The organism is Pseudoalteromonas sp. H71, from assembly GCF_001468485.1.
In the GTDB taxonomy this organism is placed as follows: Bacteria; Pseudomonadota; Gammaproteobacteria; order Enterobacterales; family Alteromonadaceae; genus Pseudoalteromonas.
The window spans coordinates 1-53,028 of record NZ_LODI01000006.1 but is presented as its reverse complement, the minus strand read 5'-3'; the positions used below and the strand labels follow the sequence as shown (position 1 = coordinate 53,028).

Annotated in this window: 44 protein-coding genes and 2 pseudogenes; 28 read left to right on the top strand and 18 right to left on the bottom strand. The window is 39.8% G+C overall.

Features of this window, described 5'->3' with window-relative positions; translation table 11 throughout:
• From ATS71_RS18815 to hutC, 3 genes are all read right to left on the bottom strand, one after another.
• Positions 1–631: aromatic amino acid lyase (locus ATS71_RS18815; RefSeq protein WP_235591413.1), on the bottom strand; the 631-nt coding region annotated here is incomplete at its 3' end.
• 2 nt (positions 632–633) lie between these two features.
• Positions 634–2,307, bottom strand: coding sequence for a urocanate hydratase (gene hutU, locus ATS71_RS05300; RefSeq protein ID WP_058403868.1), 1,674 nt, complete (start codon positions 2,305–2,307; stop codon positions 634–636).
• Between the two features lie 70 nt (positions 2,308–2,377).
• On the bottom strand, positions 2,378–3,085 hold the full coding sequence (gene hutC / locus ATS71_RS05295; RefSeq protein WP_058403867.1) for a histidine utilization repressor: 708 nt from the start codon (positions 3,083–3,085) through the stop codon (positions 2,378–2,380).
• A gap of 120 nt (positions 3,086–3,205) precedes the next feature.
• Here hutC and hutI point away from each other — a divergent pair, with 120 nt between their 5' ends.
• Both hutI and ATS71_RS05285 read left to right on the top strand, forming a co-directional pair.
• Positions 3,206–4,453, top strand: coding sequence for an imidazolonepropionase (gene hutI / locus ATS71_RS05290; RefSeq protein WP_058403906.1), 1,248 nt, complete (start codon positions 3,206–3,208; stop codon positions 4,451–4,453).
• 124 nt (positions 4,454–4,577) lie between these two features.
• Positions 4,578–6,239 (top strand): GGDEF domain-containing phosphodiesterase, encoded by a 1,662-nt coding sequence (locus ATS71_RS05285; RefSeq protein WP_058403905.1) that lies wholly within the window; start codon positions 4,578–4,580, stop codon positions 6,237–6,239.
• A gap of 152 nt (positions 6,240–6,391) precedes the next feature.
• Here the strand turns inward: ATS71_RS05285 and ATS71_RS05280 are convergent, their stop codons facing one another.
• Together ATS71_RS05280 and rraA are read right to left on the bottom strand one after the other, a co-directional pair.
• The gene (locus tag ATS71_RS05280; RefSeq protein WP_058403866.1) at positions 6,392–7,447 is read right to left on the bottom strand and encodes a formimidoylglutamase; all 1,056 of its coding nucleotides are present in this window, start codon (positions 7,445–7,447) and stop codon (positions 6,392–6,394) included.
• 1 nt (position 7,448) lies between these two features.
• Positions 7,449–7,946, bottom strand: a complete 498-nt coding sequence (rraA, locus tag ATS71_RS05275; protein WP_058403865.1) for a ribonuclease E activity regulator RraA — start codon at positions 7,944–7,946, stop codon at positions 7,449–7,451.
• 205 nt (positions 7,947–8,151) lie between these two features.
• Here rraA and ATS71_RS05270 point away from each other — a divergent pair, with 205 nt between their 5' ends.
• The 3 genes from ATS71_RS05270 to ATS71_RS05260 all read left to right on the top strand — a co-directional run bounded on the left by ATS71_RS05270 (position 8,152) and on the right by ATS71_RS05260 (position 11,707).
• Complete coding sequence (locus ATS71_RS05270) at positions 8,152–8,691, top strand: phosphatase PAP2 family protein (RefSeq protein WP_058403864.1); 540 nt, start codon at positions 8,152–8,154, stop codon at positions 8,689–8,691.
• Positions 8,688–9,719, top strand: a complete 1,032-nt coding sequence (locus ATS71_RS05265; protein ID WP_058403904.1) for an MJ1255/VC2487 family glycosyltransferase — start codon at positions 8,688–8,690, stop codon at positions 9,717–9,719. Before ATS71_RS05270 ends, ATS71_RS05265 begins: the two co-directional genes overlap by 4 nt.
• Positions 9,720–9,826: 107 nt before the next feature.
• On the top strand, positions 9,827–11,707 hold the full coding sequence (locus ATS71_RS05260) for a methyl-accepting chemotaxis protein (protein ID WP_058403863.1): 1,881 nt from the start codon (positions 9,827–9,829) through the stop codon (positions 11,705–11,707).
• 254 nt (positions 11,708–11,961) lie between these two features.
• On the opposite strand, the gene ATS71_RS05255 is transcribed toward ATS71_RS05260, so the two are convergent.
• The 5 genes from ATS71_RS05255 to priA all read right to left on the bottom strand — a co-directional run bounded on the left by ATS71_RS05255 (position 11,962) and on the right by priA (position 17,073).
• Positions 11,962–12,336, bottom strand: a complete 375-nt coding sequence (locus ATS71_RS05255; protein WP_058403862.1) for a gamma-butyrobetaine hydroxylase-like domain-containing protein — start codon at positions 12,334–12,336, stop codon at positions 11,962–11,964.
• Positions 12,337–12,400: 64 nt separating this feature from the next.
• On the bottom strand, positions 12,401–13,729 hold the full coding sequence (hslU, locus tag ATS71_RS05250) for an HslU--HslV peptidase ATPase subunit (RefSeq protein ID WP_058403861.1): 1,329 nt from the start codon (positions 13,727–13,729) through the stop codon (positions 12,401–12,403).
• A gap of 11 nt (positions 13,730–13,740) precedes the next feature.
• Positions 13,741–14,259, bottom strand: a complete 519-nt coding sequence (gene hslV, locus ATS71_RS05245; protein WP_058403860.1) for an ATP-dependent protease subunit HslV — start codon at positions 14,257–14,259, stop codon at positions 13,741–13,743.
• A 79-nt stretch (positions 14,260–14,338) separates the two neighbouring features.
• Positions 14,339–14,866 (bottom strand): SPOR domain-containing protein, encoded by a 528-nt coding sequence (locus ATS71_RS05240; RefSeq protein ID WP_058403859.1) that lies wholly within the window; start codon positions 14,864–14,866, stop codon positions 14,339–14,341.
• A gap of 20 nt (positions 14,867–14,886) precedes the next feature.
• On the bottom strand, positions 14,887–17,073 hold the full coding sequence (gene priA / locus ATS71_RS05235; RefSeq protein WP_058403858.1) for a primosomal protein N': 2,187 nt from the start codon (positions 17,071–17,073) through the stop codon (positions 14,887–14,889).
• Between the two features lie 231 nt (positions 17,074–17,304).
• Here priA and rpmE point away from each other — a divergent pair, with 231 nt between their 5' ends.
• Positions 17,305–17,520, top strand: coding sequence for a 50S ribosomal protein L31 (gene rpmE / locus ATS71_RS05230; RefSeq protein ID WP_006793092.1), 216 nt, complete (start codon positions 17,305–17,307; stop codon positions 17,518–17,520).
• A 619-nt stretch (positions 17,521–18,139) separates the two neighbouring features.
• Positions 18,140–19,381, top strand: a complete 1,242-nt coding sequence (locus tag ATS71_RS05225; RefSeq protein ID WP_058403857.1) for a malic enzyme-like NAD(P)-binding protein — start codon at positions 18,140–18,142, stop codon at positions 19,379–19,381.
• A 70-nt stretch (positions 19,382–19,451) separates the two neighbouring features.
• Here ATS71_RS05225 and metJ read toward each other — a convergent pair whose 3' ends face one another.
• Positions 19,452–19,772 (bottom strand): met regulon transcriptional regulator MetJ, encoded by a 321-nt coding sequence (gene metJ / locus ATS71_RS05220; RefSeq protein ID WP_006793094.1) that lies wholly within the window; start codon positions 19,770–19,772, stop codon positions 19,452–19,454.
• Between the two features lie 199 nt (positions 19,773–19,971).
• Here metJ and metB point away from each other — a divergent pair, with 199 nt between their 5' ends.
• Together metB and metL are read left to right on the top strand one after the other, a co-directional pair.
• Positions 19,972–21,219: a cystathionine gamma-synthase gene (metB, locus tag ATS71_RS05215; RefSeq protein WP_058403856.1), complete on the top strand. Its 1,248-nt coding sequence runs from the start codon at positions 19,972–19,974 to the stop codon at positions 21,217–21,219.
• A 168-nt stretch (positions 21,220–21,387) separates the two neighbouring features.
• On the top strand, positions 21,388–23,733 hold the full coding sequence (gene metL / locus ATS71_RS05210; protein ID WP_058403855.1) for a bifunctional aspartate kinase/homoserine dehydrogenase II: 2,346 nt from the start codon (positions 21,388–21,390) through the stop codon (positions 23,731–23,733).
• A 63-nt stretch (positions 23,734–23,796) separates the two neighbouring features.
• On the opposite strand, the pseudogene ATS71_RS18810 reads toward metL, so the two are convergent.
• Together ATS71_RS18810 and ATS71_RS18805 are read right to left on the bottom strand one after the other, a co-directional pair.
• Positions 23,797–24,745 (bottom strand): annotated as a pseudogene (locus ATS71_RS18810) (penicillin-binding transpeptidase domain-containing protein); the annotation flags it as partial.
• Position 24,746: 1 nt separating this feature from the next.
• A pseudogene (locus tag ATS71_RS18805) lies at positions 24,747–26,242 on the bottom strand (penicillin-binding protein 1A); the annotation flags it as partial.
• 188 nt (positions 26,243–26,430) lie between these two features.
• Here ATS71_RS18805 and ATS71_RS05200 point away from each other — a divergent pair.
• The 9 genes from ATS71_RS05200 (at position 26,431) to ATS71_RS05160 (ending at position 35,370) form a co-directional block, all read left to right on the top strand.
• The gene (locus ATS71_RS05200) at positions 26,431–27,510 is read left to right on the top strand and encodes a pilus assembly protein PilM (protein ID WP_058403854.1); all 1,080 of its coding nucleotides are present in this window, start codon (positions 26,431–26,433) and stop codon (positions 27,508–27,510) included.
• Positions 27,498–28,070 carry a PilN domain-containing protein gene (locus ATS71_RS05195; protein ID WP_058403853.1) on the top strand — a complete coding sequence of 191 codons (573 nt, stop codon included), beginning with the start codon at positions 27,498–27,500 and terminating at the stop codon, positions 28,068–28,070. The genes ATS71_RS05200 and ATS71_RS05195 overlap by 13 nt, the downstream gene beginning before the upstream one ends.
• Positions 28,060–28,665, top strand: coding sequence for a type 4a pilus biogenesis protein PilO (locus ATS71_RS05190; protein ID WP_058403852.1), 606 nt, complete (start codon positions 28,060–28,062; stop codon positions 28,663–28,665). Before ATS71_RS05195 ends, ATS71_RS05190 begins: the two co-directional genes overlap by 11 nt.
• On the top strand, positions 28,662–29,201 hold the full coding sequence (locus ATS71_RS05185; protein ID WP_058403851.1) for a pilus assembly protein PilP: 540 nt from the start codon (positions 28,662–28,664) through the stop codon (positions 29,199–29,201). The genes ATS71_RS05190 and ATS71_RS05185 overlap by 4 nt, the downstream gene beginning before the upstream one ends.
• Entirely contained in the window at positions 29,188–31,281 is a 2,094-nt protein-coding gene (locus tag ATS71_RS05180) for a type IV pilus secretin PilQ (protein ID WP_058403850.1), read from the top strand. Before ATS71_RS05185 ends, ATS71_RS05180 begins: the two co-directional genes overlap by 14 nt.
• Before the next feature lie 184 nt (positions 31,282–31,465).
• A complete protein-coding gene (aroK, locus tag ATS71_RS05175) occupies positions 31,466–31,984 on the top strand; it encodes a shikimate kinase AroK (protein ID WP_006793103.1) in 519 nt (172 codons plus the stop codon).
• Positions 31,985–32,014: 30 nt separating this feature from the next.
• Positions 32,015–33,085, top strand: coding sequence for a 3-dehydroquinate synthase (gene aroB / locus ATS71_RS05170; RefSeq protein ID WP_058403849.1), 1,071 nt, complete (start codon positions 32,015–32,017; stop codon positions 33,083–33,085).
• Positions 33,086–34,447 (top strand): SPOR domain-containing protein, encoded by a 1,362-nt coding sequence (locus ATS71_RS05165; RefSeq protein WP_058403848.1) that lies wholly within the window; start codon positions 33,086–33,088, stop codon positions 34,445–34,447.
• Between the two features lie 53 nt (positions 34,448–34,500).
• Positions 34,501–35,370 (top strand): Dam family site-specific DNA-(adenine-N6)-methyltransferase, encoded by an 870-nt coding sequence (locus ATS71_RS05160; protein WP_058403847.1) that lies wholly within the window; start codon positions 34,501–34,503, stop codon positions 35,368–35,370.
• On the opposite strand, the gene ATS71_RS05155 is transcribed toward ATS71_RS05160, so the two are convergent.
• Positions 35,315–35,500: a DUF2970 domain-containing protein gene (locus tag ATS71_RS05155; protein ID WP_058403846.1), complete on the bottom strand. Its 186-nt coding sequence runs from the start codon at positions 35,498–35,500 to the stop codon at positions 35,315–35,317. The two genes, ATS71_RS05160 and ATS71_RS05155, sit on opposite strands and share 56 nt — an antisense overlap.
• 3 nt (positions 35,501–35,503) lie before the next feature.
• The gene (locus tag ATS71_RS05150; protein WP_058403845.1) at positions 35,504–35,800 is read right to left on the bottom strand and encodes a hypothetical protein; all 297 of its coding nucleotides are present in this window, start codon (positions 35,798–35,800) and stop codon (positions 35,504–35,506) included.
• Positions 35,801–36,004: 204 nt separating this feature from the next.
• Between ATS71_RS05150 and rpe the strand changes: the two genes are divergently transcribed.
• The 3 genes from rpe to trpS are packed head-to-tail and all read left to right on the top strand — an operon-like array spanning position 36,005 to position 38,389.
• Entirely contained in the window at positions 36,005–36,688 is a 684-nt protein-coding gene (gene rpe, locus ATS71_RS05145) for a ribulose-phosphate 3-epimerase (RefSeq protein WP_058403844.1), read from the top strand.
• Positions 36,688–37,353 carry a phosphoglycolate phosphatase gene (locus ATS71_RS05140; RefSeq protein WP_058403843.1) on the top strand — a complete coding sequence of 222 codons (666 nt, stop codon included), beginning with the start codon at positions 36,688–36,690 and terminating at the stop codon, positions 37,351–37,353. Before rpe ends, ATS71_RS05140 begins: the two co-directional genes overlap by 1 nt.
• Before the next feature lie 31 nt (positions 37,354–37,384).
• Complete coding sequence (gene trpS / locus ATS71_RS05135; protein WP_006793110.1) at positions 37,385–38,389, top strand: tryptophan--tRNA ligase; 1,005 nt, start codon at positions 37,385–37,387, stop codon at positions 38,387–38,389.
• A 116-nt stretch (positions 38,390–38,505) separates the two neighbouring features.
• Here trpS and ATS71_RS05130 read toward each other — a convergent pair whose 3' ends face one another.
• Positions 38,506–39,423 carry a TraB/GumN family protein gene (locus ATS71_RS05130; protein ID WP_058403842.1) on the bottom strand — a complete coding sequence of 306 codons (918 nt, stop codon included), beginning with the start codon at positions 39,421–39,423 and terminating at the stop codon, positions 38,506–38,508.
• 36 nt (positions 39,424–39,459) lie between these two features.
• Positions 39,460–39,825, bottom strand: a complete 366-nt coding sequence (locus ATS71_RS05125) for a hypothetical protein (RefSeq protein WP_058403841.1) — start codon at positions 39,823–39,825, stop codon at positions 39,460–39,462.
• Positions 39,826–40,106: 281 nt separating this feature from the next.
• Here ATS71_RS05125 and ATS71_RS05120 point away from each other — a divergent pair, with 281 nt between their 5' ends.
• Positions 40,107–42,251: a winged helix-turn-helix domain-containing protein gene (locus ATS71_RS05120; protein ID WP_058403840.1), complete on the top strand. Its 2,145-nt coding sequence runs from the start codon at positions 40,107–40,109 to the stop codon at positions 42,249–42,251.
• 85 nt (positions 42,252–42,336) lie between these two features.
• On the opposite strand, the gene uvrA is transcribed toward ATS71_RS05120, so the two are convergent.
• Entirely contained in the window at positions 42,337–45,156 is a 2,820-nt protein-coding gene (gene uvrA, locus ATS71_RS05115) for an excinuclease ABC subunit UvrA (RefSeq protein ID WP_058403839.1), read from the bottom strand.
• 161 nt (positions 45,157–45,317) lie between these two features.
• On the opposite strand from uvrA, the gene ATS71_RS05110 reads away from it, so the two are divergent.
• The 6 genes from ATS71_RS05110 to ATS71_RS19405 all read left to right on the top strand — a co-directional run.
• Positions 45,318–46,685 carry an MFS transporter gene (locus ATS71_RS05110; RefSeq protein WP_058403838.1) on the top strand — a complete coding sequence of 456 codons (1,368 nt, stop codon included), beginning with the start codon at positions 45,318–45,320 and terminating at the stop codon, positions 46,683–46,685.
• A 20-nt stretch (positions 46,686–46,705) separates the two neighbouring features.
• Positions 46,706–47,422 (top strand): single-stranded DNA-binding protein, encoded by a 717-nt coding sequence (ssb, locus tag ATS71_RS05105; protein WP_058403837.1) that lies wholly within the window; start codon positions 46,706–46,708, stop codon positions 47,420–47,422.
• A gap of 515 nt (positions 47,423–47,937) precedes the next feature.
• Positions 47,938–49,281, top strand: coding sequence for a tyrosine-type recombinase/integrase (locus ATS71_RS05100; RefSeq protein ID WP_058403836.1), 1,344 nt, complete (start codon positions 47,938–47,940; stop codon positions 49,279–49,281).
• A complete protein-coding gene (locus ATS71_RS05095; RefSeq protein WP_201020857.1) occupies positions 49,274–50,833 on the top strand; it encodes a site-specific integrase in 1,560 nt (519 codons plus the stop codon). The genes ATS71_RS05100 and ATS71_RS05095 overlap by 8 nt, the downstream gene beginning before the upstream one ends.
• On the top strand, positions 50,834–52,864 hold the full coding sequence (locus ATS71_RS05090; RefSeq protein ID WP_082653590.1) for an integrase: 2,031 nt from the start codon (positions 50,834–50,836) through the stop codon (positions 52,862–52,864).
• A 21-nt stretch (positions 52,865–52,885) separates the two neighbouring features.
• Positions 52,886–53,028: transposase (locus ATS71_RS19405; protein WP_152995666.1), on the top strand; the 143-nt coding region annotated here is incomplete at its 3' end.

Genomic DNA, 53,028 nt, shown 5'->3' with positions numbered 1-53,028 from the left:
TGAATAATCCCTGTAGTGCAAAAGCGGTAGACGCTTGGGTACCGTTAAGCAATGCTAAACCTTCTTTTGCTGCTAGCGTAAGCGGTTCAAGCCCTGCTACTTTTAAGCCTTCAGCCGCACTGATTATTTTACCCTGATGACGCATTTGGCCTTCACTCAGTAAGGGTAAGCACATATGTGCAAGTGGGGCTAAGTCACCCGAAGCGCCAACAGAACCTTTTTTAGGAACGCATGGGTATACTTCACTATTGAGCAAGTGCATAAAAAACTCGATAACTTGTAAACGAATGCCTGAAAAACCACGAGAAAGCGAGTTGATTTTTAGTGTAATCATCAGTCTTACTGTGCTGTCGTCCATGTATTCGCCAATGCCAGCGGCATGAGAAAGTACAATTGAACGCTGAAGTAGTTCAAGCTCGTCATCGGCAATTTTGGTATTAGCGAGCAGGCCAAATCCGGTGTTAATCCCATACACTGTGCGTTGCTCATTAATGACATTTTGAACGGTTTGTGCGCTGGCAGCGATTTGTGATTCGGCATTTTTTTCAAGGTTTATTTTTACACTTGATGCATTAATCTTTCTTAATATGTTTAAATCAAGCGAGCCGGGTGTGAGAGTTAGTTCGACCATGATTATTCCTCGTTCAGCATTGGTAAGTCTAAGTTTTGCTCTTTGGCACAATTTTTTGCGATGTCGTAACCGGCATCTGCATGGCGCATCACACCGGTAGCAGGGTCATTCCAAAGCACGCGACCAACACGTGCTTTTGCTTCGTCTGTACCATCGGCAACAATAACAACACCTGAGTGTTGGCTAAAGCCCATTCCTACACCCCCACCATGGTGAAGTGATACCCACGTAGCGCCGCTTGCCGTGTTAAGCAGGGCGTTAAGTAACGGCCAATCAGAGACGGCATCTGAACCATCTTTCATGCTTTCTGTTTCACGATTAGGACTTGCTACTGAGCCAGAATCAAGATGATCACGGCCAATAACAATGGGGGCTTTAAGCTCGCCATTTTTTACCATTTCATTAAATGCAAGTGCTAAGCGTGCTCTATCTTTTAACCCCACCCAGCATATGCGAGCCGGCAAGCCTTGAAATTGAATGCGTTCGCGCGCCATATCAAGCCAGTTGTGCAAATGTGCATCATCAGGAATTAACTCTTTTACTTTAGCATCTGTTTTATATATATCTTCTGGATCGCCCGATAAAGCGACCCATCTAAACGGACCAATACCTTGGCAAAATAATGGGCGAATATAAGCAGGAACAAACCCAGGGAAATCAAATGCGTTTGTAACACCTTCTTCAAATGCCATTTGGCGAATATTATTACCGTAGTCAGTGGTTGCCGCGCCGGCTTTTTGTAATGCTAGCATGGCATTAACTTGCACTGCCATTGATTGCTTGGCTGCTTTTACAACCGCTTTTGGGTCTTGTTCACGCATTTTTGCGGCGTGTTTCATAGTCCAACCTTGTGGTAAGTAACCATTAAGTGGATCGTGTGCTGAAGTTTGATCGGTCACTACATCGGGTGTAATACCGCTGTTTACAAGTGTGCTAAATATATCTGCGGCGTTGCCGAGCAATCCAACTGAAATTGCTTTTTCGTTAACGCATGCGTCAGTAATTAATTGCAATGCATGTTCAAGGTTTGTGGCTTTAACATCAACGTAGCCCGTTTTAATGCGAAAATCGATGCGGCTTTCGTCACACTCTACAACTAAGGCACAAAAGCCCGCCATAGTTGCCGCAAGTGGCTGCGCGCCACCCATGCCACCAAGGCCGCCGGTTAATACCCATTTACCTTTGGCTTGGCCATTAAAGTGTTGTTTAGCCATGGCTACAAATGTTTCGTATGTGCCTTGTACAATTCCTTGAGAGCCAATATAAATCCAAGAGCCAGCCGTCATTTGGCCGTACATCATTAACCCTTTTTTATCCAGCTCGTTAAAGTGCTCCCAGTTAGCCCAATGGGGTACCAAGTTTGAATTAGCAATTAAAACGCGAGGAGCATTACTGTGTGTTTTAAATACGCCAACAGGTTTACCCGACTGAACTAACAATGTTTCATCATCATCTAATCGGTCGAGGGTTTCTATAATTTTATCGAAACTTGGCCAATCACGTGCTGCTCTGCCAATGCCACCATAAACAACTAATGCGTGTGGGTGTTCTGCAACCTCAGGGTCTAAATTGTTCATGAGCATGCGTTTTGCCGCTTCAGTTTGCCAGCTTTTAGCGCTTATCATATCGCCATGCGGTGCACGTATTACGCGACTTGTGTCGAGTCGATTTGTCATGTGTTTCTCCTGTTGTATATACAAGGTGATTCGTCACAAAAAAAGCGCATTATGCGCAATTTTGTTTATCTTATTTTTTAAACGTTAAGTGCCCGCCTAAGCGGTATTTGCTGCCAGGTGATACAAGGCGTGCAAAACTTACAATACCGTTAACAGACCATGTTCTGCGAATAACTTGCAGGCAAGGCTCTTCGTTGTATAGGTTTAACCATTGGCACATTTCGCTGTTGGGCATAATGGCTTCTACTGTGTGTCTCGCTTGAGTGAGAGGTGCAACACTTGAAAGATACTCATGAGGAGTCGTTGCACTAAAATTTTGTTGCAAATAGCCGCTGGCAAGCGCTGGGTTTACAAAACGTTCCTCAAGCTGCAATGGGCTGTCGTTTTCGTTATGAACTAGTACGCTTCGGTACACGACGCTATCTACTTCTACTCCTAATGCGATAGCAATGGGGGCAACCGCGTTTATTGATTCAAGTATAAGCACGCTACAGGTGTAATTACCGTTGCGCTCTTTAACCTCATCGGCAATATTTTTAATTTCAAGTAATGAAGACTGTGACTTAAAAGAGGCAACAAACGTTCCTAGGCCTTGGCTACGCGTTAGTATTCCTGCTTCTGTTAATTCGCTAAGTGCACGGCGAGCGGTCATTCTGCTAACGCTAAATTGTGTGCTGAGCTCGTTTTCAGAGGGAACGCGTTGGTTTTCTTGCCACATACCGCTGCGAATTTTATCGACGATAAATTGTTTTATTTGCGCAAATTTAGGTGTTGTCATTAACTAGATAGCTGCGTTAGGAGTAATTTATATTAAATAAGATGACATAATCCTCTTGTATATACAAGGTGTGTTGTTAGACTATATTTCAATCATGTCAGGGTATGTATGGACTGTAATATGCAAAACGCTCAGCAAAATAATAACTTAGAAAATATTGATTTACTTTTAACGGATGCAAATATTGCCACAATGGATCCCACTAGGGATACACCTTATGGGATCATCGAAAATGCAGCCTTAGCGATTAAAAACGGAGAAATCGCGTGGCTGGGTGAGCAAGCATCGCTGCCGTCATTTGACGCTTTCGCAACGCGAACCTTGAGCATAAAAGGCCAATGGTTAACACCTGGGTTGATAGATTGTCATACCCATTTGGTGTTTGCAGGGTCTCGTGCGCAAGAATTTGAGCAGCGTTTACAAGGCGTAAGCTATGAACAAATTGCAGCCCAAGGTGGGGGGATTGCAAGCACAGTAAAAGCAACCAGAGCCGCAGATAGAGAACAACTATTTGTTGATGCCAAAGACAGGCTAAATACACTGTTAAAAGAAGGCGTAACAACGGTTGAAATTAAGTCGGGTTATGGGCTCGATACCGAGAACGAAATTAAAATATTAGAAGTGGCACGATTGCTGGGTGAACATCATCCCATTGATATTAAAACAACATTTTTAGGCGCTCATGCATTACCTAATGAATACAAAGGCCGTGCAGATGAATATATTGATTTAGTGTGCAACGAGATGCTTGAACGAGTCGTTGTTGGCGACCTTGCCGATGCCGTTGATGTGTTTTGTGAAAATGTAGGTTTTAGTTATGAGCAAACTAAACGTGTATTCACTGCGGCAACAAAACATAATTTACCAATAAAGTGCCATGCAGAGCAGTTATCTAATCAGTATGGTGCTGAGCTGGTGGCCGAATTTAATGGATTATCGGCAGATCATATAGAATACCTTGATGAGCAAGGTGTAAAAGCCATGGCAAAGGCTGGCACTGTGGCTGTGCTGTTACCGGGGGCATTTTATTTTTTAAGAGAGACAAAACAGCCACCTATTGCGCTATTAAACCAATACAAAGTGCCAATAGCCATTGCTAGCGACTTCAATCCGGGTACTTCACCGCTGTGCTCGGTACAATTAATGATGAATATGGCATGTACTCTATTTAGGTTAACACCAGAACAAGCCTTAGCAGGTGTTACCAGCAACGCAGCTAAGGCTCTGGGTTTAAACGATAGAGGGGTGTTAAAAGTGGGAGCCAGAGCCGACATTGCACACTGGCAAATAAGTCATCCATCGCAATTAAGTTACCAATTCGGCGTAAATAAACTGTCAAATTTATGGATTTTGGGTAGACTTAATTAGTTTGTATTATTTTTGTTCATATTTAACAAGTTGTTGTTAAAGTTTTTTTACGAATACGAGTGCCGTTAACTTGAATATATTAACCGACAGTAATTTTCCGATTTTTTTCAGTGGTGCGCTTTTAATGGCGATGATCACTACTTTATTTTCGGTTAAAAATACCAATATTAAATTTAGTTATTTATGCACAGGTGTTGTAGGTTTAGCTATTTTAAGTAGCGGTGAAGCATGGCTAGCTATTTTATTGGCGTTTGGTTTTTGCTTTCATTTATGGCAATCATTTGAGCGTAATAATTGGAGTATGATTATTATCAGCTCCGCTGCTGGGTTGTTATTTGTGGTGCTGTTTTCAGCGCATCTATTATTAGACGTACCATTATTTTGGGTTGTATTAGCTATATTGTTATGCGCTGTTGTGGGGTTGTTAAACGATGAAAGCGACGATCCCAAAGTGACCATAGAGCCCAAACAGCTTGATGACGCGTTTGTTGAAGAGTCACCGCTTTCGGTATTTGCCAGCAAAAAAGAGTTACGCCAAGGGTATTACACATGGTGTGATAATACCCAAGTTGAAGCCGTGCTCATCATTATTAGGCTTGAAGGTTTTGAGCAAGTGAATCAGCATATTGGCCGTGGGTTTGGTGATGTTTTATTAGCGCAATCAGCAAATAGAATACAAGAACAATTAGAAAGCGAAGAAGTGGTTACTATAGTTGGCCACGAAAAGCTTGCTCATTTAGGCGGGTTAAATTTTGCATTTATTTGCAGCTTAGCCAATCACAAGCACTTACATGAGCAAATTATTGATAAAATACTCGGAGCAACACTTAAGCCTTTCAATGTGGCTAATTGCACTGTAGAGGTAAAAGCGCGAGCAAGCTATGTGGCATGTGATGAGCAAGAAACTAATTTTGATGATTTAATTTCGTATGCCTATTTAGCGCTTGATAGCCAACCAAAGCAAAGAGTTGTGCCTTATCATCAGCAAATGATGGTTGAACAGCTAGAGCAGCAAGCGCGTTTAAAAGAGCTTGCTAATATTGACTTTGCAAGTGAACTCGAACTGTATTTTCAACCCATTATTTGTAATAAAAATGGTCAAATTGAGTTTTTAGAATTATTACTTCGTTGGCAGCACCCTAAGCAGGGAATTTTGTCTGCTAATCGTTTTATTGATGATATTAGAATTGCAGGGCTTGGCTATCCGTTGGCTAAGTTTGTTATAGAACGTGCTGCCGAACTTGCGATGGCGCTAAGAATGGAAGGTATAGCCATACCGCTGAGTATTAACGTTTTTGGTCCAGAAATGCTTAATGAGGAGTTTGTAGAATTTGTTGATAGTGTAATCACAGAGCATAATCTTCAAGTGGGCGATTTAATTGTTGAGTGCCCTCTGCACATATTTACGGGGCTTGATGATAAAGGCAGGGCAATGATTGCCAGACTTAATAATATTGGCTTAAAGTTATGTGTTGATGGTTTAGGTGATAACCCTGTGCTGCTTTCAAAGTTACCTAGCTTAGCGGTGGAATATATAAAAGTAGCGCCGTCATTAACTGCTGATTTTAGCAACCAAAATAATATTCGTAGCTTAGTTGGCGGTATGGTTGAAATGCATAACCAGCAAAAAACAAAAGTTATTTTTGAAGGGGTAGAAACCCTTGAGCAACTTAAATTTGTTAAAAGTTTAAATGCGTATGCCGCACAAGGTTATTATTTTGGGCATCCGCTGAGCAGTATCGGTCTAATGAGCTGGTTAAAAGAGTGGCGACAAGCGCAAGAATAATCAAAACAAAAATTGAGTAAGTAAGCTTTGCCCGACCTTTCATCATTCTTAAATGACTTTAAGCTATAATAAGAACGCAAGGGCGTTTTTAACTCAGAGTATAAACTCGCCTACAATTTTATTGTCTCTAAAATAAACCTCAACATGAAAGGCTAAGGTGCCTTCGCTTCTCTTGCGAGTATAAAACTATTTACCAATGCGCTGATCACTTGTCCTACATGCGTAGTTCCTGCTATAGGCCCGTTTGGATGTTGGCTTGGTGATGCTTCACATAAATGTAAGTATTTAGCGTTTCGGCTGCTGGCTGCTGTATATACAAAATGCTCAGTGTCGCCGACACTAAACCCGCAGCATGTATAAGCACTTACAGGCATAAACGTAATGCTATCTAAGTCTACCTCAACACCAAGCGGTAATGAGTCAAAACTATTAATTGCGTTATTTATAGATTGAGTAAGGTTTATATCGCGTTTTACATTGAGAGACTGATAACTATCAAACGTAAAGTTTGCTTGTGTCATTGCATCAACAATTGCTTGGTTATTTTTTTGTTCGTGTAGACCAATAACGTGGTAATTATTGAGAAGCGTCTCGTTATAAGCATATCGAAAGCCATTACCACTGTGACGCCCTTCGCATTCTCTAAAATCAGCATGAGGGTCAAAGTTTATGGCATTAACAGGCGTGTGCTGTGTTTTACTGAGCGCTCGAATAATTCCTAAGCAGTTATTGTGCCCACCGCCAATCACTATGGGTTCAAGACCGGCTTTAAATATTAGGTTTAATGCGCTTTCTACGCGCTCGTCCAACTGTTGGCATAGCAAACGCAATTGCTGAAGTTGTTCAGGGTTTTTGTTGTTTAATTGGCTACTTTGCGCCATTAAATCATCAACGTTTACTTCGCCAAGTAATAACACTTTTTGAGTTGCGATAAATTGGTTATGAGGTTGGTTTAAAAACTTTGCTAAAAAAGCATGCCAGGCTTCATTTGCTCCGCCATTCCCCAAGTTTGCTTTGGGGCCAATGTCTTCACATATACCTAGTAGTACATAGCGCATACCAAACTCAGCGGCATCGACTAGGGCTTGTTGAACATCTACGTGAGTATCAAGCAAAGACATAGCTTGCCATGCTTTTTTTTCGTTTGCGCGGGTAAAGCATAAAGCTTTAACCGCACTTTCATCATATACTTTTAAGTGATTGGACACGTTATACTTCTACAACTTCCAACTCAAGTTCTTCAGCAGATAACACAATACCCGTGCTGTCGGCATAGATAAAGTCGTCGTCAAAAAACGACACACCCGCAAAGTTAACACCAATGCCATTTTCGCCAGCACCTTCGCTGTCGGCAGCCACAGGAATTGAGGCTATGGCTTGAATGCCCACATCAAGTTCTTCTAGCTCATCTACATGGCGGACAGCACCGTATACAACAATGCCATTCCAGTTGTTTTCAAAAGCAAGTTCAGCAAGCTCAATATCAATAAGTGCACGGCGAGTAGAGCCACCACCGTCAATTAATAGCACCTGGTCTGTACCGTCTTGAGATAGTATTTCGCGGATCAGTTCATTATTTTCAAAACATTTAACCGTTTTAATGCGGCCACCAAAACTGTGTCGACCACCAAAGTTGATGAACATTGGCTCTAGCACGTCAACCACATCAGCAAAGTGGTCACATAAATCAGAAGTGCTGTAATCCATTATTTTATCCTCAAAAGGTACATTAATTTATAACTCAGTATACCTGCCTTATATCCAATAACAACGACTTAATAGTAGTAAATTTAAGCAAAACAAGGAGTAAATCAATAATAGCAACAATAGTGTCTTAAAAGCGTCACTCAATTGTTATTTACACCACCTAAACTAATTCAGTGTTCATATATTATGCAATGGGGAATAAGCAATGAGTGATAATAATATACTAAAAAAAGTAGCGCAGTTTGATGAGCGACTATTTTTAACGTTGTTTAATTGCAACTCACCTAAATGGCTAAAAAAAATGGCGTTTGGGTTATCTAAAAGTGGCGATGGCGGATTGTATTTAGTTATTTGTGCAGGCGTGTGGTGGCTTAGTAAAAACGAGCAGTACCAGTTACTCCCTATTTCCATAATGCTTGGGTTTATTATTGAACGCCCCATTTACTTTCTAGCTAAAAAATATTTTGCACGAATAAGACCATGCGATTGTTTAGTCACCAATGCCTACATAGTACCGAGTGACAAATTTAGCTTACCTTCAGGTCACAGCGCTGCCGCTTTTTTAGTTGCTATTATTCTGTGCCATTTTTTCCCTCAATATGTATGGATATTCTTAGCATGGGCTGGTGGCGTGGCAATATCGAGGGTGGTATTGGGGGTCCATTATCCGGCTGATATTATCATTGGTGCGCTCATAGGCAGTTCATGTGGTTTATTTGCGTTAGCGGTGGTGGTGCCAGCATGAAAATATTATATGGTATTCAAGGCACAGGAAATGGCCACATAACACGAGCCCGTGTAATGGCAAGTTGCTTTAAAAAGTTGAATGTTGAAGTGGATTATGTTTTTTCAGGACGTGCAAATAAAGACTACTTTGATATGCAAGACTTTGCGAACTACACAAGCTTTAGAGGGCTGTCGTTTAATACTAAAAATGGACAAGTGAAAAGCCTGCAAACAGTAAAAAATGCACGTATTTGTAGATTAATAAAAGACATAAAAACACTCGATGTTAAACAGTATGATTTTGTACTTAACGACTTTGAGCCTATTACGGCTTGGGCAGCTAAGCGCGCCGCTATACCGGTGGTTGGTATTAGTCATCAGGCGGCATTTTTATCAAGCAGTGTGCCTATGTTTAGCCGGGGAATTTTACGTAAATCATTAATTAAAAATTATGCCCCTGCCGATACCTATTTAGGGGTTCATTGGCAGCCGTTTGCTGAAAATATCATTCCGCCTTTTATTGCCCACCATGACCACGGCAACCCTGTTGCAGTTATGAACAAAGTGTTGGTGTATTTACCGTTTGAGAGTCTAGAGAGTATTGTTGACTATTTAAAAGATTTTCCTGAAAAAGAGTTTTATTGCTATCACCCAGATGCAAAAAATAAGTCGATGGGAAATATACATTTACGGCCACCATCGAGAACGCACTTCTTAAATGACCTAGCCAACACCAGTGGTGTGATTGGTAATGCAGGGTTTGAGCTTGCCAGTGAAGCGCTTAAATTAGGGAAAAAATTATTGCTTAAACCTTTAAATGGGCAGTTTGAGCAGGGTGAGAACGCACAAACTTTACGCTCTATGGGAATGGCCCATGTGATGAATTATTTAAACCCTCAAGCATTAGATGATTGGAATAATGCCCCTCAAAATAAGCAAATTAATTTTCCAAGTGACCCAGAACCGCTTGTGAATTGGTTATTACAAAAGCAATGGCACAAAACGCAATTACTTCACAAGGGATTATGGGGAAGTGTTAACTTATAATATTAGGTTCTGGTCAGGTATGACCAGTTTATCAAAAGCTAAAAAAACTGAAGCAGTTTAAGACATTAGTCTATAATAAGGTTGCATATTAACCAAAGGTGTTTGAAATGAGTTTTTTAGAAAATTTAACGATTAAGAGGCGACTGCAACTTAATGCTTTGGTAGTTGGTTTAGCAATGGTTATTCTATTATGTGTAATTATTTTTGAGGGAAGGGAAAATCTTAAGTTAAATCAGACTATACAGTTAGCGAAAGAGCTGAATATTCAGCAATTAGAATTGAGAAAGCACGAGAAAAACTTTTTGTTTTACAAAACTGAGAGCTCTTTAGCGTCGTTCGAAAAAGAGTATGCAGTATTGGATACAAAGTTAGCTGAGTTACAGACGTTAATGGCTAGTTTAAATATTGATACTCAAAAAGCAGCGCAGTTAAAAAGCTTAGTTGCTAAGTATAATAGCGATTTTAATAATGTAGTCTCTCTTCAAAGAACAATAGGCTTAAATCCTAAAGACGCTCTTTATGGTGAACTAAGAAGTGCAGTGCATAAAGTAGAAACATTGCTTAACGAGCAAGAAAGCGATGAGTTGCTGGTGCTTATGTTGCAATTAAGGCGTGCTGAAAAAGATTTTATGCTGCGCTTAGATACCAAGTATCTCCCCCGTTTTGACGACACTATTACGAAGCTTGAACAAAGCCTTTCTCTTTCAACAATAAACTCAAGCACCAAATCAGAACTCAATAGTTTAATTGCTACTTATCAAAATTCTTTTCAGGCGCTGGTAAAAGCTCAAGTTGAATTAGGCGTTAACTTAGAGTCAGGAGCCCTTGGTAAAATGCGGGAAAGTGTGTCGAAAAGTGACACGGTGGTTGGCCAAATTGTTGAAGAAACAGTGATTCATGTTAAAAACAGCGTAAGTGAAGCACAGTTTTTGGCAATTACTATTTTTGTTATTGCTGGTGTTATTGTTTTATTACTTGTTTACTTTACTAGCCATTCAATCATTGTTCCTATTGAACGCGTTTATCACAGCATAAATGATATAAGACGCAATAACGACTTAAGCGTAATGATAGAGCAAACGGGTAAAGATGAAATTACTATCATGACGACAGACTTTAATAGCTTAATAAGTGACTTTAAAAACCTGATTTACGAAGTTAATGGCGCATTAAATACGCTCAATGTGGCAACAGATCATTTATCTGAAAGCACGGCAGCAACAAGCTCCGGTATGCAAGAGCAATTACACGAAGCTGACATGGTTGCTACCGCTGCGACAGAAATGCAAGCCACGATTCAAGATATTTCGCACAACACTGAGGCGGCAGCTAAAAAAGCGGAGTCTACAAACTTGAGCGCTCAACAAGGCCGTAGCGAAGTTGAATCAACCGTTAACCATATCAGGGAGTTGTCAGGCTCTTTAGGGAGTGCATCTGATGTGGTGTCTCAACTAGAAAAAGACGGTGAAACGATTGGCTCGGTACTTGACGTTATTCGTGGTATTGCTGAACAAACTAATTTACTTGCGCTTAACGCTGCAATTGAAGCAGCTCGTGCTGGTGAGCAAGGCCGTGGCTTTGCGGTGGTTGCTGATGAAGTGCGCTCGTTAGCTCAGCGTACGCAAGAATCGACAAGTGAAATTGAAGGGATTATTAATACCCTGCAGCAACGCACTCAAGAAGTGGTAAGTATTATGCACCAATGTCGATCACAAGGTGATGAAAGTGCATCTCAGGCTATTAAAGCCGGTGAGTTGTTAGGTGCTATTACTGAAGATGTACAAACCATTATGGAAATGAGCACGCAAATAGCCGTTGCCATCGATGAGCAAAGCCAGGTTGCATCAGAGGTTAATAAAAACGTGGTACGTATTAGAGATATAGCGCAAGATGCATCAGAGCATGCATCACGCAACGCGCAGACCAGTGAAGAGGTATCGGAGCAAGGTCGCGTACTATACACCGCAATTGATAAATTTAAAGTGTAAATTTATTAGGGGGGGGGTGACCTTTGTGGATTAAGCTTTGTTCAAGCTAGGGGAGGTTTAATCGCGGTTCGAGGTTTATAACCTAGTGGGCTCGATAACTGCTACTGTTTTATTCTACTGGCTTACATCCATGTAATAATAAGTTAAAACTGAATAAAGCGTCCGCGTCCTGCTCACGGCCTTGGTTAAATATTAAATAGGCGGCTGCAAATTTAACTTTGAATGATTAACACACCCTAAAGAGCCAATAAGGTTTAAGGAATAAACTTTATTGGCACACTATCTTTGTTTTTTGTATTTTCGCTTACACGCTCTAAATACTCATCCCATAACTGAGTCTGCTGTTCTTGCAGCTTAGCTAAATAGTTCCAACTGAATAACCCGCTATTATGGCCATCGTCAAACTCTAGGCGTAATGCATAATGGCCCACTGGGACTATATTTTTTATTGCAACAGCCTCTTTGTTTAAAACAAGCTTCTTAGGGCCAGATCCATGACCTTGCACTTCTGCAGATGGAGAATGAACACGTAAAAATTCACAGCTAAATACGGTTTTACTATCATCGTCAAAGTACACGTCTAAGTTTTTACTCACGCTATGGTAATGCACTTTTGTTACGTGTTTCATGTTTTATATCCCATTAAAAAGCCCCCAATATGGAGGCTTTTAGTATATCTACTTATGGTGCCAATTAAAGAATAAAGCGGCTTAAATCTTCATCTTCAACCAGTGCGCCTAAATGTTTTTCAACATAAGCCGCATCAATTACAACCGATGAGCCAGCTTGCTCAGATGCATCGTATGAAATTTCTTCCATTAGCTTCTCCATCACGGTATGAAGACGACGTGCACCGATGTTTTCGGTTTTCTCGTTAACTTGCCATGCCGCTTTTGCAATGCGCTCGATAGCATCATCACTGTATTGAACATCAACTTGCTCTGTTTTAAGTAGCTCGCGCTGTTGTTCTGTCAGTGAAGCATGAGGCTCTGTAAGTATGCGTTTAAAGTCATTTGCAGTGAGTGCTTCAAGCTCTACGCGAATAGGTAAACGGCCTTGTAGCTCAGGGATCATGTCTGATGGTTTAGCCATTTGGAATGCGCCAGAGGCGATAAATAGCATATGGTCAGTTTTAACCATACCGTGCTTAGTATTAACAGTCGAGCCTTCAATAAGCGGTAGCAAATCTCGTTGTACGCCTTCACGGCTAACATCTGGGCCTGATGAATCACCACGTTTACAAATTTTGTCTATTTCATCAATAAACACGATGCCATTTTGCTCTACAGCAAAAATAGCTTGCTCCTTTAGCTCTTCAGGGTTTACTAATTTACCGGCTTCTTCTTCGGTAAGTAGCTTAAAGGCTTCCTTAATTTTTAGCTTGCGCTTAGTACGCTTATCGCCACCCATGTTCTGAAACATGCTTTGCAGCTGATTGGTCATATCTTCCATGCCAGGAGGCGCCATAATTTCTACGTTTGGCTGTACTTGTGCTAAATCGATTTCAATTTCTTTATCGTCTAGTTGGCCTTCACGTAGTTTTTTACGGAATGTTTGGCGTGTAGATGAGTTTTCATCACGCTGAGTTTCACCGTATTGATCTTTAACGGGTGGTAAAAGCGCATCTAAAATACGATCTTCGGCCGCCTCTTCTGCACGGTGCTTAAACTTTTTAGTTTGTTGTTCACGTGTCATTTTGATAGACACTTCAACTAAGTCACGAATAATGGTTTCAACTTCTTTACCAACATAACCCACTTCGGTGAACTTAGTTGCTTCTACTTTGATAAAAGGGGCATTAGCAAGCTTAGCTAGGCGACGTGCAATTTCTGTTTTGCCGACACCTGTAGGACCAATCATTAAAATATTTTTTGGTGTTACTTCTGCACGTAAATCATCGTTTAATTGCATGCGGCGCCAGCGATTACGAAGGGCAATAGCAACGGCTTTTTTTGCGTTAGCTTGGCCAATAATATGTTGGTCTAGCTCGTGAACAATTTCTCTTGGGGTCATAGCAGACATAGCGGTTCCTATTATAATTCTTCGATAGTTTGGAAGTTGTTAGTAAATACGCAGATATCACCTGCAATAGTTAGGCTTTTTTCTACTATTTCACGAGCGCTTAAATCGGTGTTTTCTAATAACGCGGTTGCTGCCGATTGGGCAAAGTTACCACCACTGCCAATTGCGATTAGGTCATTTTCTGGCTGCACTACATCACCGTTACCAGTAATGATTAAAGAGGCTGTTTCGTCGGCTACAGCTAAAAGGGCTTCTAACTTTCTCAGTGCACGGTCACTTCGCCAATCCTTTGCCATTTCAACGGCGGCTTTGGTGAGGTTACCTTGGTGCATTTCTAGTTTGCTTTCAAAACGTTCGAAAAGTGTGAAGGCATCAGCAGTACCGCCGGCAAAGCCTGCGATTACTTTGCCATTATAAAGACGTCGGACTTTACGGGCATTGCCCTTCATTACGGTATTACCCAATGAAACTTGGCCGTCGCCACCTATCACAACTTTGTCGTCGCGGCGTACACTTACAATAGTGGTCATGTTATTCCTCATCATCGAGTTGCAGGGGCAACTCGTTAAAAACGATTATGATGAGGTTATATGGGTGAATGGTTTATTTTCAAGTCCAGCCCCAAATTCCGCAGCCGACGACTTTTACACGCTTGAGTTTATTTTTATCACTTTCTGCTTGGCGCTTTGTTTTATAAGGCCCTAAACGTACTTTATACCAAATACCCGTTTCGCCTTTGGTTTCTCTTATTTCAGATATAAGCCCAGCAAACGCTATTTTCGCTTTTAACGATTCAGCTTGCTGATAAGTCCTGAACGAGCCACATTGCATGACGTAAGGGCCTTTTTGTTCAATTTCTTTTACTTCAACTTGTACTTCATGGTTTCTTATTTCTTTTATAAATTCAGGCGCACGAGGAACGACCACTTCTACTTTTTCTTTTGCGGCTGGGTTAGTTTGTTTTTCAACAAGCTTGGGGTCGGCGTTATTTTTAATAAACCATAATCCATAGGCAAAACCGCCTACGAGCAAAGCTGCAACAATTACCAAAAGATAAGGAAATGGCTTTTTAGCGGGTTCTTTTTTGGTGTTTTTTCTATTTTTGGGTTTTTTGTTAATGTAATCGTGCTGTGCCATAGCGTTATTTTGGCCTTAACCTAAATCATATCTATAGGGTCTACATCTAAACTCCAGCGAACTTTTTGTGCAAGTTTGCTCGTGCTTAAATAATCAACCATTTGCGCAAGATACTGATGTAATATGCGGCGATCTTGCGCTTGAATGTGCAATTGAAACCGATACATACCCGCTATTCTCTCTAAAGGGGCAGGGATCGGACCGAGCAATTGTATACCAGATACACCGTTAACTGGAACCAAATCTGTCAAAAAGTCGACGACTAGTTTAATACTAAGCCCTTGTGCACGGACTATGGCCATATGAGTAATAGGCGGTAAGTCAGCGTCATCACGCTCGCTTAACGCAAAGCGTGCAAAATCTTGGTAACCATTATTGACTAAATCTTGTAATAGTGGATGTTCAGGGAAATGTGTTTGCAATAACACTTGGCCTGGCTCTCCCGAGCGGCCAGCTCGCCCTGCCACTTGAGTTACCAACTGCGCCAAATGTTCAGTTGCTCTGAAGTCGCAGGAGTAGAGGCCGCTATCGACATCTAAAATAATCACTAAGCTTACATCGGCGAAGTGATGACCTTTAGCAAGCATTTGCGTGCCCACTAATATGCGCGCACCGCCTAAGTTAATTTCGTCGAGGGCTTTTTCTAAACTACCTTTACGGCGGGTGGAATCTCGATCAATACGGGTTACAGGCGTCTCAGGAAACTCGTTTGTTAAAAACTCTTCTATTTGTTCGGTACCTTTCCCATTAGGGAATATTTGTGTACTACCACAATCAGGGCATTGATGAGGTACCTGATGTTGGTCACCACAATGGTGGCAAATCATTTGACCAATCGCCTTGTGGAACGTGGCACTGGTACTGCAACGGTTACATTCACTCAACCAACCACATTCATGGCAAATAAGCGTAGGCGAAAAGCCGCGACGATTTAAAAACACCATAACCTGTTTGCCACGATTTAAGTGTTGGCGCATGGTAGCAAGGCTTGCGTGAGCTATACCGGCCTGATCGGGCTGGCCTTTCATGTCGAGTAATTTAAACTGGTTATCGGTTGAAGTTTGAGCGCGCTCTGTCAGGCTTAAAAGTTGGTACTTATTATTAATGGCTTTATGCAAGGTTTCGAGCGCAGGAGTTGCACTGCCCAGTATAAGTGGAATTTTATGCTGGAATGCACGATAAGCTGCTAAATCTCGTGCATGGTAACGAAGGGTGTCTTGTTGTTTAAATGATGAGTCGTGTTCTTCGTCAACGACAATCATACCGAGCTTTAAAAAAGGTAAGAAAATACTTGAGCGCGTACCTATTACAATCGCGCAACTCCCTTTTTCGCAAAAGCGCCAGGTTTGTAGGCGTTCGTTATCGGTAAGTGCAGAATGCCATAACATGATGGGAGTATCTGGAAAGCGCCGACGAAAACGGTTTACCGTTTGAGGGGTAAGGCCTATTTCGGGTACGAGTACTAAGGCTTGCTCACCTCGCTTTAACACTTCTTCAAGGCATTGAAGATAGACTTCGGTTTTACCACTACCGGTAACCCCTTCTAATAAAAATGTGTTAAAGCCATTACTTTGATTAATTGCAGTGCAAGCTACGGCTTGCTCTTTATTTAATGTAGGCTTGCTACCCACTGTTGGGGCTGTACTTTGCCACTGATTATCATGTTCTATGGTTTGTGTAATCAATGCTTTTGCAATAAGGCTATCGATAGTTTTTTTACTAAAGCCTAATGCTTTAAGCTCGGTTAATGATGATTTACCAGACTGCGCAAGTTGCTTTAATAAGTTAAGTTGAGTTTTTGCTTTGAGTGACGGAAGTTTTGCCCCTTTTTCTGTCAGCATAACCATGTTGATACTGGTTTTATCCGGTGATTCACCTTGGCGTAGCGCACTAGGTAGCGCTATATGAATTGTTTCGCCAAGTGGGTAACAGTAATAGCGGGATGTAAAACTCAAAAGCGCAATGTGCTCAGATGATAAAATAGGCGCATCATCGATGACTTCAATGATAGGTTTTACTTTGTTTTCGGGCACATCGGTCTTGCTTTTAATAGCTAAAATAACGGCTACTTTTTGTTGGTTACCAAAAGGCACCAACACACGCATTCCTGGTTCTAGTGGTGATGTCATACCATCAAGTTGCTTATCTACTTTGTAATCAAAGGTGCGCGGTAAGGGAACTTTTATAGCGACTTCAACAAAATGCATAGCAACTCAACTCATAAAATTAATGATGTAATGTACTAAAAATAACGTTAAAAACCTACTAGCAAATGTTGCTTGCTTGAGTGCCTGGCTACTTTTTTAGCAAAACAGTTAATAATAGCTTGTGTGTTTGATGGTAGTTGGATAAAATCCGCGACCAACAAATTTGTTTTAACGACGTATGGTGCCAGACTTCGGGTTTGGAGAGCGATGCGGCCTTAACTAGAGGTTTCTATGAAAGAAGGTATTCACCCTAAGTACGAAGTAATTTCTGCAACTTGTTCATGCGGCAATAAATTCGAAACAAGCTCTACTTTATGTAAAGACATTCACCTTGACGTATGTTCAGCGTGTCACCCTTTTTACACTGGTAAGCAAAAAGTTTTAGACACTGGCGGACGTGTTGATCGTTTCAACAAGCGTTTCGGTGCACTTGGTAGCAAGAAGTAATTTTTGCTGTCTCGTTAAATTAAGCACCTTAGGGTGCTTTTTTTATGCTTTTAATTTAGTTGTGGCAATTTGCGAGCGATACCGTCTCAATTTGAATAATTAAATTTTACGCGAGCTGCGTTAAAATTTTTTAATGTAGAACAACTAAGTAACAAATTTTTAGCTTATCACTCGATTTTCTTATTTCTCTGCAATGCATAACTATTTCCTGTTCTTATTCTGAATATGCATAAACCCTTACAGACAAATCGCAAATTATTCTCTATATTTTTAATTAGTTCATTTTTTAACTAAGTGGTTAAATGCAGCTAACGTGAAGTTATATGTTTTTAAAGTATTTGAATAAGTCTATTTTTGCTTATTTTAATAAGACTTTATTAAGATGTTTTATAAAAAATAATGAAAGAATAAATGTGCCTTTAAACCCCGTTATTGGATGAATTTTTATTTATAAAGTGTCGATATAATTTACTAAAGTTATTGAAAAACCTCTTAAAATTAATCGAACTAGCATATAACAGGATAGACCTGATATTGCTTGGAATTTAAAAATAATAAGGGTATCGTAGCCTAAACTTCACCTCTCACTTTTACTTTAATTGCAGGATACAATCGCGTTATGTCAGACTTTCGTGAACAAGCACTACACTATCATTCGCACCCCGTTCCAGGAAAAATTAGCATTGAGCTAACCAAGCCTGCTGAAACGGTTAAAGATCTCGCATTAGCATATAGCCCAGGAGTTGCAGAACCAGTACGCGAAATAGCTGCTGACCCTGCAAACGCTTATAAATACACCGGCAAAGGGAATATGGTTGCGGTTATCACTAATGGTACTGCAATTTTAGGCCTGGGCAATTTAGGCCCACTTGCTTCAAAACCTGTAATGGAAGGTAAGGCGTTACTGTTTAAGCGATTTGCTGGCCTTGATTCTATTGATATTGAAGTTAAACATCGCACCACGGAAGATTTTATTAATACAGTGGCTAATATTGCCGACACATTTGGCGGTATTAACCTCGAAGATATAAAGGCGCCAGAGTGCTTTGAAATAGAAAAAGCGTTGATTGAACGCTGCAGTATTCCTATATTTCATGATGATCAGCACGGTACAGCTATTGTAACCGCTGCGGGTATGTTGAACGCGCTTGAGGTGCAGGGCAAGTCTATCGAAAATGCCACTATTGTGTGTTTGGGGGCGGGTGCTGCTGCGGTTGCTTGTATGGAGCTTTTAATTAAGTGTGGCGCTTTGCGTGAGCACATATACATGCTTGACCGTAAAGGTGTTATTCATACTCGTCGTGATGACTTAAATGAATACAAAAAACTTTTTGCAAACAATACAGACAAGCGCACGTTGCAAGATGTGATTGAAGACGCAGATGTATTTGTTGGTGTATCGGGTCCTAATCTATTAGCCGCCGACGATTTAAAGTTAATGGCAGAAAAGCCAGTTGTGTTTGCCTGTTCTAACCCCGATCCTGAAATTGATCCTGCATTGGCCCACTCTGCTCGAAACGATCTAATTATGGCAACGGGTCGTTCAGATTACCCTAACCAAGTTAATAATGTACTGTGTTTTCCGTTTATATTCCGCGGTGCTCTTGATGTACGCGCCAGTGCAATTAATGATGAAATGAAAATAGCTGCCGTAGAAGCAATTAGAAGTATTGCTAAAGAGCCTGTACCTGCTGAAGTACTGACGGCTGCGGGTGTTGATAAGCTGGAGTTTGGTGATAAGTATATTATTCCAAAACCAATGGATCCTCGTTTACTACCACGCATTGCAAAAGCGGTTGCAATGGCTGCGGTAGAGTCAGGTGTTGCACAAATTGATTTACCTGAAAATTACATGGAATAAGTGTTAGGTTGTAATTTTAGACACAAAAAAACCTCAATTAATTGAGGTTTTTTTGTGTCTAAAATTACGTTTAGTCTTCGTTTAACACAGGCACTTCTAGCCCCATTTCTTGCATTATTTTTTTCACTTCTTCAGGGACTTTTTCGGCGTTATCCTTACGTAAGTCGTCATCGTTAGGCAAAGGTTGGCCGGTAAATGCATGTAAAAACGCTTCACAAAGTAGTTCACTGTTTGTTGCATGACGTAGGTTATTAATTTGACGACGCGTGCGCTCGTCCGTTAATACCTTTAATACATTTAGTGGGATCGAAACGGTAATTTTTTTTACTTGTTCTGATTTTTTCCCGTGTTCTGCGTATGGGTGAATATACTCACCATTCCATTTAGCCATAAGATGTATCGTCGCCTCAGATTAATAATTGCTCACATGCGCTACAATGCATATGAATATGCGTGAAATTCTATCGATTTAAAAAAGATAGTCAAATACTAGTTATTTAGCCATCTAGAGCTTTAAATGTTTTGACATCTTTAATGAGATAAATTACTCTTTTAGACGTCTAAACATCCAAATTGAGCAGGTGACGAATATGAGCGAAAAAAATAAAGCAACCATTGCAGTGAGAAGTGGTGTTGAAGCCGACAAACATCATGGCGCAGTTGTCGCACCTATTTATTTATCGACAACTTATTCGTTTGCCGACTTTGATACAAAACGCCAATATGATTACGGACGAAGTGGTAACCCTAATCGTGATATTTTAGCTGAAACGTTAGCCGAACTAGAGGGCGGAGCAAGGGGCATTATTACTGCTACGGGCATGTCTGCCGTTCATTTGGCTACGCAAATTTTGAATCATGATGATACGTTGGTGATCCCTCATGATTGTTACGGCGGCAGCTATCGTTTATTTACTTCACTGCAAAAGCGCGGTTTGCTTAAGCTGGAAGTCTTAGATTTAACTCAAGCACAAAGCTTGGACAAAATTTTAGCAATTAAACCTAAGCTAATTTGGATAGAAACACCCAGTAACCCATTACTACGCTTAACTGATATTAAAGCAATAACCGATATTGCTAAGCAGTGCGGTGCTTTAGTTGCTGCTGATAACACATTTTTATCACCGGCATTACAAAACCCCATTAAATTTGGTGTTGATATAGTGGTGCACTCGACCACCAAATACATCAACGGCCATTCAGATGTAGTAGGCGGTGCGGTGATTGCAGCTTCACAAGCGCTGGGCGATGAATTGGCATGGTGGGCAAATAATATAGGTATTACAGGTGCGCCATTTGATAGTTATTTAACATTGCGTGGCTTGCGAACACTCAATGTGCGTTTAAAGCAGCATCAAGAAAACGCATTATCGATTGCTAAATATTTAGATGAGTCTGAATTTGTTCGTCAAGTGTATTACCCAGGCCTTGAATCGCACCCACAGCATGAATTAGCTAAAGCTCAGCAACTGGGCTTTGGTGGCATGGTGAGTTTTGATATTAAAGGCGACATAAACGATGCTGCGGCGTTTTTAACAAGCTTACGTGATTTCAGCTTGGCAGAGTCTTTGGGCGGAGTTGAGAGCTTAATATGCCATCCTGCAACGATGACACACGCTGGAATGGAACCTAAAGCACGGCTTGAAGCAGGGGTTGGCGACACGCTTATTCGAGTTTCAGTCGGTATAGAAGATATAAACGACTTATTAGCTGATTTAGAGCGCGTGTTTCAGCTTGTAAAGCCTGGGCAAAATAAAAACATTGGCCGTGTTGGTAAAGGGGCTGGCTCGCCTGAAGGCAATGTGAAATTAAGTGCAGCCCGTCCAGCGCTTTGGTAAGTAATACCAATCCGCAATAATACCTAATCAATTTGAGGGATTAACCGGCGCTAACTTCGTTAAAAATTTTTCATATAGAACAAATAAATAACGAAATTTTTGCCTTGTTATCGACACGGTTTTCTTATCCTCAAAATAGACAATCTAATTAAGCGAATTGGTATAAATATGGTCAATTGTGTACATAAATTTGGTGGTTCAAGTTTAAGCTCTAGTGAGCGCTATCAAAGCGTAGCTAAAATAATTATTGGCCACTCACAACCGGGTGACTGTGTTGTGGTATCTGCTGCCGGTAAAACCACGGATACCCTTGTGTCGTTGTGGCAAAGTTATCAGCAGCAAGACACACAAGCTGTCGCTGATATTTTACTGCAGTTAAATAACCATCAAAGCGATTTAATTGAGCAATTATTACAAGCTGATTTAAAGCGCAGCGCACTTAAAACATTACTCGAAGAGCTAAATATAATTGCAAGCTTAGCGCAAAGTGAGCAACTCAAAGAAGCGCAGTTACTTGCTCATGGTGAGGTATGGTCTGCGCGATTATTAGCTGCATATTTACAACAGTTAAACGTACATGCCTGCGCACACGATGCTCGCCTACTTTTTACCTTAAATGATGGCGAATTACGCCATGCTCAAAATAAGCTGCAATGTAACAGTGTTATTGATGCCAATAAAGTGAATATAGTAACCGGGTTTATAGCGGCAAATACATTTGGCGATACCGTAACGCTTGGGCGTAATGGTAGCGATTACAGCGCAACACTACTTGCCAGCTATTGTGATGCTAAGCAAGTATGTATTTGGACTGACACGCAAGGTGTATTTAGTACCGATCCGCGTAAAGTAAAAAAGGCAATTAAGTACGCTAAAGTGTGCCGCACTCAGGCCAATTTACTAGCGCGATTAGGTAACCCCGTTCTGCATGCTAAAACGTTATCGCCTTTAAAAAATACCAATATAAAGCTAGCTGTACGCAGTAGTTTTGATGTTCAAGCAAGTCCAACTCATATTGTTAAAGAAGGTCTAGCTAAGAAAAAGCGTTTTATTACGACGCTACAAAGTGTTGATTTATTAACAGTAGAAGGCTTGAGTGAAGGTGAGGTTGCAAATGTTAGCCAGCTTATTCAGCATAGTCTTCATCACTTTAACCATAATGGCGAAGTGTATTTAGTCGTACCGGCTGCACAAACATACCAAGTTATTAATTACTTTGCTGGTAGAGCTAATATTAGTGAGTCGAATTTAAACGGCTGTGCAGTTGTTGCCCCAGAGCAAGACATCAGCACACTTAAACTGCAAGCTTTAGAAGTATTAGCTGAGCAAACTATAAAACCGCGTTTTGTGCATCAAGATAATGGTTATGTTTTATTACTAACTGATCAATTTATTGATAGCGATGTGCAAAGCACATTGCACGATAAGCTAGTCAACAAAGGTCAAGAAATTGCGATTATAGTTGCAGGGTTAGGTAATGTAGGTGAAGTGTTTATACACCAACTGGCGGATCAATTTGAGCGCCTAAGCGGTGACTTTAGTATTAAATTAGTTGCTTTGGTTCGCTCTCAAGAGATGCTGTTTAATCCAAGTGGAGTTAACCCTCAAACATGGCAAAAACAATGGCAGCTTGAGGCCAAAAAATACCAAAGTAGTGATTTATTAAATTCAATTAACGAGCTTGATTACGAGCATAAAGTAGTCATTGATATTACTGCTAGTGAGCAATTTAGCCAGCTTTATGCTGACTTTGTGCAAAGCGATTGCCATTTAATTAGTGCAAATAAATATGCCGGCACAGCGCCTACACATTGGTATCAAACACTTAGGCATAATTTGGCAGAGCGCAACTTACATTGGCGTTATAACACAAGTGTAGGAGCAGGCTTACCTATAAACTTTGCTTTAGCTGATTTACAAAATAGTGGCGATAAAATCACGCGAATAGAAGGTGTGTTTTCTGGCACGCTATCGTGGTTATGCAGTAAATATGATGGCAGTGTTGCGTTTTCAGAGTTGGTGCTTGAAGCGCAAAAAATGGGTTTTACAGAGCCAGATCCACGTGAAGACTTATCTGGGCGTGATATGCAGCGTAAGCTACTTATTTTAGCCCGAGAGCTAGGTGTAGAGCTTGAGCTTGGCGATATAAGTCTCTCGGCACTTATGCCAGTTGAACTTGCTCGGGGTAGCTGGGACGATTTTATAGATAAAAAAACGAAGCTTGATACGTTTATTGAAGAACACGCTGCAGCAGCGCAAGCTAAAAATGCAGTGCTTAGATACACAGGGTTGTTAGAAATTGCATGCGATAAAGTCGTTGCAAAAGTAGGCATTGCATACGTGCCAAACGGTGATGCGCTAGCAAACTTAACACCTGGCGATAATATTTTTGTGATAAACAGTAAATGGTACAGCGACAATGCATTAGTTATTCAAGGCCCAGGGGCGGGTAGTGAGGTAACTGCGGCGGGTGTTCATTCAGATTTATATTGGCTTGTGCAAAACTTGAAATAAGCTTGTATATTGATATAAAAACGGCGGCTTAAATTAAGCCGCCGTTTTTTGTTTATAAATGCTTTAAAATAGCTCTTCTTCTGTTTTTGTATCTTCTTCAAATATATCGTTAGGCTGAGATAGCACATATTTAGTAGGTGCGGTTCCTTTGTCAAAATACTCAAAGCGACTGGTGTAATCGTTTTTGTGACTCAATAAACCGGTTTCTAAATCAATCCTAATAGACACTAAGCCTTCAGGCGGCTCGATGGGGGCCTCAGATTTACCTTCAAGCGCGACTTTCATAAACTCAACCCAAGCAGGTTGTGCTGTTTTAGCGCCAGATTCAGCCCCTGATATTTGACTGCTATCAAGGTTGTTATTGTAAGAAGTCCGGCCCAATGGGTTGCCTGGGTTATCAAACCCAACCCAAACTGAAGTCATCACATTTCGGTTAAAGCCACTAAACCATGTATCTACAGAATCATTAGTTGTACCTGTTTTTCCTGATAGATCACGGCGGCCTAATGCTTGAGCGCGCCAACCTGTTCCTGACCAACCCGTTTTACGTGACCAGTTACCACCACCCCAAACAGCGCTATGCATTGCTTGAGCTATTAAAAATGCATTTTGTTTGGATATGACCTGTGGCGCACATTTTATCTCTGGCATGTCAGAGTTTTGTGACTGAAATAATTCGGAGTTTATTACTGGCGTTAGCGATTCCGCAGAGTTGTCTTCACATACTTTTGTCGGGTTAGCTTTAAATAAGCTATTGCCAAACGCGTCTTGAATTTCAGCGATAAAGTACGGCTCAATTAAATGCCCGCCATTGGCAAATGCGCTCATACCACGCGCAAGTTCAATAGGGGTAATTGAAGCACTACCCAGTGCCAATGATTCACTACGGTTTATGTCTGAATTTTTAAAGCCAAATTTTAATAAGTGATCTGCTGTTCGTTGTAAACCAACACCTCTGAGCAAACGAACTGAAATTACGTTTTTAGATTGCGCTAATGCGCGGCGAATTCTGNATCGGGCCATTGTAAACAGCCGGACTATTTTTAGGCCGCCATGCTACACCTTGGCTTTTATCCCACTGATTAATTGGCGCATCATTTAAAATAGAGGCGAGCGTATAGCCGTTTTCAAGCGCGGCAGAATAAATAAACGGCTTTATGTTTGATCCCACTTGGCGTTTTGCTTGAATAGCTCGGTTGTATTGGCTTTGCTCAAAGCTATAGCCACCAACAATGGCTTTTATACGGCCATCTTGCGGGTCAAGTGAAACAATCGCACTTGAAGCTTCAGGTAGTTGGCTTAGTTCATACTCGTTTTTGCTGTTTTTACGCACCCAAATTTGCATTCCTGGGGTTAATATTTCAGTAGCGGTTGTTGGAGCAAAGCCTTGTCGGTAACGCGTTATGTATTTACGTGCCCATTTTAAATTGTCCCACGATAGGGTTATTTGCTCTGCATTTTTAAGCATTACCGTGGCATTGAGTTCATCCACATTTAAAACAGCCGCCGCTTTTAATGTACCTATTTCTTTAGCTTCATTAAGTTTGGTCAGTATTTTTTCTTCGCTAAGAGCTGGTTGCTGCTCAGGGTCCCATAAAATAGCGTTGGGTCCTCTAAAACCATGACGCATATCGTAGTCATGAAGATTATTAACTAACGCGGTTTGCGCCGCTTTTTGTACTTTAGACTCAACAGAGGTGAATATTTTAAAGCCTGAGTTGTATGCTTTGTCTATTCCGTAGCGTGCAACCATTTCTGCACGCACCATCTCAGAAATATACGGCGCGTATAAATCTATTTCGGCGCCATGAAAATACGCAGTAATAGGTTGGCTTGTTGCATCATCATATACTTCTTGAGTTATGTAGTTTTCAGTTAATAGGCGACCCAGTACAACATTACGGCGTGCTTTTGCACGGGTGGGGTTACGAATAGGGTTTAACGCAGAAGGAGCTTTAGGCAAGCCTGCAATCATCGCCATTTGAGCAAGCGTTAAGTCTTTTAACTCTTTTCCGTAATAAACTTGAGCTGCAGCCCCAATACCAAAGGCACGGTTACCTAGCTCTATTTTATTGAGATAAAGTTCTAATATTTCGTCTTTGGTAAGAACATTTTCAATATGCAGTGCAATGAATATCTCTTTTATTTTACGAATATACGCTTTTTCTCGGGTTAAGAAAAAATTACGCGCAAGCTGCATAGTAATGGTACTTGCCCCTTGCTTTTTTTCGCCGGTAGAAATAAGCACAATTGCAGAGCGAACTATACCAATAGGGTCTATACCTATATGATCATAAAAGCGATTATCTTCAGTTGCTAAAAATGCATCAATGAGTGGTTGTGGGATTTCGTTAATAGTAACCGGAATACGACGTTTTTCACCAAATTGATTGATTAAGAGGCCATCTTTGGTGAATACTTGCATAGGAGTTTGTAATTGCACGTCTTTTAAAACTTGCACACTGGGGATATCAGGTTTAACGTAGTAATAAAGACTGACCAAAGTTATCAGACCGATTAACGTACAAATGATAAAAAATTGTAAAGTTCGTTTTAATAAAATCACTTATATTTCCCTAAATGGACTCCCAATTGCGAGTTTGGACTGATAGTATATATTGATTAAAAAATGAATAATATTTTTTCAGAAAAAAATTATAACTTGTTTATTATTAAAACAAAGGCCAAGTTGCAAACATGCTAAGTCAACTATTTCAAAAGCCGTCACCGATGATGGTAGGAATTGATATCGGATCGCACTCGATTAAAGCGGTGCTTCTGAGAGAAATTGAAACTGGATTTCGATTAGAAGCGCTAGCAATTGAGCCAATGCCTAAAGGCGCTATGAGTGAACGAACGATTCAAGATATTGAAGCGATTGGTAATGTAATAACAAAATTAAAAAGAAAATTACCAAAATCACTTAAAAATGCAGCTGTGGCCGTCTCGGGGCAAACGGTTATAACTAAAGTGATTTTTATGGACGTGTCGTTAAGCGATGCAGAGCTTGAGTCTCAAATTGAAATTGAGGCCGACAGTTTAATACCTTACCCACTTGACGAAGTGAGCCTAGACTTCGAAAAGCTTTCAACCAATGAAGCTGATCCGAGCAAAATGAACGTGTTACTTTCTGCTGCGCGAACTGAAAGTGTAGAAGCGCGTGTTGGCGCACTAGAAGATGCAAACCTAGATACCAAAATTGTAGACGTAGAAAGTTATGCACTTAGTCGTGCTATGGATGTTTATTACCAACAGCTGCCAAGTGATGCCTTCAACAAATGTGTGGCGGTAGTTGATATAGGGGCTGTATTAATGCTTGTGAGTGTTGTGCAAGCCGGTGAAACTATTTATACCCGTGACCAGGTTTTCGGTGGCGATCAATATACAAACAGTATTGTTAACTACTACAACAAAGGGTTTGATGAGGCTGAAATAGGTAAAACATCTGGCGACTTACCTCCTAATTATACTTTTGAGGTGTTGGCGCCGTTTCAAACAGCGTTATTACAGCAAGTACGTAGAGCGGTACAAATGTTCTTAACCACCAGTGGTAAAGAGCAAATCGATTACATTGTACTGACAGGCGGCACATCTATGATCAAAGGAATAGATCGCTTGTTAATAGAGGAACTAGGTATCCATAGTGTTGTTGCAGAGCCTTTTGCAAATATGGAAATTTCGCCCAAAGTAGATCGTAATGTAATGCAACGCCATAGAACACAATTTGCGATTGCGACAGGCTTGGCATTAAGGAGTTTTTCATCATGCCACATATAAATCTACTGCCTTGGCGAGAGCGACAACGCGAAGAGTCTAAAAAGAAATTTGTAACCATATTGGTTGGAATTGTGCTGGCGTGTTTTTTAAGTATGTACTTGTTAAGTATGTTTTATGGCGCCTTAAAAGATGGGCAAAACCTAAAAAACAATTATTTAAGTTCAGAAATCAGTATGCTTGATCGAAAGATAAGTGATATCAGAGAGCTAGACAAACGAAAAGAAAACCTACAGCAACGTATGCGACTAATTGAAGAGCTGCAAAGTAGTCGTAACCTTGGCACGCAAATTATGGATGAAGTAACAAAAATAGTGCCTCAAGGTATTTATTTAACAAAGCTTGAGCGCAGAGGTAGCCAAATTTATGTGCTTGGGCGCAGTGAATCAAATAACCGTTTATCCACTATGATACGTCAAGTACAAGGTTCTTATTTATTAGAGCGCTTAACAATGCAAGATATTGTTGCAGGCGATCAGTCTTCGCGTTTACTCAGTGACTTTAGTATGGAGTTTTACGTAAAACCATTTGATGAGATTGGTGAGGTGCGTGATGAACCTTGATTTTAAAGCGCTTGGCGAAATAGATTGGAATGAAATTGAATTAGATAACATTGGTGATTGGCCTGCGGCTGTAAAAGTGATTTGTTGTGCATTTGTGGCTGGCCTTATTTTGTTTTTTAGTTATAGCTTATTGGTTTCTGACGAAATTGACAGTTACCACAATGCAGTTTCCAAAGAGGTTGATTTAAGAAGTACATACCGAACAAAGTATGCAGTGGCAAGTAAGTTGGATATTTATCGTCAGCAAATGATAGAAATGGAAGATAAGTTTTCTCAATTGCTTAAACGTCTACCTACTTCAAATGAAATACCGGGCTTACTTGATGATTTATCGTATGTTGGCACAACAAGTGGGCTCACCTTTTTAAAAATTGGTTGGTTACCTGAGGTTCAAAAAGAATTTTATACCGAACTGCCCATTAAAATCGAAGTCGTAGGCACGTATCACGAATTTGGTGAATTTGTTGGAAAAGTGGCTCAGTTGCCACGAATAGTTAGTTTACATGACTTTTCTATTACGTCTTCTGGTGAAAAACAGCTAACATTTAGTGTTGTAGCAAAAACTTACCGCTATGAAGAAGGAGCTAAAAAATGAGGCTTCTTCATTTAATCCCGGTTTTGGCTGTTGTTGCGTTAGTAGGTTGTAATGATGATACATCGGAACAAAAAGAGTTTATTGATCAGGTAAAAGCAAGCACTACGCCTAAAGTTGAGTCAATTCCTGAACTTACTCAATTTGAAATTTTTGAATATAGTGCAGGTGATTTGCGAAGCCCATTTGTGGCACCCCAACCTGAAATAATTCAGAACAAATTGACACAAATAAAAAACTGTTTACACCCAGATCCAGACAGACGCCGTGAGCCACTAGAAAAATACCCGTTAGATAATCTAGCAATGAAAGGTACAATTGGCTCAAGTGGTCAAGTTTGGGCACTTATAACCGCGGCAGATGAAACGTTACACCGTGTAACGATTGGTAATTATTTGGGTAGTTACGATGGCAAGGTAAAAGCTGTGAGTAATGATTTCATAGAGTTAGTTGAATTAATCCCTGATGGGTCTGGTTGTTGGAAAGAGCGCCTGACTAAACTGGAAATGTTAGAGGCGGCAACTGATGGCGCAAATTAATAACAAAAAAGGTAAAAATAACATGCATAAGGATGTTCTTTGGTTTAATCGCATTGCGAAAAGTTTACTTGCAACAGCCGCTTTGGTTTGTGCTAGTAATGCTTTGGCAGGACCATTGCTTTACGATGTACGTTATAATCCATTACTTAAAGGTGAAACCGAACTACAGCTTGTTTTCGACGAAGAGATAACGCTAGAGCCGCAAATTCAAGTGTTTAACAGCCCAGCGCGCATTGAAATGTTTTTTGACACCGCAGAGCTAGAATTAGGGTTAAATGACGTTGAAGTTAATCAAGCAGGTATTAGTAGCGTCACTAATGTTTTATCTGAGCAAGGTTTAAAGGTAACTGTTAACCTAGACAGATTAAAAATGTATGAAACAGAAGTTAACAATAACCTAGTTTCAATACGTGTATCAGATAATCCATTAACTGGTTCAGTGACCGAAGATGAAGCTTTACTAACAGGTGATGTGAGTGGAAACTACATCAACCGAATTCAGTCGATTGATTTTAGACGTGGTGAAAAAGGTGAGGCGAAGGTGCTTGTATTTTTACAAGATACTCAAGCTGCAATAGAAGTGCATGAAAGTGGCGGCAAAATTTACGCAGATTTTCACCATACTGACATTCTTGACGATTTACTCTATGAGTTAGATGTTTTAGATTTTGGTACCATTGTTAGTACCATCGAAACATTTAAAGAAGAAGGGCGTAGCCGCGTTGTTATTGAACCAAATGCGGAATTTACGTTCACGTATCAGCAAATAGACAATATTCTTACTCTTACGGTTGAAAAAGATGAGACTCAGAATGCCTATTTAGATGGTGGTAAAGAGTATCAAGGTCGACCAATGACCTTAAACTTTCAAGATATTTCGGTCCGTGCCGCATTACAAATTATCGCAGGTTATAACGACTTTAACTTAGTAACGAGTGACTCTGTTACGGGAAATATTACGCTGCGTCTAGACGGTGTGCCTTGGGATCAGGCTCTTGATGTAGTATTACGCATCAAAGGGTTGGACAAGCGTATGGATGGCTCTATATTGATGGTAGCGCCAGCTGAAGAACTTGCTGCCCGTGAAGCTAAAGATTTAAAAGCAAAGCAACAAGTTGAAGATTTAGAGCCGCTTTACAGCGAATATATGCGTTTAAATTATGCCAAAGCTGAAGACTTTGCTGATTTATTAAAAACTGATATTAATAGCATCATTACTCCACGCGGAAGCGTGTCGGTTGATCAGCGTACTAATACGCTACTCGTTAAAGATACTGTTAAGAGTATAGAGAATATTAGACGCATGATTGAAACCCTAGACATACCGGTTCAACAGGTTGTTATTGAATCTCGTATGGTAACAGTTCGTGATAATGTAACTGAGGACCTGGGTGTGCGTTGGGGGTTTAGCGATCAGCAAGGTAGTGATGGCATATCAGGTTCTTTGGAAGGCGCTGAAACAATTTCAAACGGGGTAATACCTGACTTAACAGATAGGTTAAATGTAAATCTGCCTATTACAAATCCAGCAGCAAGTATTGGCCTGCACATAGCAAAGCTCGCCAACGGTACACTAATCGATTTAGAGTTAAGTGCACTTGAAGAAGAAAATAAGGGTGAGATTATTGCAAGCCCGCGTATTATTGCTGCCAACCAGCAAAAAGCGCGTATTGAGCAAGGTACTGAAATACCTTATACAGAATCAGCTTCTAGCGGTGCAACAACGGTTAGCTTTAAAAAAGCTGTACTGAGTCTAGAGGTTACGCCGCATATAACGCCTGATAACAAAGTAATATTAGACTTAATTATCACGCAAGATACACGCGGTGATACTGTACAAACGGGCACTGGTGAGGCTGTATCAATTGATACGCAAGAAATTCAAACGCAAGTGCTAGTAGAAAATGGGCAAACTATTGTACTCGGTGGTATTTTCCAACAACAAATAATCAACACCACAAATAAAGTGCCGGTATTAGGTGATATTCCTTATGTTGGTAGGTTATTTAAAAGCACTAGTGAATTTAATGAAAAGCGCGAACTGCTTATTTTTGTGACACCGAAAATACAAATAGATTAAAATAAGGTACTTTTTTGTTAATCGACGGGTGATTATCTAGTTTAATTGCTCGTTATGTGGCTTTTTATTCTAATTGACTTGAAATACCCCTGCAATTACTGAGATAATCCCCTCCTTAATTTTGGGGCCAGGTCGTTAGGCGGGGTTTTATTTCAAATTTTAGAGTTCGTTTGTACTAAAAGATATGGCTGAGAAACGTAATATATTTCTAATTGGCCCCATGGGGGCTGGAAAAAGCACAATTGGTCGTCACATTGCCGATCAGTTACACCTTGAATTTGTTGATTCTGATCAAGAAATCGAACGCCGCACGGGTGCAGATATTGCCTGGGTATTCGATCTTGAAGGTGAAGAAGGCTTTAGACTTCGTGAAGAATCTGTTATTGGCGACTTAACTGAAATGCAAGGTATTGTACTTGCTACAGGTGGTGGTTCAGTAATGAGTAAAGAAGTTCGAAACAAGCTTTCGGCTCGTGGTATCGTTGTATACCTAGAGACACCTATTGAAAAGCAAGTTGCACGCACACAACGCGACAAGCGTCGCCCGTTACTGCAAACTGAAGAAGCACCTCGTGATGTACTAGAGCGCTTAGCAGAAGAACGCGAACCGTTATATAAAGAAGTGGCTGATTTTGTTGTACGCACTGATGAGCAAAGCGCTAAAGTTGTTGCAAATCAAATCATTGAGAAACTAGATTTTTAAAACCAATAAATAATAAAGGATTAGCTGAGCATGCTTAAATTAACTGTTAATTTGGACGAGCGAAGTTATCCTATTTATATTGGGCAATCTGCACTTCAAGATAATGGCCGTCTAATTCACCATATTGGTGATTGTCGGCCTATCATCATTACTAATGACACAATTGAACCTTTATACTTACAAGGCTTGCTTGATTCATTAGCTGAATTAAACCCTCTTTCCTTTATCATACCTGATGGTGAGCAATACAAGTCGCTTGATTGGTTTGAGAAAATATCTGCATTTTTACTGCAAAATAATTGTGGTCGCGATACTTGCTTAATTGCACTAGGTGGCGGCGTAGTTGGCGATTTAACTGGATTTGTAGCTGCATGTTACCAACGCGGTGTGCCGTTTATTCAAATACCGACAACACTTTTATCGCAAGTAGACTCATCTGTTGGTGGAAAAACAGCAGTGAACCATCCGTTAGGGAAAAACATGATTGGGGCGTTTTATCAGCCACAAGCTGTTTTTATTGATACTCAGTCTTTGCATACACTCCCAAAAAGAGAGTTTGCGGCAGGAATGGCCGAAGTTATCAAGTATGGTTTAATATACGATACCGAGCTATTTGCTTATTTAGAACAAAATGTTGAAAACCTACAGCTGCTAAATGAGACATGCCTACAGCATATTATTTACAGGTGCTGTGAGATTAAAGCGTTAATTGTTGCTGAAGATGAAAAAGAGCAAGGTCTTAGAGCACTGCTAAACTTAGGGCATACTTTCGGTCACGCAATTGAGGCTCAAATGGGCTATGGTAAGTGGCTTCACGGTGAAGCTGTTGCTACAGGTATGGTATTAGCTTCTCGGTTGGCTAGTACACGAGGTGACTTAACGCAGCAAAATGTAGAGCGTATAATAGCTGTCATTAAACAGTATAACCTGCCAACTGAAGTGCCTGCTGATATGACGAGCGAGCAATTTTTATTGCATATGCGTAAAGATAAAAAAAATAAGAAAGGGACTATCCGTTTTATTTTACCCACTCAATTTGGTCAATGTGCACTTGTAGATGATGTATCTGACGATCAAGTCCGAGCATTAATCGAGCACTAAATGCAGTCACAAATTTTACCAAGCCGTGCGGCTTTGGTGGATAGAATCGCACTGCAATTTGAATATGGCCAAAACCTCATTGTTTTACTGGGCACATCAGGCTTAGGTAAGAGCTATCTGCTTGAAACCTTCATTACCGATAAATACAACGACTTTAATAAGGCATTTGTACAATCAAGTGCAAAATTAACGGACGCTCAGTTAATGAGCGACCTATTAGAGCAAAGCTTTAACAACCCGTTAGTTGATCATAATTTGAGTTTGTCTGAAAATTTTTATCAGTTAATTAATCAACAACAACCGGGCTCATGTTTGTGGGTTATTGATGGTGGTAGGCACTTATCAGAAGAGTTTTTGATTGAGCTTGAGTTACTAGCTAAAAATAGTCCAATCACTCTTTATATTATGATTGCCTCAGCTGCAAAACTGCCAGTTGAGCATGCAGTTGAAATTCATCTTGAACGGCTCCCCATTAATGAAAGCAAGCAGTTAATGGGGTGGTATTTTGAAAAGCTCCCTCATGATGAAGACCCTGTTTTCCAAGCTTTTTTAGCTGAAGCTAATGGTAACCCTAGTTTATTGCTTGCTTGGCAACAAGATGAGTATATTGCTGATATTAAAGTCAAAGATAAAGTATCATGGCGTGTACATTTACTGGTACTTATGTTGCTCATTATGCTTTTAATTATAGGCTTGTTGTATAAATCAGACATGAGTGACTGGTGGCAAAAACATTATGAACAAGGCACCATTGAGGTTGATAGCACTGCTATTCCAGTGAGTCAGGTCACAGCACCATCTACTTTTAAAGACAATACAGCAAGTATGACTGATATATCAGCCGAAACAGAAACAAGCACCAAGCAGAGTGAGCAACCAAAAGTTGAGCTGCAAAGTACAAACGATATATCTGCAATAATGCAAAGCTTAAGTGCTGGAAGTCAGGAAACTAGTTCAACTAAGTCAAATAGCCCTATAGATGATGAGCCAGTTGAAGAGTTTGTAGAGGAGAGGCAAACAAGCACTGAAGCAGATGAATCACCAGTGCAGCTACCCATTAACGAAGCTAGCGTGTGGTATTCCCAGCAAAATGATTCAAATACAGTTATTCAGTTGCTTGCAGTTACACAAAAAAAAGTTGTAGATGATTTTATAAAAGAGTATGCACTTCAATTAACAGCGTACACCTATCAAACACAAAGAAACGGTAAAACATGGTGGGTGGTTACAACAGGCAGTTTTACAAGCATAAGTGATGCGCAGCAAGGTATGAAAAACTTACCTGCTAGTATCTTAAAAAATAAACCGTTTTATAAAAAAATTAGTAAAATAAAACAAGAAATTGCACTAGTTGATCAGTAATATAAATCGCTTTAGTGTAAAATCGCGCAACACCAGATTGAAGTAAAGAACCAATGCAGCAAAAGAGTAGAGCCTTCCTTAAATGGGCTGGCGGAAAATACAGTCTCGTTGATGATATTAACGCGCGATTAAACCAAGCAAGTTCGGATGCTGATACCTTGGTTGAACCTTTTGTTGGTGCCGGTTCAGTTTTTTTAAATAGCAATTTTAAGCATTATGTTCTTAACGATATAAATGCTGATTTAATCAACTTGTATAAAGAATTAAGAAATTCACCCGATGAGTTTATTAGTGACGCAAAAAAACTATTCGTTGATTTAAATAACCACCCCGACGCTTACTACGAATACCGAGTTCAGTTTAATCAAAGTCGCGATGTATACGAACGGTCAATGCTGTTTTTATACATGAATCGTTTTGGTTACAATGGACTATGCCGTTATAACTTAAAAGGTATTTTTAATGTACCATTTGGTAAATATAAAAAGCCTTATTTTCCTGAAAAAGAAATGTATTTTTTTGCTGAAAAAGCACAGCAAGCGACGTTTACGTGCTTAGGCTACGATGACGTATTTAAATTGGTTCCCAATAACGCGGTTATATACTGCGATCCCCCGTATGTCCCTTTGAGTAAAACTGCTTCGTTTACTTCTTATGCTAAGGGCGGGTTTAATTTAGATGATCAGGCAAATCTAGCTAACTTGGCAGAGAAAGCTGCGTTTGAAAATAACACGCCAGTGCTTATTTCAAATCACGATACTGTATGGACACGAAAAATATATAGCCAAGCGTCTCTTGATCAAATTCAAGTTAAGAGAACGATAAGCCCTAAGGGGGGAACTCGTAACAAAGTCGGTGAGTTAATGGCTATGTACTTACCACTAAAGCAACCACAGCGTAAATTGAAAGCGCAAAAGCGATAAAAAGTATTACCGCAATAGCAATAATTGATGAGATCGAGTGTTCTTGAAAATCGGCACGACGTTTTTGTTCTGATTGAACACCAAAAAATGCGGCTAGCACACTTTGCAACGCGCTAATAAAGTGCCGCATTGTTTAGAATAAAGGCTTTAAAGAAGGTGTTTTCTTGCTGTCGTCTGAGCTTGTTAATAACTCTAATAAATCTAGGTAATGAAACTGAGCACTGCGGCTATCGCCTGTGATCCAAGAAAACCACGAAGAATCTTCTTCAAGTACATGTAAACAGGGTTTACTTGTCTCTATTTCGTGTGTTGCTTGCGAAGCAAAAGTATTAACCGAGCTTAATTCTTGCCCTGAACTTGGCGTAAAATTGACTACCCCAATCACTAATAATGCTGATGCAATTAATATCCCAATTTTAAAAGCGCGCATGGTTTAAACCTAATATTTTGTTACTTTTTTAAGCATAACAAAAACTGTTCAAATAACAAACTTGTTTCTAATAAAGACGATTAATTAAATTTAAAAATAGCCACTTAACCACTTTAAAAACAGCAGGTTTACGCCTTAGTTGCTTGGGTAACGTCATCAATTGAGTTACATTAACGTAATATTTGACTCATTGGTGAATCTGCTATGTTTAGCCCAGAACAAAAATACTTAATTGCCCCATCAATTCTTTCAGCTGATTTTGCAAAACTTGGTGAAGATGTTGATAACGTTTTAGCCGCCGGCGCAGATGTAGTTCATTTTGATGTAATGGATAATCACTATGTACCAAACTTAACAATTGGGCCGATGGTGTGTAAAGCACTTAGAGATTACGGTATCACCGCGCCAATTGACGTGCATTTAATGGTTAAGCCTGTCGATAGTATCATTCCACAATTTGCTGAGGCGGGGGCATCCATTATTACGTTTCATCCCGAAGCGAGCGAGCATATTGATCGCACTATTCAGTTAATAAAAGATCAGGGCTGTAAAGCGGGTTTAGTATTTAACCCAGCAACAAGTCTTAGTTATTTAGATCATGTGATTGATAAGCTAGATACCATTTTGCTTATGTCAGTAAACCCTGGGTTTGGTGGGCAAAGTTTTATTCCTCACACACTTGAAAAACTAGCGCAGGCAAAGCAGCGTATTGTTGAGTCAGGCCGAAATATTCGACTTGAAGTGGACGGTGGTATCAAGGTAGACAATATTGCTGCAGCAGCTCAAGCAGGTGCAGATATGTTTGTAGCAGGCTCAGCTATTTTCAATCAACCAGACTACAAAGTGGTTATTGATCAAATGCATAAGCAACTTGAGAGTGTAAAATAATGCAGTATGATGCCGCATTTTTTGATTTAGATGGCACGTTAGTCGATAGTGTATACGACCTCTATATTTCGATTAATTTAACTTTGAGCGATTTAGCATTTCCTATTGTAAGCCAACGCTTGGTCGAAAGCTGGGTTGGTAATGGTATAGACATGCTGGTAAAGCGAGCACTGAGTGGTGATATGCAAGTTAGTGAGCATTTAGATGAATCGCTAACGAATAAAGCCATAGCACAGTTTCATAAGCATTATGAAGAACAAGTAGGTCAATACAGCGTGCCATACCAACATGTTGAAACAGGACTTGCAGCTCTACGTGGTATGCAAAAAGCATTGATAACTAATAAGTCTCGAATTTTCACAGAAAAGTTACTCGATAAGCTAGCCCTTACCAATCATTTTGAGCTGATTATTTGTGGTGATGATATGGCAAAAAAACCGTCACCTGAGCCATTATTATTTGCGTGTAAAAAGTTAAATATTGAGCCTGCTAAAGCAATAATGATTGGCGATTCTAAAAGCGATATACTTGCTGCAAAAGCGGCGTGTATTGATGTAATAGCAGTAGGCTATGGTTATAATCAAGGTGAAAACCTTGCTGATTATAATCCACAGTACCTATGCGATAACTTCTTAGATATAATACCTGTTCTAACGCAGCGTTAAATATTAATAATTAAGTAAATAAAGGAAAATCATGAGTAAACCAGTAGTTTTAAGCGGCATTCAGCCAACCGGTGGTATGACAATAGGCAACTATGTTGGCGCTATTAACCAGTGGCTAAAGTTACAGGAAGATCACGAAAGTTTCTTTATGTTGGTTGACTTGCATGCTATCACCGTTCGCCAAGAGCCTGAATTATTACGCTCTCGTGTACTAGATGGTGTTGCGTTGTATGCTGCGTGCGGTATCGACCCTGAAAAGTCAGCGTTATTTGTTCAGTCTCAAGTGCCAGAGCATGCGCAGTTAGCGTGGGTGCTTAATTGTTATGCTCAAATGGGTGAACTTAACCGCATGACACAGTTTAAAGATAAGTCGTCAAAGCATGCTAACAATGTAAACGTGGGCTTATTTTCGTACCCAGTATTACAAGCAGCTGATATCTTACTTTATCAAGCCGATCAGGTGCCGGTAGGCGAAGATCAAAAACAACACTTAGAGCTAACGCGTGACATAGCGACGCGCTTTAATAACTTATACGGTGACGTTTTTAAGCTGCCTGAGCCATATATTCCAGAATTTGGCGCACGTGTAATGAGCTTGCAAGATCCACTCAAAAAAATGTCTAAGTCTGATGAAAATCCAAATGGCTACATTATGTTGTTAGATGAGCCTAAAAAGATTGAGAAAAAGCTTAAAAAAGCAGTAACCGATTCAGATGAGCAAGCACGTATTTACTTTGACCGAACTGAAAAGCCAGGCGTATCAAACTTACTTACTTTATTAAGCGTGGCGACTAAGCGCTCAATAGAAGACTTAGTACCAGAGTTTGAAGGTAAAATGTATGGTCACCTTAAAAAAGATACAGCCGATGCAGTAGTAAGCATGATTGAACCAATTCAAGCACGGTTTAAAGAAATTCGTGAAGATCAAAACTTACTTGATAACATAATGAAATCGGGTGCTGAAAAAGCAAGCGTACGTGCAGAGAAAACGCTAAAATCGGTATACGATGCGTTAGGGTTTATTCCACGCGGATAGGTTTATTGAAATAAAAATGCCGCTTATTAGCGGCATTTTTCATATGGCACATATCAACATGATAGACCCAAATAAAAACAGTAGTGATACTGCTAATTTGTCTGTTTTATCCATTATTAGGCTCCTTTTGCAGTAATTTCTTGTGCGTTATTAATGCTCACTAAAGAAACGTTGTAGCCTTTATTTTCAAGTAATGTAAGCAAGCTATCTTGGCCTACAAGGTGTCCAGCCCCAACTAGTACAAACTCACTGCTATCGTTATTAAACATTGCCTCTATTTTTGGTAACCAATTATTATTTCTATCTTTAAGTAGCTGCTTGTAGCTTTCTGGGTCATTTTTCTGAATATTTTCAACCGCTACCTTGTTTAGTGCGTCGGTATCACCTTCTCGCCATGCAGCTAATAACCCTTTAAACATATCATTAAAATTATTTAGGTCTGCTAGGTTACGCTTAATAAAGTCATTTTCGTTACCTTGACCCATTGTTTTAAATAACTCTAACTGAAACTCCATTGTTTCTAAGTAGTTTTTTGTTTTGTTGTCTTTAGTCGCTTTTTTCGTATAGTAAGCATCAACACCTTCACCCAGTAAGTTTTGTTTTTGCAGTTCCATCGACATTAAAACGATACCCACCATGGCTGGGCGAAAACCATCTAACTTATCGAGGTTAGCGCCAAACTCACTCAGTTTATTTTCAAGTGAAGCTTTAACCTCAGGCTCTAACTTTTCGCTTAACGTTTCATTATTTGTATATGAAAGCGCGCCAAGCATTTGCATTTGAGCATTAGTATCAGCTGGGTCTGGTACTGGCGCTTCAAAAACAATTGTATCGGCTTGTTCATAAGCATGATTAAACTCAACAGGTAATGGCATCTCAGCTTTAGGCAAAATATGTACAGTACCGCCAATAAATAACGAGTCATTCCCTTTGCTTACTTGCCATACAGAGCTTTGTGCATGTGCTGTATTTGCTACCAAGCTACAACCAAGTAAAACGCTGGCAGACACTAATTTTTTTGTAAAATTTTTCATGATGATTCCTTAATGTAATTTCTAAATTTATTGTTTTTAGTTAGATAAAATATTGCTGAAATAAGCAGTGATTGACGATGTTACTTTTGAAAGGTTTTTGTCAATTTCTGTGTTTATTTTGCTCATTGAAGAATCAAGTTCAGCTGCTATTTTTTCATCTATTGAAGAAAGCAGTGTTTGCGTATCGACATGAGTTTTTAAAGACTCAGTTGCATTTACTGTGTTAGTTTTTTGCTGTTTTTTGTTAGTTGGTTTGTTTGTTTCTGTATGTTCATTAATTACACACTGCTCAACGCTCTTTTTAAATATGTGTTGTTTAGTATCAACTGCGAAGGCTGATGTAGTATTAAAAGCAGTTACTAGTAGTAGAGTAGATAGACCTTTTTTCATTGTGCTGTTCATAATTAAACCTTTTATATTTTTAATTGCAGCTAATTTAGAATCGCAAATGATTTTTAGTAAGCTGCTTGTTGATGACGGTTTAAAGAATATCGCTGAATTTACTGAGAGTCGCTTATCTAGTTATGAGCAATTAATAGATAAGCTTTTATTGTAAATTAATCCTTTTAATTTAATTGGTTAGAGTTAAACCTTATATTGTTAATATAAGGTTTTAAATGCTTTTTATACAAAATAATGGATACATGTGATACGGTTTATAAAAATAAAAACATGTAAAGACTATGAATTATCAAATCGGACCTTGGCAATTTATTAGTAATCGCTGTGTGATTACTTCAAATAACTTAGAAAGGGAATTAGATCCACTTTTAGTAAAATTATTACTGCACTTTGTAAGTAAGCCTCAACAAATAGTTTCCCGCCAAGCGCTTATTGAAAGTGTATGGCAACAAACTTTCGTAGACGATAATGCGATTAACCGAGCTATCTCAGAGCTAAGAAAACAGCTTGCCCATCCAATTGAAAAAGCACCTCTTTTAAAAACGCACTATCGAAAAGGCTATAGCCTAACGGTTATTCCAGAGCGTTTATCGCAAGCTAATGACGCTGACAACTACGTACAAGTATTGAATGAGCCATCTGTTTTAAGTTCAAAAAATGTGGATGCTGCAGAAACAACCTCCACTCAACCTTTTAAAAAAAGTAGTTTAAAAAAGCCCATCTTTTATTCTTTATTAGCCATTGTCTGTTTATGTTTTTTTGCATGGTTGGTGTGGCTGTTTGTTAGCACTCCTTTTAAAGATGAAGTTAAACAGATCACGGTAAATAAGGTGGCGAGTACGTGGAATATAGGGAGTGAGGTTCATCCTGAGCTATCTTCAGATAAGCAATATTTAGCTTATACCAATGTTGAACCTGAACAGGATTTTAATCGTGCATTTGTTAAACGTCTTTCTGATCAACGAGAAGTGGAAATTACATACCCTGGTTTTCAGGTATCTATTTTATCGTGGCAGCTAAACCAACAGGCTGTGCTACTACAAGCTACAAACTTAAAGCAGCAGCAATGCGAAATGGTATTGGTTGATTTAAGCCAGTTTCCGCTTGTTGGGAATGCTAAACGAATAAAAAAATGTGATCTCAGGTACACAGGCTATGCGCAATTAGATCAAAATGGTGAGTATATATATTATACCGAGTACAAAAATGAACAAGATGGCTCAGGTTTATATAAATTTGACTTAGAATTACAAAAGGAGTCGATTGTTATTCCTCCGCCAGGTGTAATGTATGGCGTAATAATGCCACGCTTATCTCATTCGGGTAATAAAATAGCGTACATATTGAGCCAAAAAGGCCAACCATTTTCTGTATTTAGTTACGACTTTACTTCGCGTGAAACTAAGCGATTATTTAAAGCAAAGAGAAGAACAATTAGTTTCGCGTTCGATTGGCTTTCAAATGATAAAGGCGTCATGGTGTTTGAAGACTCAGATCTTTCAACCATTACGTTTGATGAAAATAATATAATTAAACATACACAGACGATTACCCCTGCAATTTCACCTTATTATATTACAGTTCAATCTGCTAATAGCCTGTTTTACTCAGCAAATAAAACACAAGCATTTTCATTAATTAAAGCAACAGATACCTTTGGCGATAATCCAGTTTATGAATCTTTGTATAAAAGTGATAATGATGACTACAGCATTGTTGAAGTAATAAATAAAGCCGGACCAGCACATGTTTTTGTTTCAGAGCGCTCTGGTAGTAGCCAATTATGGATTGCTCAAAATGGACTAACTAAACAACTTAGTTTTTTTAATTACGATGACGTCTCATCTGCCTATAGGTTAAGAGGGTTAAAAGTATCTCCTAATAAGGAACGTATATTATTAATAAAAAATAAGCGCTTTTCACTGTATGACGTAAATACTCAAAAATTCTATCCGTTGGAAATGTTGAGTGGGAGTAAAGTAGAGAGTTATATTTGGTCAAAAAATAACGAAAGTATTATTTATATTGAGCAACTTGATTCAAAAAATAGAGTTGTTGAGTTGAACTTGCTAACCCGTGATACCCGCGTAATAGAAGATATTAAAGCTAATAAACTCATTTCAGATAGTGAAGGTAACGCCTACGCAATCAGCCTTGATGAGTTGATTCGCTTCGCGGATAAGCAAAGCTGGGCATTACCTAAAAATGCTAGAAAGGCGAATGTGTATGGAATTAGTAAAGACTATTTCTATTATTCAGATTCTATCTCAAGAATCGCTAGGTTAGATTTAAAAGATGGCAGCGTGCAAGATACTCACGTTGATTTTCGGCCTATCGCTTTTGAAGTAAGCTCCGATAACGAAATTTTATTTACGGGTGCAAAGTACAAAGACATGCAAATTATACAAATCAGTTGGGATGAATAGCGAAGTTTATAAAGGATTAACAATCGGGCGCTAAATATAAAAACACCAAGTAGTTTAACCGCTTGGTGTTTTTTTATAATTTAAATTAAAGCAAAGGTTTTAGGTAATGCCCGGTGTGCGAGCGCTCACATTCAGCTACGTCTTCAGGCGTACCTGCAATAAGTATTTCACCGCCGCCAGCGCCTCCCTCAGGACCTAAATCAACCACCCAGTCTGCGGTTTTAACCACGTCTAAGTTATGCTCAATAACTACGATGGTATTACCATGATCGCGCAGGCGATGTAGTACAACAAGTAGCTGTTCAATATCGGCAAAGTGAAGGCCGGTTGTTGGCTCATCAAGTATATACAGTGTTTTACCTGTATCGCGTTTAGAAAGCTCACGAGCAAGTTTTACACGCTGAGCTTCACCACCTGAGAGTGTGGTAGCGGCTTGTCCTAAACGCACATACGATAAACCAACATCCATTAGCGTTTTAAGTTTACGTGCTATTGCAGGTATTTTATCAAAGTAGTCGTGTGCATCTTCAACAGTCATTTCGAGTACTTGGTGGATGTTTTTACCTTTGTATTGTACTTCTAAGGTTTCGCGGTTGTAGCGCGCGCCCTTACATACGTCACACGGTACATATACATCAGGTAAAAAGTGCATTTCTACCTTAATTACGCCATCACCTTGGCAGGCTTCACAGCGTCCACCTTTAACGTTAAAGCTAAAGCGACCTACTTTGTATCCGCGAGAGCGTGACTCTTGTGTACCGGCAAATAGCTCACGAATGCCTGTAAAAATACCGGTGTACGTAGCAGGGTTTGAACGCGGTGTACGACCAATTGGGCTTTGGTCAATATCAATTACTTTATCAAAATGATCAAGGCCACTAATTGATTTATACGGCGCTGCTTCTGCTGTGGTTGCGCCGTTTAATTCAGTATGCGCAAGTTTAAATAATGTATCGTTTATAAGTGTTGATTTACCAGAGCCAGATACACCGGTAATACACGTCATTAAACCAAATGGAATTTTCAAATCGACATTTTTAAGGTTGTTACCGGTCGCGCCAAATAGCTCAAGCCATTTATCGCCGGTTGGGTTACGCTCTTTTGGCACTTCTATTTTGCGCACGCCTGATAAAAACTGGCCAGTTACTGAGTCTTTAGTGGCTAGAATATCGTCGCGTGTACCTTGTGCAATAATATGCCCACCGTGAACACCTGCACCTGGGCCAATATCAATAATATGATCGGCGGCACGAATAGCATCTTCATCATGTTCAACAACAATAACGGTGTTACCTAGGTCGCGCAAATGCACTAATGTTTGCAGTAGGCGCTCGTTATCGCGTTGGTGTAAACCAATTGATGGTTCATCCAATACGTACATTACCCCTACAAGGCCTGCACCAATCTGACTGGCTAAACGAATACGCTGCGCTTCACCACCAGAGAGGGTATCGGCACTGCGCTCAAGCGATAAGTAATTAAGACCAACATTGATTAAAAACGATAAACGGTCGCGAATTTCTTTTAAGATTTTTTCTGCTATTTGGGCTCTTTGGCCACTTAACGATAGGCTTTCAAAAAAGTCCATCGCTTCGCCAATGCTCATAGTAGTAATAGCAGGCAGGTTTGTTTGACCTATAAATACGTGACGTGCTTCTTGGCGTAAACGCGAACCATGACAACTAGGGCACGCTTGGCTAGTTTGATATTTAGCGAGCTCTTCGCGTACAGAGTTTGACTCAGTTTCGCGATAGCGACGGTTCATGTTGTTTAACACGCCTTCAAACTCGTGGTTGCGTGTTATTAAATCGCCTCTGTCGTTACGGTAATTAAAAGCAATTTTAGTTTGCCCTGAGCCCTCTAAAATAATTTTCTGAGAGTCTATAGCTAGCTTTTCAAACGGTACATCTAAATCAAATTTATAATGCTCGGCGACCGCCTGTAGCATTTGAAAGTAGTAAAAACTGCGCTTATCCCATCCTTTTATAGCACCACCGGCCAAGCTTAGCTCAGGGTTATGTACTACGCGGTTAGGATCAAAATATTGACGTACGCCTAAACCGTCACAGCTTTGACACGCACCGGCAGGGTTATTAAACGAAAATAAACGAGGTTCTAATTCAGTCATTGCATAGCCACAGGTAGGGCAGGCAAAGTTGGCTGAAAACAGCATTTCCTCTATCGTGCTATCGTCCATGTAAGCTACATTTGCCACACCACCCGACATTTCGAGCGCTGTTTCAAATGACTCGGCTAAACGCTGTTGTTGGCCATCTTTTACTTTAAAGCGGTCAACTACTACTTCAATAGTGTGCTTTTTGTGAAGTTCAAGTGTTGGCGGATCTGATAGGTCGCATACTTCGCCATCTATTCGTGCTCTTATATAACCTTGACTTGCTAGTTGCTCAAGCAGCTTAACATGCTCACCTTTACGCTCTTTTACTACCGGTGCCAAAAGCATTAGCTTAGTGCCTTCAGGCAGTGCTAAAACGGTATCAACCATTTGGCTAATTGTTTGTGCGGCTAAAGGTAAATCATGTGTAGGACAACGAGGTTCGCCCACGCGAGCAAACATTAAACGTAAGTAATCGTATATTTCGGTAATGGTACCCACGGTAGAGCGTGGATTATGTGAGGTTGATTTTTGCTCAATAGAAATGGCAGGAGATAGGCCTTCAATATGATCAACATCGGGCTTTTCCATCAAGGATAAAAACTGTCTTGCATACGCAGAAAGTGATTCAACATACCGTCGTTGCCCTTCAGCGTACAAAGTATCAAATGCAAGTGATGACTTTCCCGAACCAGATAGGCCTGTGATAACAATTAATTTATCACGTGGGATGGTTAGGCTGATGTCTTTTAAATTGTGCGTACGGGCGCCTCGGACTTCAATGTTTTCCATGCTATCTCGTTAATTACCAAAATTATTTACTGAGTATCTCATAATACGCTGCAATATTAATCCTTGATCATGAAAAATCCTTAGCTTTAAGCGATTAATTATTGCCAAGCTTGTGATAGAATCCTTGCCTAATTTTTTCACATCGTAAGATTTTGCTGATAATGACTGCATCTTCACTTAATTCACGAGAAAAGCGCGCCGCTGTATCGCTAGCGAGTGTGTTTGCATTTAGAATGCTCGGCTTATTTATGCTGATGCCGGTATTAGCGATTTATGGCCAGTCGCTTGACGGCTTTTCACCGATTTGGATTGGTTTTGCTATTGGTGCGTATGGCTTAACACAGGCGGTATTGCAAATACCTATGGGTCGTTTGTCAGACAAAATAGGCCGTAAAAAAGTTATTATTGGTGGTTTAGTTGTGTTTGCTATCGGCTCAGTCATAGCCGCATTGGCTGAATCTATCCAAATGGTCACTGTAGGGCGTGCCTTACAAGGTATGGGCGCTATTGCTAGTGCATTACTGGCTTTTGCCAGCGACTTAAGTCGCGACGAACAACGCCCTAAAGTAATGGCTGTAATTGGTATGAGCATAGGCATGAGCTTTGCCTTTGCGATGTTATTAGGCCCAATTGTTGCCGCTTCGTGGGGTGTAGCTGGGGTATTTTGGTTAACAGCAATACTTGCCGTGCTCGGTATTGGTATTATTTTATTTTTAGTGCCAAACGCAGTAAATAAAGCGCCCAAAGGGGATACCTTGGCAAGCTTTAGCGATATTAAAAAACTGATTAAACATCCAGAGTTATCACGTTTAAATGCAGGCGTATTATTACTGCATTTAACATTAACCACTATTTTTGTGGTACTACCAAGCCAGCTGATAAAAGAAGGTTTGGCGGCAGAGCAACATTGGTATTTGTATATTCCGGTCTTGTTTTTGGCATTTTTATTAATGGTACCTATTATGATTGTGGCCATTAAAAAAGAAAAAGAAAAGCAAGCGTTTATCGGTTCTGTAGCGCTGTTAACAGTCAGTATGCTGGCCATGTCAGTATGGATTAATAGTGTGGTAGGTATTGCTATATGTATGTTGCTTTATTTTGTCGCATTTAACTTTTTAGAAGCCACAATGCCAGCGCTTGTATCGCGTATAGCCCCTGCTAACCAAAAAGGATCAGCCATGGGGGGATACTCGTCTAGCCAGTTTTTAGGTGCCTTTTTGGGCGGGGTGTTAGGTGGTTATATTGCTCAAACTACAACAACGCAAGCTGTGTTTGCGGCAGCAGCACTTGTTGGGTTAATATGGCTTGTTGTTGCGTGGAAAATGCAAGTACCACCCAAAAGTAAAGTTATTAGTTTAATGACCAAATTAAGTTCTGAGGAGCATGCCCAAACATTGGCTTCTCAGTTAGTTGCTTTACCAGGTGTAATAGAAGCAACAGTAGTGCGCGATGAAAGCCGTAGCTACTTAAAGATTAATGATAAAGAATTTGACCTAGACCAAGCACGTAAAGTAGCTGGTTTAATCTAACGTTTATAGGAGATGGTTCCATGGCACGCGGTGTGAACAAAGTAATTTTGGTTGGTAATTTAGGACAAGATCCTGAAGTTCGTTACATGCCTAATGGCAATGGTGTAGCAAATATTACCTTAGCAACGTCAGACAGCTATAAAGATAAAAACACTGGCCAAATGGTTGATAAAACTGAATGGCACCGTGTTGTGTTTTTTGGAAAGCTGGCTGAAATTGTTGGTGAGTATTGTCGTAAAGGCTCACAAATTTACGTTGAAGGTAAACTTCAAACACGTAAATGGACCGACCAACAAGGCCAAGAAAAATACACCACAGAAATTGTTGTTGATGGCTTCACGGGTCAAATGCAAATGCTAGGCGCTCGCGGTGGCGATCAGCAAGGTGGTGGTGGCTATCAAGGTAATCAAGGCGGCCAACAAGGTGGCCAACAAGGTGGCGGTTACCAAAATAATCAGCAAGGCGGTGGCTATGGTCAAAACAACCAAGGTCAAAACAGCCAGCAAGGTGGATATGCACCACAACAGCAAGCTGCACCTGCTGCACAGCCTCAATCAGCACCGGCTCCACAGCAAAGTAATCAGTATCAGCCACAAAATGGCGGTTTTGCTCCACAGCAAAATAGTGCGCCACAGCAGCAAGGTGGTTTTGCACCTAAGCCGCAAAATGCACCACAGGGCGGCGCATCAAATCCAATGGAACCAACTATAGATTTTGATGACGACATTCCGTTCTAGTTTCCGTGAGTGGAATAAGTGTAAAAAAACACTTGTAAACTAGATCAAAAATCATTAAGCCCAGCAAAAACGCTGGGTTTTTTTGTTTTTTACACTTTACATTTGAATTTTAATCATTAAAAAAGACTTTACGTAAACAAAAACAGTAAAGAAAAATAAAATGAATAAGTTACCAACAATCGCCAATTTTGAAAAAGTAATACAACGCCTAAAAATAGCTATCACTATTGTCTGAGTAATAGAGAGCTACTTGTATATAAATAGATAAGGGACAGTAACTTTAACCTAATAAAAAGCGATAGCCTTCTCTTCAAAAATCTTCCTGCACAATGTTTCTGTAACTTTAATCAAATGGTTTCTTTTTTATAATCGCTCACTCTTGTTATCTACCTAAAATCTAATTAAGCAATTGATATTTAATAATTTAAATAATTATAAAAAAAGGTTTACAAAGAAATCTCAATCATTAAACAGATTAAAACTACTTAAAAACTTAAATGAAATAAGGTTGTTTTATGTCTGACTTACATGTCGAAACACTGATTTTAAAAAACGGAGAACGTTACCCTGTTTTAATGACAGGAAATAATGTTCCTCATGATCTCGTTACGCTTTGGGTAACCGCAAAACTTCATTCAAAAGGTCTCGCGTTTAATACGATCAAAAACAAGATTAAACATATTCGCTGGTTTCTAACTTGGCAAACTAAACAAGATAGAGATCTTTTTCGCGAATTCCAAGACGGTCAATTCTTAATCGAAGAAGATATGGAGAATATCCAGTCGCATATGGCGATTGATATTGTGCATTTAAAAGCGTGTGGCAGAAAAAAAAGTTCATCCCGCTCCAAGGTGATTAACTTATCAGGAAGCCCGTCTTTTCTTGAAGTAGCTCCCTCCGTTGGGCGTAATCATCAATACAATCGATTGACCTCAGTGATTGAGTTTGTAGTTTTTATAGCAAAACTAGCGATATCTAAAAAGCAGACGCGTTCTTTAAATCAGTCCGTTTCAAAAATGGAAGAAAAGTTTAAGACATTTAGGCCGAAAGGCAGGGGGAAAAATGTCTTGAGCAAAAGTAAAGCGCTAGATATTCCTGTTGAAACTGTAGAAGAGTTTTTGAGTGTTGCTCACTTTAATCACAAAGAAAATCCATTTGAAACATTGGATATCAAATTTAGGAACTACCTAATGTTCCATCTATTAGAAAAAACGGGAATGAGACGAGGAGAGCTGCTTTCTCTTCAAATTACTCACATGACTTTACAAGGTAGTGATAAAGCTATTTGGATATCCCGCACTCATGATGATGTTAATGATTCAAGAGTCAACCAGGCTGTTACAAAAACTAAAGAACGGAAAATCAGAATAAGCCAAGAGACCGCAGATTTAGTTAACAAATATATATTGCAGTATCGTTCTAAAATTCCTCAATCGAATAAACACGCCTACTTATTTGTGACACACAAAAAATGCTCTACGCAAGGTAATCCTGTATCGACTTCAACATTTGACAACACGATAGTGCCGAAGTTGAAAAAGGTTAAAGCTAAATTTGAAGTAATCCACCCTCATTTTTTTAGACATTACTGGAACGAAATTTTCTCTAAAAAAATAGATAAATATAATGAGCTAGCAACTCTAGATGCTAAAGGTCACACACATATCGATAGTGATAAAGAAGCCAAAATGCGAAAGCATTTAATGGGACATTCAAGTGAAAAGTCGGGTGCACATTATAACCAGAGACATATTACAAATCAGTCCAATGAACTTTCATTAATGGAGCAAGAAGAGTTAAGCAGTAAAGTTAGAGAAGCCAAAGCAAAGCGTGAAAGAAAGGAGAAGAATAATGGTTAACTCAGCAAATAGTATAGAGCTATATTCATCTCCTAAGCTAAAGGTCTCGAAGGCTGGCTATAGCTTTGACGTTAATACCAATAAATGGCACTTGAACAAAGATATAACTATTAGTTTTCAAAAGGAGGTACTTAGCATTGACCCAGCGGTACATCATGGGTTTAGACTAGCTTTGGCAAGGTATGCTGAAATGTACTCCGCTGATCATGCGCTGAATATGTATAACCGATTTCAAGCACTAGTTCGTGATACCGAGTGTAATGTTATCAATGTTCAAGTCATTCGTAACTGGAGGGCAATGCTTGATGATGAGCATGAATGGTATTTAGGAGCACTTAGAGGTTTTCTTATTAGCTGGTATGACTTTGGTTACAAAGGTATTGATAAAGAAATTGTTGATGTCCTGGAGAAAATGACGCTTGCAGGGAACAAAAAAGGTGTAGCAATCGCTAATCGCTGCCCAGAAACAGGAGCGCTCACTCAAAATGAACAAATTGCAGTTACAAATGAATTGATTGACCTTTTCAGCGAGGGACATATTTCCCTTGAATGTTATGCCTACTTTTCAACTTTGCAATCATCCGCTCGACGCCCAGTGCAAATTAGACAGTTAAAATCAGAGGACTTGTTACGTAAGAAGGGTACAAATGGTGCCATAAATTATTACTTGAATTTTCCTAGAGCCAAGCAAAGAGGTGTTGGTTTTAGAGAAGAATTCAATAAGCTAGCTATTACAGAAGAGCTTTACCTCATTTTAAAAAATTTGGTGTGCCAACAGGAAGATTGGCTAACCGAACAATTGGAAAGACCTTTAACCAAAATTGAAAAAAGATTAGTCCCGCTTTTTATTGATAAGAAATGTGTAACTAAAATTCTGCCCTCAACAAAGAGAGGCGACACCTTTTTAGATGTGCTTGATTCAGATTTTGCCCATATGTCTGTTAAGCAGTTAGAAAGCCATTTTATGAAAAAAGTGAATCGGTTGAATCAGTCCATTAGTGAGCGGACAGGCGAAATAATTCCTTTGACAGCTAGGCGGTTCAGAAGAACTCGTGGAACAAACCTCGGTAGGAAAGGTGTAAGTGCATTCATAATTGCTGAGGCACTTGATCAATCAGATACCCAAAATGTCAAAGTATATACCGAAAATACCGCAGATACAGTGACCTATATTGATAAAGCAGTTGGTAAACAATTAGCTCCTTTTGCCAAAGCGTTTAAAGGAGAAGTTATTGACTCACTGGCAGATGCAGAGAGAGGTCGTGATCCGACAGCACAAATACCTAACCGAGACGCAGAGGCAGTAGGTGCGTGTGGTACTAATAACTTTTGTATTAAAGGTTATGAAGCTTGTTACCTGTGTGAAAAATTTCGCCCTTTGGTTGATGCTCCCCATCAAAAGTTTTTAGATAGTTTGTATGCTGAAAAAGAAGCTCGTCTTAAAAGCACTAAAAGCGAAGAATATGCATCTACCAAAGATACCTTGATACTAGCTGTTGAGGCCGTCGTAGAGGCTTGTAAAAAAGCTCGTTCAGAACAACAGGAGGTATAAATGGTGAATAATATTATTCGATTTGTACCTCAAGCTGATTTAACTGCACAGCAAAACTTAAATCAGTTTATTACCACTTCAAGAGATCAACTGACAGCATTTGGTCAGGATACATGGGAAAAAAATAAATGGCATACGTTTAAAGGAAAAACTAGAGTCGTAGCAAGGTTTTCTACAAACCTAAAGCCATCAGATTCTTATCACTTTGAGCCTTTGGGGCAGCCATATCTAGATTTTGCAAAAGCGTACATAAGAGATTTATTTACAGATAAACCATTATCGTCCCTAGCAAGGCAAATGGAAGCAATAAAAATACTTGAGGAAGCGTTACTTTTAGCAACAGGCAAAGCTGACATTTTAGAGCTAAATGGGGTGGTCTTAGAGCATCTTGATAGAGTTTTTAAAAGTAGAACAAAGAATGCCCAAGTTAGAAACCAGGCTGGTTACCAAATGCAGTTGCTGCTCAACTTTTGCAGGGATAAGTTAATAGCTCCTGATTTACCAGAATGGAGCAACCCTTATCCAAAAGTTAAAGACTTAACTGTTACGTTGGATGACAAAGGAAAAGAACACAGAAGCGAGAAGTTGCCCACAAATGAAGAGATGATGATGGTGGCCGAATTATTCAGTAAAGCCCCGCAGCTAGGAGTCGAAGTAGAGTATTACTCGGCTATTTTTGCGCTATTAATGACAGCGCCGTCACGTGCAACAGAGTTAACTGCTCTTCAAGTAGATTGCCTTGTTTGGGAAGAGGATAAGACTGGAGAGTTGAAACTAGGAATCCGCTGGGTGCCTGCAAAAAAAGGAAAGGAGGGTATTAAATGGGTGCCAAGCGTTATGCAGGACGTAGTTCTTGAAGCTATTGAACGATTAAAGCGCATAAGTGCTCCGGCTAGAAAAATAGCCAAATTTTCAGAAGAAAATCCTGGTAAATTTATAGTTCACGAGGACTGTATAACTCCAGCTGATTTTGATCATTCTACTTCTTTATCATTAGCTGAATTTAATGCTGCTACTTCATTGGATGGTGACTGCTTTCCTAATTCAACTAAGTGGCTTAAGGAAGTTAAGCAATTAAACGAGAATAAAATAACTTACAGTGGTTTGGGACAATACTTTTATTATCTTTACACGAAGGCATTTCCGAAGTGGCCCTTTGTTGATAATGCTAAAAAAGTAAAGGCTTCTGAAGCTCTATTCCTCCATAGAGAGAACGAGTTCCATCTGGATTTTAGCCCGAAAAACTATTCATTCCGTTTACCATCTGTGAATCAAATCAATGATCGTTTTATGCAAAAGGAATCCCGTGAGGATAGAACGTTATGGAAGAAATTCGGATTTACCCTTAAAAGTGGTAAACCAATTGAATTAACAACACATAAAGCTCGTCACTGGTTAAGTACATTAGCTGAAGATGGTGGTATGGGAGAGTTGGCTCTAGCTAACTGGGCTGGGCGAGCAAAAGTTGGCGACAATAAGTCTTATGACCATAGAACTGAAGCTGAAAAAGCTAATGAAGTAGCTAAATTAATGATTTCTGAAGATGCCAATGTATTAGAGAGAATTAAGAATCGTGTTCCGGTTAGATTCGCTGATATTGGTAAAGATTTGGATGGTTCAGCTATTGTGACTGAGTTAGGGGTGTGTGAGCACGATTATGCAATGATGCCATGTCAGCGAAATGGTGATTGTGAAACCTGCAAGGAGCTTGTCTGTATCAAAGGGTTTAGCAGCTCTCTTGAAAACTTAAAGAAGAGAGAGCTAGAAGTTGAAATATTGTTAAACAAAGCGTTGAAAGATCATGAGTTAGGAGCCTTCGGTGCTGATAGATGGGTAAGTAACCACGCCTGGAGATTGGCGCATATCAAAACCAAAATTAGGATTTTAGAAGACGACAATACTCCAGAAGGGACGCCAGTAAGAATACCTGAAGAGTATGACCCATCTCCGATCAAAGAAGCCTTGAGGCAAAAAGGTTTCAATGAAGGAATTGAAGCTCCCCCCCTGTGTCAGGATAGTTGTCGCCTCTAACTTTTAAGAGAGGTAGATAAAATGAGTCGTCGGTTTACACACGAATTTAAAGTACAAGCTGTTGAAAAAGCACTATCTCAATGTGATGATGTTCGTATAGAAGATATTGCAGATGATTTAGGCGTCGGCTATTCAACACTACAACGGTGGATTGCACTTGCCAA

Bases quoted from the DNA above. Each gene is read 5' to 3' on its own strand.
- hutU (WP_058403868.1), bottom strand. From the start codon at position 2,307: ATGACAAATCGACTCGACACAAGTCGCGTAATACGTGCACCGCATGGC.
- hutC (WP_058403867.1), bottom strand. From the start codon at position 3,085: ATGACAACACCTAAATTTGCGCAAATAAAACAATTTATCGTCGATAAA.
- hutI (WP_058403906.1), top strand. From the start codon at position 3,206: ATGCAAAACGCTCAGCAAAATAATAACTTAGAAAATATTGATTTACTT.
- ATS71_RS05285 (WP_058403905.1), top strand. From the start codon at position 4,578: ATGGCGATGATCACTACTTTATTTTCGGTTAAAAATACCAATATTAAA.
- rraA (WP_058403865.1), bottom strand. From the start codon at position 7,946: ATGGATTACAGCACTTCTGATTTATGTGACCACTTTGCTGATGTGGTT.
- ATS71_RS05270 (WP_058403864.1), top strand. From the start codon at position 8,152: ATGAGTGATAATAATATACTAAAAAAAGTAGCGCAGTTTGATGAGCGA.
- ATS71_RS05265 (WP_058403904.1), top strand. From the start codon at position 8,688: ATGAAAATATTATATGGTATTCAAGGCACAGGAAATGGCCACATAACA.
- ATS71_RS05260 (WP_058403863.1), top strand. From the start codon at position 9,827: ATGAGTTTTTTAGAAAATTTAACGATTAAGAGGCGACTGCAACTTAAT.
- ATS71_RS05255 (WP_058403862.1), bottom strand. From the start codon at position 12,336: ATGAAACACGTAACAAAAGTGCATTACCATAGCGTGAGTAAAAACTTA.
- hslU (WP_058403861.1), bottom strand. From the start codon at position 13,729: ATGTCTGCTATGACCCCAAGAGAAATTGTTCACGAGCTAGACCAACAT.
- hslV (WP_058403860.1), bottom strand. From the start codon at position 14,259: ATGACCACTATTGTAAGTGTACGCCGCGACGACAAAGTTGTGATAGGT.
- ATS71_RS05240 (WP_058403859.1), bottom strand. From the start codon at position 14,866: ATGGCACAGCACGATTACATTAACAAAAAACCCAAAAATAGAAAAAAC.
- priA (WP_058403858.1), bottom strand. From the start codon at position 17,073: ATGCATTTTGTTGAAGTCGCTATAAAAGTTCCCTTACCGCGCACCTTT.
- rpmE (WP_006793092.1), top strand. From the start codon at position 17,305: ATGAAAGAAGGTATTCACCCTAAGTACGAAGTAATTTCTGCAACTTGT.
- ATS71_RS05225 (WP_058403857.1), top strand. From the start codon at position 18,140: ATGTCAGACTTTCGTGAACAAGCACTACACTATCATTCGCACCCCGTT.
- metJ (WP_006793094.1), bottom strand. From the start codon at position 19,772: ATGGCTAAATGGAATGGTGAGTATATTCACCCATACGCAGAACACGGG.
- metB (WP_058403856.1), top strand. From the start codon at position 19,972: ATGAGCGAAAAAAATAAAGCAACCATTGCAGTGAGAAGTGGTGTTGAA.
- metL (WP_058403855.1), top strand. From the start codon at position 21,388: ATGGTCAATTGTGTACATAAATTTGGTGGTTCAAGTTTAAGCTCTAGT.
- ATS71_RS05200 (WP_058403854.1), top strand. From the start codon at position 26,431: ATGCTAAGTCAACTATTTCAAAAGCCGTCACCGATGATGGTAGGAATT.
- ATS71_RS05195 (WP_058403853.1), top strand. From the start codon at position 27,498: ATGCCACATATAAATCTACTGCCTTGGCGAGAGCGACAACGCGAAGAG.
- ATS71_RS05190 (WP_058403852.1), top strand. From the start codon at position 28,060: ATGAACCTTGATTTTAAAGCGCTTGGCGAAATAGATTGGAATGAAATT.
- ATS71_RS05185 (WP_058403851.1), top strand. From the start codon at position 28,662: ATGAGGCTTCTTCATTTAATCCCGGTTTTGGCTGTTGTTGCGTTAGTA.
- ATS71_RS05180 (WP_058403850.1), top strand. From the start codon at position 29,188: ATGGCGCAAATTAATAACAAAAAAGGTAAAAATAACATGCATAAGGAT.
- aroK (WP_006793103.1), top strand. From the start codon at position 31,466: ATGGCTGAGAAACGTAATATATTTCTAATTGGCCCCATGGGGGCTGGA.
- aroB (WP_058403849.1), top strand. From the start codon at position 32,015: ATGCTTAAATTAACTGTTAATTTGGACGAGCGAAGTTATCCTATTTAT.
- ATS71_RS05165 (WP_058403848.1), top strand. From the start codon at position 33,086: ATGCAGTCACAAATTTTACCAAGCCGTGCGGCTTTGGTGGATAGAATC.
- ATS71_RS05160 (WP_058403847.1), top strand. From the start codon at position 34,501: ATGCAGCAAAAGAGTAGAGCCTTCCTTAAATGGGCTGGCGGAAAATAC.
- ATS71_RS05155 (WP_058403846.1), bottom strand. From the start codon at position 35,500: ATGCGGCACTTTATTAGCGCGTTGCAAAGTGTGCTAGCCGCATTTTTT.
- ATS71_RS05150 (WP_058403845.1), bottom strand. From the start codon at position 35,800: ATGCGCGCTTTTAAAATTGGGATATTAATTGCATCAGCATTATTAGTG.
- rpe (WP_058403844.1), top strand. From the start codon at position 36,005: ATGTTTAGCCCAGAACAAAAATACTTAATTGCCCCATCAATTCTTTCA.
- ATS71_RS05140 (WP_058403843.1), top strand. From the start codon at position 36,688: ATGCAGTATGATGCCGCATTTTTTGATTTAGATGGCACGTTAGTCGAT.
- trpS (WP_006793110.1), top strand. From the start codon at position 37,385: ATGAGTAAACCAGTAGTTTTAAGCGGCATTCAGCCAACCGGTGGTATG.
- ATS71_RS05130 (WP_058403842.1), bottom strand. From the start codon at position 39,423: ATGAAAAATTTTACAAAAAAATTAGTGTCTGCCAGCGTTTTACTTGGT.
- ATS71_RS05125 (WP_058403841.1), bottom strand. From the start codon at position 39,825: ATGAACAGCACAATGAAAAAAGGTCTATCTACTCTACTACTAGTAACT.
- ATS71_RS05120 (WP_058403840.1), top strand. From the start codon at position 40,107: ATGAATTATCAAATCGGACCTTGGCAATTTATTAGTAATCGCTGTGTG.
- uvrA (WP_058403839.1), bottom strand. From the start codon at position 45,156: ATGGAAAACATTGAAGTCCGAGGCGCCCGTACGCACAATTTAAAAGAC.
- ATS71_RS05110 (WP_058403838.1), top strand. From the start codon at position 45,318: ATGACTGCATCTTCACTTAATTCACGAGAAAAGCGCGCCGCTGTATCG.
- ssb (WP_058403837.1), top strand. From the start codon at position 46,706: ATGGCACGCGGTGTGAACAAAGTAATTTTGGTTGGTAATTTAGGACAA.
- ATS71_RS05100 (WP_058403836.1), top strand. From the start codon at position 47,938: ATGTCTGACTTACATGTCGAAACACTGATTTTAAAAAACGGAGAACGT.
- ATS71_RS05095 (WP_201020857.1), top strand. From the start codon at position 49,274: ATGGTTAACTCAGCAAATAGTATAGAGCTATATTCATCTCCTAAGCTA.
- ATS71_RS05090 (WP_082653590.1), top strand. From the start codon at position 50,834: ATGGTGAATAATATTATTCGATTTGTACCTCAAGCTGATTTAACTGCA.